The organism is Prosthecobacter fusiformis (assembly GCF_004364345.1).
GTDB classification, from domain to species: Bacteria; Verrucomicrobiota; Verrucomicrobiia; order Verrucomicrobiales; family Verrucomicrobiaceae; genus Prosthecobacter; species Prosthecobacter fusiformis.
Window position 1 is genome coordinate 306,397 of record NZ_SOCA01000002.1, and the last position, 57,671, is coordinate 364,067.

General features: G+C 55.4%; 29 protein-coding genes, 1 tRNA gene and 1 pseudogene (2 of these 31 only partly in view). 23 read left to right on the plus strand and 8 right to left on the minus strand.

Annotated features, from left to right (window positions below; all coding sequences use genetic code 11):
- The 3 genes from EI77_RS07235 to EI77_RS07245 form a co-directional block, all read left to right on the plus strand.
- A protein-coding gene (locus EI77_RS07235) for an SdrD B-like domain-containing protein (protein WP_208300297.1) crosses the window boundary here: on the plus strand, window positions 1-22,227 show its 3' portion. Its footprint begins 1,209 nt before the window's first position; 22,227 of the gene's 23,436 nt are visible here — the last part of the coding sequence; the start codon falls outside the window, past its left edge; its stop codon occupies window positions 22,225-22,227.
- A 77-nt stretch (window positions 22,228-22,304) separates the two neighbouring features.
- Window positions 22,305-23,072, plus strand: a complete 768-nt coding sequence (locus EI77_RS07240) for a hypothetical protein (protein ID WP_133794164.1) — start codon at window positions 22,305-22,307, stop codon at window positions 23,070-23,072.
- A 207-nt stretch (window positions 23,073-23,279) separates the two neighbouring features.
- Complete coding sequence (locus EI77_RS07245; protein WP_243838714.1) at window positions 23,280-23,678, plus strand: cytochrome C; 399 nt, start codon at window positions 23,280-23,282, stop codon at window positions 23,676-23,678.
- 4 nt (window positions 23,679-23,682) lie between these two features.
- Here EI77_RS07245 and EI77_RS07250 read toward each other — a convergent pair whose 3' ends face one another.
- The 4 genes from EI77_RS07250 to plsX form a co-directional block, all read right to left on the minus strand.
- Window positions 23,683-25,155 carry an NAD(P)H-hydrate dehydratase gene (locus tag EI77_RS07250; RefSeq protein WP_133794168.1) on the minus strand — a complete coding sequence of 491 codons (1,473 nt, stop codon included), beginning with the start codon at window positions 25,153-25,155 and terminating at the stop codon, window positions 23,683-23,685.
- 11 nt (window positions 25,156-25,166) lie between these two features.
- The gene (locus EI77_RS07255; RefSeq protein WP_133794170.1) at window positions 25,167-25,781 is read right to left on the minus strand and encodes an N-acetylmuramoyl-L-alanine amidase family protein; all 615 of its coding nucleotides are present in this window, start codon (window positions 25,779-25,781) and stop codon (window positions 25,167-25,169) included.
- 219 nt (window positions 25,782-26,000) lie between these two features.
- Window positions 26,001-27,017 (minus strand): beta-ketoacyl-ACP synthase III, encoded by a 1,017-nt coding sequence (locus tag EI77_RS07260; RefSeq protein WP_133794172.1) that lies wholly within the window; start codon window positions 27,015-27,017, stop codon window positions 26,001-26,003.
- Window positions 27,004-28,026, minus strand: a complete 1,023-nt coding sequence (gene plsX / locus EI77_RS07265; protein ID WP_133794174.1) for a phosphate acyltransferase PlsX — start codon at window positions 28,024-28,026, stop codon at window positions 27,004-27,006. The genes EI77_RS07260 and plsX overlap by 14 nt, the downstream gene beginning before the upstream one ends.
- Window positions 28,027-28,215: 189 nt before the next feature.
- Between plsX and EI77_RS07270 the strand changes: the two genes are divergently transcribed.
- The 5 genes from EI77_RS07270 to EI77_RS07290 all read left to right on the plus strand — a co-directional run bounded on the left by EI77_RS07270 (window position 28,216) and on the right by EI77_RS07290 (window position 32,151).
- Window positions 28,216-29,346, plus strand: coding sequence for an MlaE family ABC transporter permease (locus EI77_RS07270; RefSeq protein ID WP_133794176.1), 1,131 nt, complete (start codon window positions 28,216-28,218; stop codon window positions 29,344-29,346).
- 3 nt (window positions 29,347-29,349) lie between these two features.
- Window positions 29,350-30,135, plus strand: a complete 786-nt coding sequence (locus EI77_RS07275) for an ABC transporter ATP-binding protein (RefSeq protein WP_133794178.1) — start codon at window positions 29,350-29,352, stop codon at window positions 30,133-30,135.
- 12 nt (window positions 30,136-30,147) lie between these two features.
- Window positions 30,148-31,158, plus strand: a complete 1,011-nt coding sequence (locus EI77_RS07280) for an MlaD family protein (protein WP_133794180.1) — start codon at window positions 30,148-30,150, stop codon at window positions 31,156-31,158.
- Window positions 31,155-31,736, plus strand: coding sequence for a PqiC family protein (locus EI77_RS07285; RefSeq protein ID WP_133794183.1), 582 nt, complete (start codon window positions 31,155-31,157; stop codon window positions 31,734-31,736). Before EI77_RS07280 ends, EI77_RS07285 begins: the two co-directional genes overlap by 4 nt.
- A 73-nt stretch (window positions 31,737-31,809) precedes the next feature.
- Window positions 31,810-32,151: a zinc ribbon domain-containing protein YjdM gene (locus EI77_RS07290; protein WP_133794185.1), complete on the plus strand. Its 342-nt coding sequence runs from the start codon at window positions 31,810-31,812 to the stop codon at window positions 32,149-32,151.
- An 8-nt stretch (window positions 32,152-32,159) separates the two neighbouring features.
- Here EI77_RS07290 and EI77_RS07295 read toward each other — a convergent pair whose 3' ends face one another.
- Window positions 32,160-33,071: a peptidylprolyl isomerase gene (locus EI77_RS07295; protein WP_133794187.1), complete on the minus strand. Its 912-nt coding sequence runs from the start codon at window positions 33,069-33,071 to the stop codon at window positions 32,160-32,162.
- Window positions 33,068-34,195 (minus strand): aminopeptidase, encoded by a 1,128-nt coding sequence (locus tag EI77_RS07300; RefSeq protein ID WP_166647098.1) that lies wholly within the window; start codon window positions 34,193-34,195, stop codon window positions 33,068-33,070. Before EI77_RS07300 ends, EI77_RS07295 begins: the two co-directional genes overlap by 4 nt.
- Window positions 34,196-34,223: 28 nt before the next feature.
- Here EI77_RS07300 and uxaC point away from each other — a divergent pair, with 28 nt between their 5' ends.
- The 12 genes from uxaC (at window position 34,224) to EI77_RS07360 (ending at window position 53,504) form a co-directional block, all read left to right on the plus strand.
- The gene (gene uxaC / locus EI77_RS07305; protein WP_133794191.1) at window positions 34,224-35,636 is read left to right on the plus strand and encodes a glucuronate isomerase; all 1,413 of its coding nucleotides are present in this window, start codon (window positions 34,224-34,226) and stop codon (window positions 35,634-35,636) included.
- Between the two features lie 174 nt (window positions 35,637-35,810).
- Window positions 35,811-36,350, plus strand: a complete 540-nt coding sequence (locus tag EI77_RS07310) for an RNA polymerase sigma factor (protein ID WP_166647099.1) — start codon at window positions 35,811-35,813, stop codon at window positions 36,348-36,350.
- Window positions 36,351-36,387: 37 nt separating this feature from the next.
- A complete protein-coding gene (locus tag EI77_RS07315; protein WP_133794195.1) occupies window positions 36,388-38,709 on the plus strand; it encodes a vWA domain-containing protein in 2,322 nt (773 codons plus the stop codon).
- 128 nt (window positions 38,710-38,837) lie between these two features.
- Window positions 38,838-38,914 (plus strand) — tRNA-Arg (locus tag EI77_RS07320).
- A 190-nt stretch (window positions 38,915-39,104) separates the two neighbouring features.
- Window positions 39,105-41,069, plus strand: a complete 1,965-nt coding sequence (locus EI77_RS07325; RefSeq protein WP_133794197.1) for an alpha-1,4-glucan--maltose-1-phosphate maltosyltransferase — start codon at window positions 39,105-39,107, stop codon at window positions 41,067-41,069.
- A 142-nt stretch (window positions 41,070-41,211) separates the two neighbouring features.
- Window positions 41,212-42,975, plus strand: a complete 1,764-nt coding sequence (locus EI77_RS07330; protein ID WP_133794199.1) for a response regulator — start codon at window positions 41,212-41,214, stop codon at window positions 42,973-42,975.
- A 511-nt stretch (window positions 42,976-43,486) separates the two neighbouring features.
- A complete protein-coding gene (locus EI77_RS07335) occupies window positions 43,487-45,304 on the plus strand; it encodes a sensor histidine kinase (RefSeq protein ID WP_166647100.1) in 1,818 nt (605 codons plus the stop codon).
- Entirely contained in the window at window positions 45,301-45,744 is a 444-nt protein-coding gene (locus EI77_RS07340) for a response regulator (RefSeq protein ID WP_133794210.1), read from the plus strand. The genes EI77_RS07335 and EI77_RS07340 overlap by 4 nt, the downstream gene beginning before the upstream one ends.
- Entirely contained in the window at window positions 45,741-46,787 is a 1,047-nt protein-coding gene (locus tag EI77_RS07345) for a GAF domain-containing protein (RefSeq protein ID WP_133794212.1), read from the plus strand. Before EI77_RS07340 ends, EI77_RS07345 begins: the two co-directional genes overlap by 4 nt.
- Before the next feature lie 2 nt (window positions 46,788-46,789).
- Window positions 46,790-50,338, plus strand: coding sequence for a PAS domain S-box protein (locus EI77_RS07350; protein WP_133794214.1), 3,549 nt, complete (start codon window positions 46,790-46,792; stop codon window positions 50,336-50,338).
- A gap of 91 nt (window positions 50,339-50,429) precedes the next feature.
- Entirely contained in the window at window positions 50,430-51,809 is a 1,380-nt protein-coding gene (gene mpl, locus EI77_RS07355) for a UDP-N-acetylmuramate:L-alanyl-gamma-D-glutamyl-meso-diaminopimelate ligase (protein WP_133794216.1), read from the plus strand.
- Window positions 51,810-52,016: 207 nt separating this feature from the next.
- Window positions 52,017-53,504: a glycoside hydrolase family protein gene (locus tag EI77_RS07360; RefSeq protein ID WP_133794218.1), complete on the plus strand. Its 1,488-nt coding sequence runs from the start codon at window positions 52,017-52,019 to the stop codon at window positions 53,502-53,504.
- An 8-nt stretch (window positions 53,505-53,512) separates the two neighbouring features.
- Here EI77_RS07360 and EI77_RS07365 read toward each other — a convergent pair whose 3' ends face one another.
- Window positions 53,513-54,970, minus strand: coding sequence for an enolase-like domain-containing protein (locus EI77_RS07365; protein ID WP_133794220.1), 1,458 nt, complete (start codon window positions 54,968-54,970; stop codon window positions 53,513-53,515).
- Between the two features lie 128 nt (window positions 54,971-55,098).
- Here EI77_RS07365 and EI77_RS07370 point away from each other — a divergent pair, with 128 nt between their 5' ends.
- From EI77_RS07370 to EI77_RS24075, 3 genes and pseudogenes are all read left to right on the plus strand, one after another.
- Entirely contained in the window at window positions 55,099-55,785 is a 687-nt protein-coding gene (locus EI77_RS07370) for an SGNH/GDSL hydrolase family protein (protein ID WP_133794222.1), read from the plus strand.
- Between the two features lie 75 nt (window positions 55,786-55,860).
- On the plus strand, window positions 55,861-56,379 hold the full coding sequence (locus EI77_RS07375; protein ID WP_133794224.1) for a YkgJ family cysteine cluster protein: 519 nt from the start codon (window positions 55,861-55,863) through the stop codon (window positions 56,377-56,379).
- Window positions 56,380-56,439: 60 nt separating this feature from the next.
- Window positions 56,440-56,661, plus strand: a pseudogene (locus EI77_RS24075) (VF530 family protein); the annotation flags it as partial.
- A gap of 169 nt (window positions 56,662-56,830) precedes the next feature.
- On the opposite strand, the gene folD reads toward EI77_RS24075, so the two are convergent.
- Window positions 56,831-57,671: the 3' portion of a bifunctional methylenetetrahydrofolate dehydrogenase/methenyltetrahydrofolate cyclohydrolase FolD gene (gene folD, locus EI77_RS07385; RefSeq protein ID WP_133794226.1), read on the minus strand. Its footprint extends 35 nt past the window's final position; 841 of the gene's 876 nt are visible here — the last part of the coding sequence; the start codon falls outside the window, past its right edge; its stop codon occupies window positions 56,831-56,833.

Consider the following 57,671-nt stretch of genomic DNA (forward strand, 5'->3'; position numbering starts at 1 on the left):
CTAACGTACAGTGACGTCGGCGTGGGCTTCGCCAATGACGCCATCCGTTTATACGGTCAGTTCCGTTCCCCTGACCGCGATGGCAATAGCTATACGATCTCCGACAACGGTCTTGTGGTGTATGAAACGCCGGACAATACGGTGCAGAGCAAGGCGATCACCAATGTCGCAACGGTGAACTATACCTTTGAAGGTGTGCCATCCAGCACCCCAGTCTCATCGTCCAACACGGTGCGTGAAGGTCGCCCGCGTCCATCGGTGGTGAAAACAGTGAGCAATGTGGTGCCGCAGCCAACCGATATCCTGACTTATACGATCACGATCAACAACACTGCCGCAGCAACGGAAGTTCTGACGAATCCCGAGATTATTGATCTGCTGCCCGCGACCGTGACCCTGGATCCGGGATCCATTACCCTGGCAAGCGCCCCGAGTGGATTTACAATGTCTCCGCCAACCATCACACCGGATTTCCTGCCCGACCAGACGCTGGTCAGGTTGAATTTCTCGGGTTCTATTCCTGTGGGAGAATCAGCCGTTGTGACTTTGCAGGCCCAAGTGCAGCCGGGGGTAGCCTCTGGTACGGTGGGGACTAATCTGGCGGTGATGTCTGACTTTGCCAACGGCCCCATGCATCCGGATGATGCGACGCCGATTGCGGATACACTGGATCTGGATCAGGATGGCGATGTCACCGAGACCTTTGTCAGCGGGAGTGCAACCTATACGGTGTTTGAGCTTGCCGGACTTGATTCTGAAAAGATGGTTCTGGGTTATCTGGACACGGTGTATTCAAAGTTCCCGATCCGTGGCAAGACTCTGCCGCTGGGAACGGTGGACTACCGCCATCAGCTTTTCAATCCGGGGAACCAACCGGTGCATGAACTGGTGGTCTATGATATTCTGCCACACATCGGGGATACGGGAGTATTGACGATTGATGAGGGCCGGAGTTCGCAATTCACGATGAATCTGGATGATGCGCTTCCGACCACGGCCACGGTGCGTCGCTGGGATACGGGAACACAGACGTATTCGGATGAAATCGTTAACATCTCGATCACCTACAGCAATTCCACCAATCCGGAACGTCCCGAGCTCTTTCCTGAAATCTCCACAGGGCCTGCTCCTGTGGGCAGTGAGCCACCTAACTGGATGGTGGCCGGTGCAGGGATGGACTGGAGCCTGGTGCGCACCATCCGGTATGACTTTGGTGCACTTGTGCTGAACCCTCTGGACCGGTTGGAATTTCACACTCCAGCGCGTGCTGGCGCAGATGCGGATCCAGGGGAGGTATCCTGGAACAGTTTTGCCTATGCGGCAAAGAACGCCAATGATGACAATGTGATTTCTCCCTCCGAGCCGATTAAAGCCGGGGTGGAGATCCGGGCCTCAAGTCTGGGCAATTATGTGTGGGTGGATAGTACGTTAGGCAGTCCCGCGACAACAGGGAACGGCCTGCAAGATGGGGTTGAGAATCCTTTGCCCGGATCCACGGTGGAGCTTTTCAAGAATGATGGAGTGACGCCGGTGACGGATGCGTATGGTAACGTGGTGGCAGCACAAATCACGGCGGCTGAGGGGCGCTATGAATTCACCGGATTGATGCCGAGTGATTTGAGCAATACGCTCCCTGGCGGAGAGGTCGTCACAGGAACCGATTATGTGGTGCGGGTAACACCGCCCTCCAATTACATTCCTACAGGAGTGAATGGTGGAGATCCTGATAACAACATCGCCAATGATAATAATGGGGTGATTGATGGAGTCGGTCCTGCTTCAAAGAGTGCAGCCATCACGCTGACTCTGGACGCTGAGCCGACAAGTGACAGCCAGACATCCGGCATTGATGCGGATGGCAATATGACCAACGACTTTGGTTTTGTGCCCATCCCTGGGCAGGTGGCATCACTTGGAAACTATATCTGGTTAGACCGGAACGGAAACGGCACTCAGGATGCAGGTGAGCCTGCGGTATCCGGGGCTGTGGTGCGGCTACGATATGCAGATGGCTCTCCTGCCCGCGATTCACACTTAAATCTTGTGGCGGCGGTGACGACGGGCGGGACCGGCATCTATACTTTCCAGGATCTCCTGCCGGGGGATTATTATGTGGAAGTGACAGCTCCAACGGGGCACTTCATCACTCCCGTCAATGGTGGTGATCCTGACACGAACGCCAGTGATACGGACAACAATGGCAGTTTGGTGAGCGGTGTCATCCGCAGTGCGACGGTGACACTTGCCTCCGGTGACAATGACATGACGGTGGACTTTGGTCTCATCCGTCCTGTTTCTGTGGGGAACTATATCTGGATCGACAAACGTGACGGAACGGGCACCCCGAACGGAATTCAGAACGTCGGAGAGAACGGCCTGCCAGGAGCTGTGGTGCGGCTATATATGGCTGACGGTACCACGCGTGCGAATAACATCAGCGGCACGCAGGTGGCGGACATCACGACGCCAAACACGGGCAAGTATGAATTCACGAACCTGCCGCCAGGGGAGTATGTGATCGGAGTCACACCTCCATCTTATTACATTTTGACAACACCGACGGGCAACGATCCGGATGATGACGTCACAGGTGACAGCAATGGTTATTACGAGACACCAGGCGTGGTGAAAACACTGCCTTTCACTTTAAACACTGCTCTTGAGCCGACCGGGGATAACCAGACGCCTGGAGCAGGTGCTGGCACTGACAGCGATGGCAACATGACCGTGGACATCGGCTTTGTGCCGAACCTGCCTGATCTCGTTTCTGTGGGGAATTTGGTCTGGTTTGATGAGGACAAAGATGGCCAGCAAGACGGAGGCGAGCCGGGGATCAGCGGCGCGACGCTGACTCTTTACAATGATGCAGGCACCACGCGCTCACTGGATGCCTATCGTGATACGGTGGCGATCCAGACGACTGGAGGCAGCGGCCAGTATGAATTCATCAACCTGCTGCCAAGGGATTACAACATCAGTGTCAGCGTCGCATCCGGGCAGGGATACATCACTGCTACCGGAGGCCTGGATCCTGATGCGGATGCGAGCAACACGGACAGCAACGGCACTGTGGTGCGCAGCCATACGACGACCAGCCCTCGGTTTACTCTGGCACCTAATACGGAGCCAACTGCCGATGGCGGAGGCACGCCTGACGGCCTCAATGCGGATGATGATAATGGCAACCTGACGGTGGACTTTGGTTTCATCAAACCCATCGCCGTCGGCAATGTGATCTTCCATGACTTGGACAATGATGGCGGGTATGATGTCGGGGAAGGGGTGAACGGCGTGACTGTTCAGCTCTTCACACAGGGTGACGATCCTTTGACGGCCACGGCTGTGGCCACCACTACGACTGTGATGGACGGGACTTATCTGTTCAGCAATCTGTCTCCAGGAACCTACTTTGTGTTTCTTCCTCCGGCGAGCTTCAATCCTGCGGCTCCGCTGGATGGGTTGGTGTCTATTGGTGGAACACCGGGTTATCTTCGTGATGATGACAATGGCGATGACGGTCTCGACAGTGTGACCTTTGCGACGACGGGGATCCGCAGTGATCCGGTGGTGCTGGCACTGGGTGGCCAGCCGACAGATGCGGGGTATGAAGTGGGGTATCTGAACACCTCCGATGATCCTTATGATTCTGACGTGAACCTGACCATTGACTTCGGTTTCTGGAGCGAAACTGAACTGGTGGGTATTGGCAACGTTGTGTTCATCGATACCAATGGCAACGGCGTGTATAACACCGGGGAAGGCCTCAATGGGGTAACGGTGGAACTTTTTGAAAGCGGGCAGTCACTGGCCACACGCCCTATTGCCACAGCTGTGACTTCCACGGTGAGCGGAGTGACCGGGATCTATGGTTTCCCGAATTTGACTCCGGGAACATATATTGTGCGGGTCCCGGCCTCGCAGTTCGCCAGCGGCTTCCCTCTGCATCAGTATTATTCGATACCGGGCACCAACGGTGCGGGTGAAGACGATAATACGGGTGAGAAAGGCGTGGATAATACCGCTCCAGCCACCAATGGCATCCTGGCAACCGTGACTGTGAATCTGGGCACGGCCCCCGTGGATGCAGGAACAGAGATCGGCGTACTGGCTAATAGCGACAATGCTTCTGGTGACGCCAAAACGGATCTCACCGTGGACTTTGGATTCGCCCAACCCGTGAGCGTCGGAGATGCGGTCTGGATCGACAGCACTTACAATGGCATCAAGGAGGGAGGCGAGGCAGGGCTCGCCGGTGTGACGGTGACTCTTTATGATGCGACAGGCACCACACCGGTCACGACGAATCTTTTGGGCGGTGCCATCACTCCTTTCGTGACGACATCCTCCGGGCTTTATAGCTTCACCAATCTACCACAGGGCCAGTATATGGTGAGGTTTACCCCACCTGGAGGTTATGCGCCGACCCTGATCAATGCAGCGGGCAGCACCACAGCCAATGACAGCAACGGACTCAGTGCGCTGAGCAGTGTACTGGCGAGCGGTCAGTCCGACCTGACTCTGGACAGCGGCTTTGTGCAGCCCGTTTCTGTGGGTAACTTTGTCTGGCAGGACAGTGACGGTGATGGCATCCAGGATGGGGGCGAAAACGGACTCGCCGGTGCTACGGTGACTCTCTATAACGCGGCGGGTACGACACAGGTCACCACGAATATCAATGGGGCAGCCATTGCTCCTGTGGTGACCACTAGCACCGGCCTTTATACCTTTACGGACCTGCCTCCAGGTCAATATACGGTGCGCTTTAGCCCGCCAGCAGGATGGACCGCCACGGCCGTGAATGCGAGCGGAAGCACCACCGCGAATGACAGCAATGGCCTAACGGCGCAAAGCAGTGTGCTGGCGGGAGCAGGCAGTGACCAGACATTGGACAGTGGTTTTTATCAGCCAGCCTCCCTGGGTAACTTTGTCTGGAAGGACCTGGATCGTGATGGTGTCCAAGACGCAGGAGAACCCGGCATTGAGAATGTCATCGTCACTCTGTATAACAGCGGTGGGACGGCGATAGGCACGACGACGACGAATGCCGTGGGCTTCTATACATTCACAGGTCTGGCACCGGGGACATACAGTGTCGGTTTCCCGGCGACACTGACTCCGACGGGCGTTCTTTCCACGGCCAATGTCGGTTCTGATTTGACGGATACAGATGCCAATACCAGCACGGGCCGGACAGCGAATGTGACCCTGGTTTCAGGTGAAAATAACACGTCATTGGATGCAGGTTATCATTCGCCGAAAGCCAGCCTCGGGGATTTTGTCTGGAAGGATCTGAACCGCGATGGTGTGCAGCAGGTGGGAGAACCCGGCATTGAGAATGTCATCGTGACACTCTACAACAGCTCTGGCACGGCCATTGGAACAACGACGACCAATGCGGTGGGCTTCTACAACTTCTGGGATCTGGATCCGGGTTCCTATTCTGTGGGAGTGCCGACGACGCTGCCGGATGGGTTGCTTCTAGGAGCGGCTGACCAGATCGGCACGGATGCAACGGACAGTGATGGCAACGTTTCTACAGGACGCAGTCCGTTGGTGACTTTGACGGCTGGGGAGAATAACACGACGATTGACTTTGGGTTCATCAGCAACAAAGCCAGCCTGGGTGATTTTGTCTGGCTGGATCTAGACAGTGATGGTGTGCAGGATGCGAATGAGCCAGGAATCGAAGGCGTGATTGTCACACTCTATGACAGTGGCGGCACAGCAGTCGGCACGACGACAACCAATGGTGTGGGCTGGTATCAGTTCACTGATCTGACCGCAGGGACTTACGGAGTCGGTTTCCCGACCACTCTTCCTGACGGCCAGGTGCTGACAACGGCCCTGCAAGGAACGACAAGCACCGACAGCAATGCCAACACAGGCACGGGCCGCACCGCCAATGTGACTCTGGCGGCTGGTGAGCATAACCCAACACTGGATGCGGGCTATCGCTCCACCAAGGCCAGCCTGGGTGATTTTGTGTGGAAGGATCTCGATCGTAATGGTCGCCAGGATGCTGGTGAGCCTGGCATTGAAGGGGTGACGGTGACTCTATATAACAGCACTGGAATCGCCATCGGCAGCACGACCACCAATGGTCTGGGTTTCTACAGCTTTACGGAACTGGCTCCCGGTACGTATGGCGTTGGCTTCCCTGGAGTGATTGCTCAGGGCCTGGTGCTAACCACAGCTAACAGTGCGGCGGACGGTGTGGACAGCGATGCGGATACGACTACGGGCCTAACCGTAACGACGACGCTTGCTGAAGGTGAAAATGATGTGACTTGGGATGCTGGTTACGTTTCACCTCTGGCCAGCCTGGGTGACTTTGTCTGGAACGACCTGGATGCAGATGGTGTGCAGGATGCAGGTGAGCCGGGCATCGCTGGAGTGACGGTGACTTTGCTCAATAGCACAGGCACTGCCATTGGCACGACGACCACGAATGGTGTGGGCTACTATAACTTCACGGACTTGCAGCCAGGAACGTATGCGGTGCAGTTCCCGTCCACATTGGGGACATCCGCCACACTGACGCAGACAGGGCAGGGGGCTCAGGCCACGGGCAGCGATGCGGATACAAGCACTGGCATCACGGCGAATGTGACGCTGACAGCGGGGCAAAACTATCCTGATCTGGATGCTGGGTATGTGACACCATTGCTCGCTTCTTTGGGCAACTATGTCTGGCAGGATCTGAATCGCGATGGCATCCAGGATGCCGGTGAGCCAGGCATCCAAGGAGTGATCGTGACCTTGCTTGACAATGGTGGTTCGGCGATTGGGACGACCACGACCGATGCCACCGGTTTCTACACCTTTACTGATTTGCAGCCTGGCACCTATGCCGTGCAATTTCCGACCACGACTGGTGCAGACTCTGTGCTTGGTGCCGCGAACCAAGGCGGTGATGACACATTGGACAGCGACGCCAATGCTACCACGGGCATCACTCCAAACGTCACGCTGGCTGCTGGTGAAAGCGATATCACCCTGGATGCAGGTTATAGCTCGGGACTCGCTTCCCTGGGTAATTACGTCTGGCTAGATTTGGATCAGGATGGTGCGCAAGAGGCAGGCGAACCGGGCATCGCGGGAATCGTCGTCACCTTGTATGACAGCGCAGGCGAGGCGATCGGCAGCACAGCTACGGATGCGACGGGGTACTATGCATTCACCGGTCTGCAACCAGGCACCTATAGCATTGGATTCCCTCTGAATGCAGGGGCTGGCCTGCTGCTGACCACAGCTAACAATGCTGCAGACGGCATTGATAGTGATGCCACTGCGAGCACGGGACGGACGATTGCGACGACGCTTGTTGCAGGTGAAAATGACAGCACCTGGGATGCGGGGTATATCGATTCCAGAGCCAGCCTGGGCGACTTCGTTTGGCAGGATCTGGATCGCGATGGCGTCCAGGATGCAGGTGAGCCGGGCATCGCGGGTGTGACAGTCACGCTGCTTGATGAAAATGATGTGGTGATCGGTACGACCATCACAGACGGCACCGGTTTCTATGAATTCTTGAATCTCGCTCCTGGAGATTATCGGGTGCAATTCCCGGCGAACCTCAATGGGGGTAATCTGGTGCTCACGGGCCTGGATCAAGGTGGCACGGATGGCACTGACAGCGATGCGGATGTAGCCACAGGGCTCACGGTGGTGGTGACTCTGGCAGCCGGTGAGTCTAACCCGTCTATCGATGCAGGATATACATCGCCGCTGGCCTCTCTGGGTAATTTTGTCTGGCTGGATCTCGACCGTGATGGTGTGCAGGATGTGGGTGAACCCGGCATCGAAAATGTCATGGTCACTCTTTATGACGATGGTGGCACGGCCGTGGGAACGACCCCAACCAATGCGGTGGGTTATTATGTCTTCACTGGACTGCAACCTGGAGACTATTCGGTCGGATTCCCGACGACACTGAATCCTGGACTGCTGATCACCCAGGCAGGTATCGGCACGGAAGCCCAAGATAATGATGCCAATGTCAGCACTGGACGCACCGCCAGCGTGACGCTGACTGCGGGGCAGAACTATGTGGATCTGGATGCAGGCTACTACAGCCCGAAAGCGGCTTTGGGCAATTTCGTGTGGCATGATCTGGATCGCGATGGTGTGCAGGATGCCGGGGAGCCAGGGATCGAAAATGTCATTGTCACGCTTTACAATAACAGTGGTGTGGCCATCGGCACGACGACCACGAATGCGATTGGTTTCTACAGCTTCTGGGATCTGGATCCAGGGACCTACAGTGTGGGTGTACCTGCGACACTGACGGATAGCAAAATTCTCGGGGCGGCGGATCAAGGCGGCGTGGATGCTACGGACAGTGATGGCAATACCAGCACTGGCAGAAGCCCCGCAGTGACCCTTGCTGCTGGAGATAACAATGTGACCATCGACTTTGGCTTTATCTCGACCAAGGCTTCGCTGGGGAATTTTGTCTGGATGGATCTGAACCGCAATTTCCAGCAGGATGCGGGTGAACCCGGCATCGAAGGGGTGATCGTTCAGCTTTATAATAGCACGGGTACACTCGTTGGAACGACGACAACGAATGGTGTGGGGTACTACCATTTCGGTGAGCTTGAAGCAGGAACTTACAGCGTTGGGTTCCCAACTGAACTGCCTAACGAAGCCGTGCTGACTGCCTCACTGCAAGGGGCAACAGGCACCGATAGTAATCCGATCACTTCGACCGGACGCACTGGCACGGTGATCCTGACCGGTGGTGAATACAACGGCACCATTGATGCAGGATATGTTTCGCCGCTGGCCTCCCTGGGTGACTATGTGTGGAAGGATCTGGACCGTGACGGTTTCCAAGATGCGGGTGAACCGGGGATCGAAGGAGTCAGCGTCAATCTTTACAATAACCTCAATGTGCTCGTGGGCACGACGACGACGGACAGCGTGGGTTATTATCACTTTGGTGATTTGCAGCCTGGAACCTACAACATCGGGTTCCCTGTTTCCTTGGGTAATGATTATGTGCTGACGCTTGCGGACAATGCGGCAGACATCGCAGACAGTGACGCCAATACCACGACCGGACGTACGCCGACGATTGTCCTGACCTCCGGACAAAACTATCCTGACTTCGATGCGGGCTATGTTTCACCGCTGGCTTCGCTGGGTGATTATGTCTGGCTGGATCTGGATAAGGATGGAGTGCAGGATGCGGGTGAACCCGGCATCCAGGGAGTGCCTGTGACCTTGCTGGACAGCAGCGGCACGGCGATCGGCAGCACGACGACGAATGCGGTCGGATACTATGTTTTCACGGAGCTACAGCCGGGCACCTATGCGGTGCAGTTCCCTGGCAGCGTGGGAGATCTTGTGCTGACAACCACTGACCAGGGCGGCAATGATGCGGCTGACAGTGATGCAGACAGCACGACTGGAATCACGGCCAATGTGACGCTGGCTGCGGCCGCTAACAATGCGACGCTGGATGCTGGTTATACCTCTCCTCTGGCCTCATTGGGCAACTTTGTCTGGAGCGATACGAATCGTGATGGTGTGCAGGATCCTGGCGAACCGGGCATCCAGGGAGTCACTGTGTACTTGCTGGATGGTGCCGGTACGGTGATCGGCAGCACGCAGACGGATGCCACGGGTTATTATGTCTTTACAGAGCTGCAACCCGGTGATTATGCCGTGCAGTTCCCCTCTAGTCTGGATGAGGGAGATCTCGTGCTCAGCACGGTGGATGCTGGTGGAGATGATGCTCTGGACAGCGATGCGGATACGATCACCGGCCAGACCGTCGTGGTGACACTGGCGGCTGGGGTAAATGATTCCAGCCTGGATGCCGGCTATGTTTCACCCTTGGCTTCCCTGGGAAATTTTGTCTGGAGTGACGCGGACCGTGATGGTGTGCAGGATGCTGGTGAAGCGGGTCTTCAGGGCGTGACCGTGACGCTGATTGACAGCTTTGGCAATACCGTCGGCACGACCACGACGGATGCTTTGGGTGCTTATCAGTTTACCGGTTTGCAGCCGGGGACCTATGCCGTGCAGTTCCCGCTGACGGTGGGCAGTCTTGTGCTTTCACCTGTGGATGCAGGCGGCAATGATGTGACAGATAGCGATGCCGATGCTGGGACGGGCCGCACTGTGGATGTGACCTTGGTTGCTGCTGAAAATAATCTCACTCTCGATGCTGGTTACTACTCTCCGTTTGCCTCTTTGGGTGACTTTGTCTGGCTGGATCTCAATCGCAACGGTCAGCAGGATGGCGGTGAACCTGGGGTCCAGGGAGTGATGGTCACGCTGTATGATGACAGTGATACAGCGGTGGGAAGCACGACGACGGATGCATTAGGCGTCTATCGTTTTACGGATCTTCAACCTGGCGATTATAGCCTGGGTTTCCCAATCAGCCATGGCTCCGATCTGCTCACAACGGCAGATGCCGGTGCGGACGTGACGGACAGTGATGCCAATGCTGGAACGGGCAGGACGATTGAAACGACCCTGGTGGCAGGTGAAAATGATGTGTCCTGGGATGCCGGGTATTATTCACCACTGGCCAGCCTGGGTAACTTTGTGTGGGAGGACGTGAACAAGAACTGGCAGCAGGACATCAATGAACCTGGCATCGCCGGAGTAACGGTGACTTTGCTGGATAACGGTGGTGCAGCCATCGGCACGACGACCACGGATGCGACCGGATTTTATAACTTCAGCGGTCTGCAGCCGGGTGTTTATTCCCTGGTTTTCCCAGTGTCGTTAAACAACGATTCTTATGTGCTCGCCGAGGCGAACAGCGGTGCGGACATCAGTGACAGTGATGCCAATACGGGCACAGGGCAGACGACGTCCATCACCCTGGTGGCCGGTCAGAATGATCCGTCTTGGGATGCTGGGTATATCTCACCGAAAGCCAGCATGGGTGATTATGTCTGGATGGATCTGAACCGTAATTTCCAGCAGGATGCAAATGAGCCAGGCATCGAAGGTGTGACAGTGGTGCTGTATGACAATGCAGGCACCGCAATCGGCACCACGACAACGAATGGTGTTGGTTATTACCACTTCGGCCTGCTTGATCCAGGCGTTTACAGTGTTGGCTTCCCGACGACTCTGGGGGATGACAGTGTGCTGACCGCTTCGCTGCAAGGTGCCACGAATACGGACAGTGATCCAGTGACCTCGACAGGCCGCACTGCCGCAGTGACTTTGACTGCTGGAGAGCATAACCCGGACATTGATGCGGGGTATTCATCTCCTTACGCGAGCATCGGAGATTTTGTGTGGTCGGATCTGAACCGCGATGGTGAACAGGATGCAGGCGAACCGGGCATTGAGGGCGTGACGGTTAACCTTTACAACAACCTGGGTGTACTCGTGGGCACGACCACGACAAACAGCTTGGGCTTCTACCACTTCACCGAATTGCAGCCTGGCACTTACAGCATCGGTTTCCCAACCGGCCTGGGCAATGGGCACGTGCTCACCACAGCGGATGCAGTGGTGGATACGGCAGACAGTGATGCGGATGCTGGCACAGGACGCACTGCGACTGTGGTTCTAACGGATGGTCAAAACTATGCGGACTTTGATGCCGGGTATGTTTCACCGCTCGCTTCATTGGGTGATTATGTCTGGCTGGATTTGGACAAGGATGGCGTGCAGGAATCTGGCGAGCCAGGCATCCAGGGAGTGCCTGTCCTGCTCCTGAATAGCAGCGGAGTCGCTATTGGTAGCACGACGACGGATGCGGTGGGCTACTATGTCTTCACGGAGCTTCAGCCTGGGACTTACGGAGTGCGCTTCCCAGCCTCGCTGGAATTAGGCGACCTTGTTTTGACCTCCGCAAATCTGGGCGGTGATGATACGACTGACAGCGATGCCAATACCACGACGGGTCAAACGGCCAATGTCACACTCGTCGCCGCGACTCATGATGGAACAGTGGATGCAGGATATGTGTCGCCGCTGGCCACGTTGGGCAACTTTGTGTGGAACGATGCCGACCGGGATGGTGTGCAGGATGCGGGTGAGCCAGGCATTCAAGGAGTGACGGTGACACTGCTGGATAGCGTGGGCACTGCCATCGGCAGCACGCTGACGGATGCAACAGGGTTCTATTTGTTTACCGACCTTCAGCCTGGGGATTATGCGGTGCAGTTCCCTGTCAGCTTGAATGGTGGCGACCTGGTGCTGAGCAGTGCGGATGAAGGTGGCGATGATGCCGCTGACAGTGATGCAGACACTGCTACGGGCAGAACCGCCAATGTGACTCTTTCGGCTGCGGAGACTCTTTTAACGGTGGATGCGGGCTACCTGTCACCCCTGGCGTCGCTCGGCAATTTCGTCTGGTTTGATGCCGACCGTAATGGTCAGCAGGATGGCGGCGAGCCTGGTATTCAGGGCGTGACTGTCACGCTTTATGATGACAACGGAGATGCTGTGGGGACGACGACCACGGATGCCATTGGCTTCTATACCTTTACTGATCTTCAGCCAGGAGATTACAGCGTCGGCTTCCCGCTGACCGTTGGCAGCGATGTGCTGACAACTGCGGATGTGGGTTCTGATGCCAGCGACAGTGATGCCAGTGTCACGACTGGACGGACAATCGCGGTGACCCTTGTTGCCGGCCAAAATGATCTCACCTGGGATGCAGGTTATTACTCGCTGCTTGCCACGTTGGGGAATTTTGTCTGGAACGACCGGGATGAAGATGGTGTGCAGGATGCCGGAGAACCCGGCCTGGAAGGTGTCACCGTGACCTTGCTGGATGACAGTGGCGCAGCCGTTGGCAGCACGACGACTAATGCTACAGGTTACTATCTTTTCACCAGCTTGCAGCCTGGAGATTATGCCGTGCAGTTCCCCGTGAATGTGGGAAATCTGGTGCTTTCACCTTTGGATCAAGGTGGCAATGATGCGGCTGACAGCGATGCGGACACAACCACGGGCCGGACCCTGAATGTGGCGCTTGCCGCAGGTGACAATAACATGACTCTCGACGCAGGGTTCTACAATCCGCTGGCTTCTTTGGGTGACTATGTCTGGATGGATCTCAACCGTAACGGCCAGCAGGATGGCGGTGAGCCGGGCATTGCTGGCGTCACCGTGACACTGCTGAACAGTGCAGGCACAGCCATCGGTACGCAGGTGACGGATGGAGTGGGTTATTACCTCTTTGAAGATTTGCAGCCTGGCACCTATGCCGTGCAATTCCCGGCCACGCTGGCAGATGGCAGTGTGGTGACGAGTGCCAACCAAGGTGCAGATGCGACGGACAGTGATGCGAACATCAATACAGGCCTCACGGATAATGTGACCCTGAGTGTGAGCGAGCATAACCCGACCGTGGATGCGGGTTATGTTTCACCGTTTATCAGCATCGGGGACTTTGTCTGGAAGGATCTGAATCGCAATGGTCAGCAGGATGGGGGAGAACCCGGTATCGAGAATGTCATTGTGACGCTTTATGACAGCGGTGGTGTGGCGATCGGCACGACCACGACCAATGGCATCGGTTTCTACAGTTTCATTAACTTGCAGCCAGGCACTTATAGCATCGGCTTCCCGCTGACTGTCGGCAGCAATGTGCTGACGACTCAGAATCAAGGCAGTGACTTTTCCGACAGTGATGCCAGCACGACCACCGGCCGCACGCAGGTGATCACACTGGCTCAAGGCGAAAATGGTCCCGACTGGGATGCGGGCTACACCTCACCCCTGGCGAGCCTGGGTAACTTCGTGTGGGAAGATATAAACAAAGATGGCCAGCAGCAGCCATCTGAACCTGGCATTGCCAGTGTCACCGTGACTTTGCTGGATGGCAGCGGTACGCCGATCGGCACCACCATCACCGACGGCACGGGTTTCTATAGCTTCAGCGATCTACAGCCGGGCACGTATGGGGTGCAGTTCCCTGTTTCACTCAACAATGGTGGTTATACCCTGACCACAGCGACCTCTGGAGCCACGGCCACGGACAGCAATGCGAATGCCACGACCGGCATTACTGCCAACGTGGTTCTTGTCGCCGGTCAAAACAATCCGACGATTGATGCCGGTTATATTTCTCCGCTCGGCTCCATCGGAAATTTTGTCTGGATGGATCTGGACCGTGATGGTGAACAGGATGCAGGTGAACCAGGAATCGCCGGTGCGACAGTGTATTTGCTCAACAGCAGCAATGTCAGGATCGGCACGGCTGTGACTGACGGGACAGGCTACTACCGCTTTAGCGGGCTTACCCCAGGTGACTACCGGGTGGAATTCCCGCTGGGCGTCTCTGGTGGAGCGATGCTGGGCACTCCAGATCTGGCCGCAGGTGACGATGAACTGGACAGCGATGCCAATACGGGAAGTGGGCGGACTCCAGTGATCACACTCAGCGATGGCGAGCACGATTCGAGCTGGGACGCAGGTTATTATACACCACTGGCCGCTCTTGGAAACCGCGTGTGGTTGGATCTCAATCGTGACGGTATCCAGGATGGCAATGAGCCTGGCATCGCTGGCATTCCGGTGACTCTCTTTGACAGCACAGGCACCGCGGTCGGCACGGATGTGACCGATGGTGAAGGATACTATTGGTTCATGGATTTGATGGCAGGGACTTACAGTGTGGGCTTCCCGCAGGTCATTCATGGCAGCTATTCGCTGACTGCTGAAGGCCTGGGCACGGAGTCCACGGACAGCGATGCGGATACGCTGACAGGCCGCAGTGCCGATGTCACATTGGCAGGTAGCGAGGTGAACGAAGACCTTGATGCCGGTTATTATTCGCCTTTGGCATCGCTGGGGGATTTTGTCTGGTTAGACCTCAATCGCGATGGCAGCCAGCAGTCTGGGGAACCGGGTATCGCGAATGTCACTGTCACCCTTTATGATAGCAACGGGATTGCCGTGGGAACGGATGTCACGAACGGGGAAGGTTATTATGCCTTCCTTGATCTCCAGCCTGGAGATTACAGTGTGGGCTTCCCTACCGGTATCCAACCTGGTTATGTGTTAACAGGCACGGACCTCGGTGGTGACGATGCCTTGGACAGCGATGCCGATAGCAGCACTGGTCGCACGGTTGTAACGACGCTTGTGGCGGGTGAAAATGATCCTTCATGGGACGCCGGATATACTTCTCCTCATGCCAGCCTGGGCAATTTTGTATGGCATGACCTGAACCGTGATGGCATCCAGCAGCCTGGCGAACCGGGCATCGTGGGAGTGGTGGTCACTCTCTATAATGCTCAAGGCACGGCCGTGGGGACTGATAGCACGGATGGAACGGGTTATTACTCCTTCCATGATCTCCTGCCTGGTGAATACTACATTGGTGTGGCCACCAGCTTGAATGATGGCCTCACGCTCAGCCCAGCCAATGCGGGCTCGGATGATACTCTGGATAGCGATGTCTCACAGACGACGGGCCGCTCCGCTTTGACACAACTGGTGGCGGGTGAAAATGATCCGACATGGGATGCCGGTTACTACACACCTTTTGCGAGCCTCGGTGACCGAGTCTGGCGTGACCTGGACCGCGACGGCATCCAGGATGTGAATGAACCTGGCATCAGTGGTGTGCGGGTGACGCTGTATAACAGCACTGGCACGGCCATCGGCACCGACATCACGGACGGGCTGGGTTACTATGCCTTCGTGGATCTGCAACCTGGGACTTACAGCCTCGGATTCCCGGTTGAACTCATTGATGGTGCGCTCATCACCCAACTGGATTTGGGTGGCAATGACAGCCTGGACAGCGATGTGGATGCTTCTACAGGCCGCACCGTGACCACCACGTTGGTGGCGGGTGAAAACGACATGACTTGGGATGCGGGTTACATCAATCCTCCTGTCAGCGTGGGCGACTTTGTCTGGCTGGATCAGGATCATGATGGACTCCAAGATCTGGGTGAACCAGGCATCGCTCTGGCACGAGTGGAACTGTTCTTTGCGAACATGACACCTGCTCGCGATTACGAAGGCAACTTGGTGCCTTACCAGACGACTGGTAGCGATGGAGCTTACCTATTTGGCAATCTGGCACCGGGGGATTACATCATCCGCGTTACCCCTCCAGCAGGTTTGGAACCGACCATTGGCGGTGTTGATCCTGACAATGATAACAACAAAGACAGCAATGGCGTGGAGATGCTGGGCGAAGATTATGTGCAGAGCTTGTCCGTCACATTGTTGAATAATAGCGAGCCTGTGACCGATGGTGACGTGGATACAAACACGAACCTCAGCGTGGACTTTGGCTTCTATTATCCGAAGTATGATCTGGCCCTGCGCAAGACCCTGGCTGCGGGTCAGGCCAATCCGGTGCGCACTGGCAGCAAGGTGACATTCTCGATTGAAGTGTTCAATCAAGGGGATATCGCCGTAAACAACATCACCCTCGTGGATTATACCCCGACGGGTCTGGTTCTGGACGCTGCCCTTTCGCCAAACTGGGTGGCCCAGTCGAACGGCACGGCCACGGGACTCATTATTCATCCTGTGCAGCCTGGCCAGTCCCACATGGTCAGCATCACTTACACCGTCGCGCTTTCTGCGGAAGGCCAGACCCTGCATAACTTCGCAGAAATCACGGGCACTAAAGATCCGGATGGTGCCGACATCGCAGATGTGGACAGCACTGCGGACAGCCTCCCTGGCAATGATGGCCTGGTGGATGATGACGAACTGTATAACAACAATGGTGACGAAGACGACCACGACCAGGCAGATATCGTCATCCTGCCTCCAGGTGTCTGGGATCTTGCCCTGCGCAAATCGCTGGCTGTGAATCAGGCCCAGTCTGTGAATCCGGGGGATAACGTCAGCTTCAATATTGAAGTCTTCAACCAGGGCACCGAGCCTGCCTATAGCGTGCGTGTGGTGGATTATATCCCATCGGACATGACGCTGAATGACCTGCGTTGGACCGCTGGTACCGGTAACACGGCGACCACACTGCTGAATCAGCCGTTGCAGCCAGGAACCAGTGTCATCCTGCCGATCATCCTGCGCGTGAACGCCAACGTGGTCGGTCCGCTGGACATGACCAACCATGCAGAAATCCAATCCTATGTGGATGTGAATGGCGGCAACCGTGCGGATGCTGACAGCACGCCTGACAACTCTCCTAGCAACGATGGTCCGTCTGTTGATGATGCCATCAACAACGAAAACAGTGATCAGGATGACCACGATGGTGCGGTCTTCCACGTCAATGCACCTGCCATCTTTGACCTCGCTCTTCGCAAGAAGTTGGCTGAGGGACAAAGCAGCAGCGTGGCCCGCAATGGACTGGTGACTTTTGAATTCGAGGTCTTCAACCAAGGCACCGTCACAGCTCAAAATGTGGTCATCACAGACTATCTGCCTTCGAGCCTCACACTGGAAGATGAAGAGTGGTTCAGCACCTTGCCTGGGCAGGTGGCCACCACCATCTATGGCCCGATCTCCGCAGGTCAGTCGGTGCGCATCACGCTCACGGCACGTCTCAGTGCCACTGCGACAGCCAATGCGACCATCACCAACCGCGCGGAAATCAGTGCCGCTTACAACACCAGCGCGCAGGCGGTGACGGATCACGATTCCGTGATGGATAACAATCCAAACAATGATGGCGTGCCCACAAATGACGCCATCAACAATGAAAATGGCGACCAGGATGATGCGGACTTCGCCACCTTCACTGTGCAGCCTCCAGGCATCTTTGACTTGGCTTTGCGCAAAACGCTGGCGCTTGGCCAAAGCACCACGGTCAATGCCGGCGACTTCGTGAACTACACCCTCGAAGTCTTTAACCAAGGCTCAGTCAGTGCCAAGTCCATTCAAGTCACCGACTATCTGCCTTCGGGCATGACCCTGGCGGATGCGAACTGGACTGACAATGGCAACGGCACCGCGACTGGCAGCTTTGGAAGCCTCTTTACACTGGCTCCTGGGGCAAGCGTCCAGTTGCCCATCCGCCTGAAGGTAGGTAACAACACGGCTGCTGGTGAGCTGCGCAACGTGGCGGAGATCAGCTCAGCCCGTGACGTGGATGGAAACATCGCCACTGATACGGACAGTGTGGCGGACACCAATGCGACTAATGACGGATTGATGACCGACAACGAGATCAACAACGCCTTCTTTGATGAGGACGACAGTGACTTTGCTCTCGTCAGTGTCAATGCCGCAGGCCGTGCCGATCTGGCTCTGCGCAAGAGCCTGAAACCTGGGCAAGTGAGCGGTGTGCGCCCTGGAGACAAAGTGAGTTATCGACTCGAAGTCTTCAATCAGGGTGTCCTTCCGGCATCCCAGATCAAATTGGTGGATTACCTCCCGGAAGGTCTGGTCTTTGAACAGGCGGACAATGCCTTCTGGACACTGGAGCAGCCTGAGCTTGCTTCCATCACCCTCGCCGGTCCGCTTGCCGCTGGTGCCAGTGCAGTAACTGATATTACTCTGACAGTGACGGATGATGCTGAACCGAACACCACGCTCATCAATGATGCTGAGATCGCATCCTTTGAAGCAGCGGGGCCAAACGGTGTCATCATCACCACCGATGCAGACAGCACGCCGGATGATATTCTGGGGAATGATGGAGTGGTCACCAACGATGCCATCAACAACGAATCCTTTGACCAGGATGATTCCGATAGTGAGCCAGTGAATGTTTTGGAGCCTGAGAAAGTGGATCTCTCGCTGCGCAAATCCTTGAGTGCTGGGCAGAATTCGACCCCGGCACCTGGCCAGAAGGTGAGCTACGATATCGAGGTCACGAATGACAGCGGCCAGTCTGTGACGGAGATCCAGGTCAATGACTATGTCCCGACAGGTCTGTCCCTGGCTCCAGAATGCGTTGCTGATTGGACAGACGAAGGCAACGGCACCCTCAGCCACACCCTGGCGGGTCCGCTGGCTGCGGGTGAGACACAGGTGATCAAAGTCAGCTTCATCGTCGGTGATAATGTGATCCCTGGCACCACCATTAACAATTGTGCGGAGATCGCTGCGGCCTTGGATGAGCGTGGTCTGCCTGCGACGGACGCTGACAGTGTGTTTAATAACAGCACTGGCGACAGCGGCTGCTGCGGCGCGGTGGAACCCGATGAAGATGACAGTGATTGCGTGGCGATCACCGTCGGCCAGCCAGACCGTTTTGACCTGGCCTTGCAGAAGCGCTTGGCTCCTAGCCAGACCGGCAGCATCCGTCCTGGTGACCTGGTGACCTTCTCCATCGAGGTCTTTAACCAGGGGACCATCCCGGCGACGCAAATCGGCCTTGTGGACATCCTGCCCACTGGCTTCAGCCTCGTGGATTCCTCCTGGGCTTCCATCCCTCCAGGCATGGCCCTGCGCACCATTGCCGGACCGCTTCTTCCTGGAACCAGCAGCATCGTGAACATCACGGTCCGTGCGGGCAGCAGCACCGGTGAATTGCAAAATTACGCGGAGATTTTCTCCGCCCGTAATGGCATCACCAATGTGGCGGTCAACCCACAAACGGGAGATGCCGATGGCGCTTACGATGCTCTCAGCAGCAATGCGGGCACCATCGTGGACGATGAACTTAATGGTGCCCTGGGCGACCACGACAGCTCCGACATCCAGGTGATCAACGTGCTCTCCGGGCCGACGCTTGGCGACCGTGTGTGGGAAGACCGCAATCATAACGGGCTGCAAGATCCGAATGAACTCGGCATCGGCGGCGTGACCGTTTACCTGCTCAATGGTTCGGGAACTCCTATGGGCATCAGCACTGTGACCGACGGCAGTGGATTCTATACATTCACAGGACTCGCTCCAGGGGATTACTTTGTGCAGTTTGATCTGCCTGATGGTTTCGCATTCACCAAGCAGGACCAGGGCGGTAATGACAATGTGGACAGCGATGCAGATCCGCTCACGGGCCGGACCGCAAGGACCACAATTGATGATGTGGAAACCGACGGTTCATGGGACGCAGGACTCTATCGCCCTGCCACGCTGGGTGGTACGGTCTGGAATGACAGTAACGACAATGGTCTCCAGGATTCCGGTGAAACGGGTATCGAAGGTATCACCGTCACGCTGACATTGCTCAATGGCTCCGTGGTCGGCACGACAGTGACTGATGAGGAGGGCCGCTACGAGTTTACTGATCTAGGCTCAGCTTTGTATCGTGTGCGGATCAATACACCGCCTGCTGCTGCGCCTGTCTCTTCATCCAATACAGACTTGGCTGATAACGGCCAGCATGGTGATGACAATGGCAACCAGAATGGGGCCGGTGCGGCTACGCGCAGTCCTCTCATCACACTGAGCTATGGTGAAAGCGATACGAGCATTGGCTTCGGCTTTGTTGCCACGGTCGGAGTCGGGAACCTGGTCTTTGCGGATAGCAACTGCAATGGCCTCGCCGAGCCAGGTGAAGGCGTCAGCGGTGTGACTTTGAATCTCTACAACCAGGGTGATACCCCAGGTGCCAGTATTCCTGTCGCGACCACGGTCAGCACTTCCGGTGGCAATTACCTGTTCAGCAATCAGCGTCCGGGCACCTACTTTGTCCACATTCCTGCCAGCCAATTTGCCAATGGCGCAGCTCTGGCAGGTCGTTTCTCCATCCCAGGCGCAGGCACAGACAATGGCGTGGATGACCTGGATGATGAAAATGGCATTGATTCCAGCAACCCTGGAGTCACTGGCATCAGTTCCAGTGTCTTCACCCTCGCTGCTGGCACTGAGCCACATGATTCGACGGGAGAAAATGGAACGCGCGCAGACCAGGACAATGCTGCCGATACCAATACGGATCTCACGATTGACTTCGGCTTTGCCAGCGGGCCACCGCCTGACTTTGCCTCCTGGCAGTCCGTGCATCCTCTCGGCGGCCAGAATGGTGCCGGTCAGAATGCCGATGGAGACACTTATGGCAACCTGCTGGAATACGCTCTGAATCTAGCGGCAGACAGCGGTCTGCAGGAGTCACCGCTTACGGTTTATCTGAATCCTGAGACCGACCATGTGGAGGCCTATTATGTCCGCCGCAAAGGTGGTGGCCAGACGGATGTCACCTATGCACTCGAGGTCCTTCCAGAGCTGAGCCAGTCCCCTGGCGGCTGGGTGCTTTCGACGATGACTCCTGTGATCACCCCGGTGGGTAATTGCATGGAAAAGGTGTTATTCACCAGTGTGGAGACAGATCCGACCTTCTTTGGTGCAGATCATGGTTTCCTGAGGCTGAAGGTCACCCGCCAAGGAGTTTCCAACACGACGGAGACCTTCGGCTGGACCCGCCGCGAGTTCCCTGTGCAGTGTGAAACCTTCACCATGCCTCATCTGAAGCCGGAGCTCTTCAGCGGTGTGATTGCAAGTGTGCAGGGGAATGTCATCACTGTGGCGACTACGACGGGCGCAGTCAGCCTGAACTCAGTGCTCAGTGCTACGCATCCTGCCTTCCTTGAAATCACCGAGGGGGACAATGAAGGGCACCGCTATGAGGTGGATGAGAGCGCCAGCAACGCTGCTTCAGTGGTGGTGGAAATTAATCCGGCGCGGAATACCCAGGCTACACTTCCCGCGAGCCTGGTGGGAGACCGCATCGTCCTGCGCACTCATTGGACCCTGAATGATCTGTTCCCGAAAAACTACTTCGTCTCAGGTTCCAATTCTGAGCAGGGTGACCGGCTGATGTTCTATAACCCAGTCGCTAATTCTTATGACATCATCTACCTCACGGTGGTCTCCGGCCAGTTGCGCTGGGTATTGGAAGGCGACGCCACGCAGGCCGATGCCAGCACCCGCATCCTGGGACCTGGTGAGGCCGGGGCGTTTTATGTTCATCCGCGTAACAATTCACTCGTGATGAGCTTTGTTGGCATCGTGCGCTCCAACGACTTTGCCGTCGTCTTAAACGTGGGCAATAACTACCTGGGTGGTGGCTGGCCGATCGATCAAAGTCCGAACGAGCGCGTGATGACGGTGGCCAATGGATTCACTGGCGCACGCACCAGTTCGGCTTCGGACCGGTTCCTCATTTGGAAAGGCGATACAGGCATCCACACCGAAGGGTACGATACGGGTGCACCACCTCACCCGGTGGAAGGGTATAACACGCACTTCCTTTACAACTTCAACGGTGTCCAACAATGGATCACCGATGGCAATGCCACCTTTGCCAATGAAAATGACCTCAAACTATTCAAATCCACGCGTGGAGTCATCTTCAATAGCCGGGTTGGCAAGAAACCGTTCGTGATGCAAATGCCATGGACTCCCTAAAAGGGGGTTTTTATGGATTCAAAATTATTAAACGCATCTTGAATATAACTTTCCTTGTTTTATAATTACCATATCTGATGAAATTTACCGTCATGAGGCCCCTTCATTTTATATTCATTCTGAGCGCCATCGTGGGAGCTTTCCTCATGAGCGCCACGAGTGCTCAGGCCGTCACCATCAACTGGGGCACCTACATCAGCCCTACTAGCTACCTGTTCGATTCGACCGGTGCTGAGCTGACGGATGATTATTACTTCGAACTTGGGACCTTTGGTTCCTCTTTCGTTCCCACTGAGGCGAATATGAGTGAATGGGCATCCAATTGGAAAGTTTTTGACCGTGCCGCAGCCCCGGGAACAGAAGGATGGAATTCCTCAGCGGGCATTGTCGCCCATAGTGCCACACTGGAGACGGACTTTACGACCAGCAATACCAACCTCTCACAGGCCAATACGTTTGCGACGGGAGAGCAGGCCTATATCTGGATTTATAAAGGTGTTTCTGGAGATTCTTCACCCGGCCCAGTCTTGGAATCGGGTTTTGAGTGGGCTCTCGTTACCAATGACTCTTCGGATGGAGATCCTGGGGACGATTGGCTCATGCCCGTGCCTTCCGGGCACGTCGCCACTTCCCTGGATTGGCGTATTGAGGATGCCACATCTACCCCATTTGGCGGGCTGAATGATGATTCCGGACCGGGGGAGACCAGTGGCGACCCATCAACCTCATACATTTTGCAGACCCATACCAGTGTAGCCGCAGTCCCAGAACCTGGTTCTGCGTTCTTTATTGGCTTGGCGGGATTCACATTGCTCGTCCGGCACCGCAGGTTTCGGCGTGTGTAATACCGCTTTCAAAGGCTAAGAGGGTGAGATTCGGGCATTGCATTCGTGACAGTTCAGCCTATTCGGTCTGCTGAATTTCGATACCCTTACACCATGCCTATTTACGAGTTTTATTGTCCTGAAAATAACACGGTTTATCAGTTTTTGGCGAGGTCTCTAGCTTATGGGGATAAGCTACCTAAATGCCCTGACAATCCGGCTTTTCAGATGCAAAAGCAGATCTCGCGATTTGCGATCATCGGTAAAGCCAAAGAGGAAACTCCCGATGACCCATTCGCTGGGCTGGATGATTCAAAAATGGAGGCACTCATGGCCGACATGGAAAGAGATATGGGAGGAATGGATGACGATAACCCGGATCCGCGTCAGTTGGGACGGTTCATGCGCAAAATGACGGAAGTCATGGGGGATAAAGCACCCGCTGAATTGCGTGAGATGGTGAAGCGACTGGAAGCAGGCGAAGATCCTGAAAAGCTGGAATCTGAATTCGGTGGGCTTGAGGGGGAGGATGGAGACATCTTTTCGCAGATGAAAAAGATCATTCACACAAATCGTGCCCCCGTTCGCAATCCGAACCTTTATGAGATGAGCGAGTGGGTATCTTGATTGGCTAAAGTTCCGCCCAGGCTTTTCCAAGCTGTGCGATGACATCGCTGGGCAGAGTGCTTTCGGCTGACTGAGACAGTGCGTGTAACTCTGCGGCCCGGCCGCAGAGCCATGCGGCCATACCTGCGGTGTGATGAGGAGATATACCTTGGCCGATGAGTGCGGATGAAACGCCTGTCAGTACATCTCCCATGCCGCCCGCGGCCATGCCTGGGTGACCGGTGGTATTGATGAGCGTATCCAGTCCGTGAGTGGAGATGACGGTGCGCGCGCCCTTGAGCAGCAGGGTATGGCCAGGGTGGTTTTGAGCCCAGGTTTCTGCTTGATCACATCTGCATAGGAGGCTGCCCTCTGGCATCAGACGGGCCATTTCACCCGGGTGCGGAGTAAGCAGGCGAGGGGAGGTCGAGCGGTTCAATAAGCTAGGATGCCGAGACAAAGCGGTGAGGGCATCCGCGTCCACGACGGCAGGAAGAGCGGCTTTTTCGATCACCTCCAGGTATTCGTCTTCGTGGTCAAAACCTAGTCCAGGACCGATGCCCAGGGCATCCATCCGCATTTCCAGCACTTCCCGGTAGTCCTTGACCGCTTTCACCATGACTTCCGCCGGGACTCGGCGGGCCAGGATGTCATAGGCATCCTCTTTCACAAACAACGTCACCAAACCTGCCCCGGCGCGCAATGCCCCCCGACAGGCCAACTCAGCCGCGCCGAAGTATCCACGAGAGCCTGCCAGGATGCCAACACGCCCGGCCTGTCCTTTGTGGAAATCAAATCGGCGCCGCGGCAGGCAGGTGCGCAGAAACTCCGGTGTCAGTACGACTGAGCGGTCATCCGTCTCCTGCCCAAAGGCTGCCAATTGAGGTAAGGGTACAACGGCCAGTCTGCCCACATGATTGATGGCCAGATCCGCCACCAATCCTTGTTTGGCGATGGCCACTGTGGCCGTGATATCTGCGATGACGCAGTCTTTTTCAGGCACACCTGCATCCGCATCCAGACCCGAGGGGATGTCCATGGCCACGGTCACGGCCCGGTGGCTGATGCGCAGGGCATTCATTTCTGAAGCCAGTGCCTGGATGTGTGGTCGCAGAGGGCCGTGGGCACCGATGCCCAATAGACCGTCTAAGAGAACGAGCGGGGCCTTTGGAATTTCCGTCGGCGGTGTATCCCGGCGCTCGACTCCTTTGAGTGCGCGCCAGTGCTTGGCGGGGAGGGGTTTGAGCTTGGCGACATCGCCACTGAAGCGTGTATAGATCTCCCAACCGTCCTTTTGTAACTCACGTGCCGCCACCAGGGCATCCCCCGCATTGTTACCACTGCCCAGATAGAGGCCCAAAGTTCCGGGCTGGGGGAAAAACTGCCGAATGAGCTGGGCGATGCCCGTTCCGGCAGAAAGCATCAGGTCCGCCGGGCTGATGCCACTGGCGAAGGCACGCTCTTCCATCTCCTGCATCTGGCGGCATGTCACCAGCATGGTCGTGGGAACTACTTGGCGCGTTTATAGGCCACGATGCCCTGGGCGATGCCTTCGGCGATGCGTGCACGGAATTCACCGGTCAGCATGCGGGCACGCTCCGTGGGATTGCTGACAAAACCGCATTCCACCAGCACGGCGGGATTGCGCTCGGTTTTACGGATGACATGGAAACTGGCATTCTTTACACCGCGGTTGGTCATTTTGGTGCGCTGGACGAGGTAAGCCTGAATGTAAGCGGCCAGGGTATAGCCTTTGGTGAAATGGTAAAAGGTTTCCACACCGCTGCCGCTGCCTCCACGACTGTAGTTGTAATGCACGCTGACGAAGATGGCATTGCCGTAGCGGTTACCTGCGGCGGAACGGTCTTGAAGAGGAATGAAAACATCCCGTCCGCGGGTCATGATGACTTTGAGGCCTTCCTTCTTTAGCAACTGCTCCACCCGGCGTGCGGTATCCAGTGCCAGATGTTTTTCATAAACATAACCAATGGATGCACCCCGGTCATGGTCGCCATGGCCCGCGTCCAGAATGACGGTATCAAAGGCCTGGGCCATTGAACCTAAACATAGGCTGGCGAAGATGGCGAGCCAGAGGACCTGAGACCGGAGGGAAGTAACGTTCATGCGGAAATGCGGGGGGAACAGGAAACCAGATCTAAAGGAGCTGGCGGATAATAGAAAGGAAGTTGGCAACCGTCTTTCAAGGATTCCAGTAAGCCTGTTTCAGGAGGGCGGGTCAAGCAGTTTGGCTCATTGAGCATCAGGCAAGTTCCGTGCCACGGAACTTGTTTCACGCACTTAAAGGAACAACTTTGATCCAGAAATGGATTCTTACCGAACAACTCACCATTTCACCACGGAGCTGGCCCAGGTAAAGCCACCGCCAAAAGCGACGAGAAGCACGATGTCTCCCCGTTTGATCTTTCCCTGACGGTGGGCCTCATCCAGCGCTACCGGGATGGTCGCGGCACTGGTATTGCCGTATTGGTCCAGATTGATGAAGGTTTTTTCAGGCGGCACTCCCAGGCGGTCTGCGATGGCGGTGATGATGCGGGCATTGGCCTGGTGCGGGATGACCATGGCGATGTCTGCCTTGGTTAAGCCAGCCATCTCCAGGGCCTGCTCACTGGCCTGGCACATACGGGTGACCGCGTGCTTGAAAGTTTCCCGCCCTTCCATGTGAATCGTATTTGGACGGCTGAGGACGTTCTCCGGAGTGATGGGGCAGGCGCTAGCACCGCCGGGGACTTTAAGGAGATCCGTCAAGTTGCCATCACTGCCCATAACGGTGGATAGGACGCGCCCAGGAGCGTCTGAGCCTTCTTCAGCACGGCGGATGACGACAGCACCGGCACCATCGCCAAAGAGCACGCAGGTATTGCGGTCCTGCCAGTTGATGAGGCTGCTTAGTTTTTCTGCGCCAATGACCAGAGCTGTCGTGCGGTTGCCCGTATTGATGAAGTGACGTGCGACCTGGAGGGCATACAGGAAGCCGGAGCAGGCTGCGCTGATGTCAAAGCACACCGCATTGCTGGCACCAATCTTTTTCTGCACGAAGCAGGCCGTGGAGGGGAAAAACATGTCCGGTGTGACCGTGGCTACGACGATGAGGTTGATCTCCTCCGGCGTGACACCTGCGGCAGCCATGGCCCGACGTGCTGCCTCACTGGCCAGATCGCTCGTGGCCTGATCGTCTGCGGCGATGCGGCGTGCCTTGATGCCTGTGCGGCTGGTGATCCACTCATCCGAAGTGTCCACGAACTTGGACAGGTCTTCATTGGTCAGGATTTTTTCCGGCATGTAACTGCCGGTTCCGATGATGCTGGAGGTGCAAAAGGGCTGCTTACTAGGCGTGGGCATGGATGAGAAGATGTTTGGAAATGGCGGCCTCAATATGAGGATTCACCTGGTGAGAAATGGTGTCGCAGGCCATGCGAATGGCGTTTTTCATGGCATAGGCGCTGGCTCCGCCATGGGCGATGATGGTGATGCCATTGAGGCCTAAAAGCGGCATGCCACCGGATTCATCGGCGCTGGTTTTTTTATGAATGCGCTTGAAGGCAGGTTTGGCCAGGAGACCACCGATTTTGGTTCGGGGGGAGCTCATGATTTCAGTTTTAATCATGCCAAACAAGGCATGGGCCAGCGCTTCTGAGGTCTTTAGGATGATGTTTCCTGTGTAACCATCGCAGACCACCACATCCGGCGGCGTTTCCCAGAGGTCATGTCCCTCGACATTGCCGATGAAATTGATGCCAGGAGTGGTGCGCAGGAGCTTGCTGGTTTCTTTGCACAGAGCGTTGCCTTTTTCCTCCTCTGTCCCATTGGACATGAGGCCGACACGGGGATTTTCACGGCCCATGACGTGGCGGGCATAGGCACTGCCCATGAGGGCATTCTGGACGAGATGTTCCGGCAGGCTGTCCGGATTGGCACCTGCATCAATGAGCAGCCAAGTCGTCGTCATGGACGGCATGACGGAGGCGATTGCCGGGCGCTCAATGTGGGGAAGGGTACGCAGCTTGATAAGGCTGGCGGTGACGGCGGCTCCGGTGTGACCAGCGCTGACAACCGCATCTGCAACCTTGTCTTTCACCAGGTCCACGGCACGGGAAATAGAACTGTCCTTTTTTTTGCGAACCGCGTCGAGACCGCTGTCACTCATGTCCACGACCTGGCTGGCAGGTACGATTTCCAGTTTCGGACCCGTCGGGATGCCTTGGGTCTGCATTTCCCGCTCAATGAGTTCGGGCACACCCACAAGATAGATCTTCTCGATCTGTGGCAAGGTTTCCAGGGCCAGCTTCACGCCGCCCATGGGATTCTGTGGGGCGTGATCGCCACCCATGACATCCAACGCGATTTTCATGCCTCAGGAGCTAGTGTGTTCAAAATGATAAACAGGAGTGTAAAGCGTGGCCCTGGCGATTTGCAAATGCGTATTCAGTCCAAGGAAAGGGTTCGTTCGACAAAAGGCACTGTCACGGGCGGCTTCTTGGCGAAGTTGCCCTAAACGCTTGGTTGTTTCTTCCAGGAGTCTGGCTGATATTCAGCCTCTGTGAGTTCCCGCACTGATGAATCTTCCCCACCCCTCGCCTCCTGGGCCAAGGGGGGGAAGGGCGCGGTCCTGACTCTTTCTGGAGACTGGAGCCGGGACGGCCCTGAAACCAAGGTAGAAGGGGATGTCCCGTCTGATTGGCCGGAACGTTACGAGACTAAGAATTTAGGGAATTTTGATTCCACCCTGCCCGCGTTTTTGCTAGCCACTTTGCGATCCTTTGAGGCAAAAGAAGATGTGCAGCCGGATCTGGCCGGATTGCCAGATAACCTTCGTGGACTGATGGAACTGGCCCTGGCAGTGCCGGAAAGAAGCGAAGCCAAAAGCCAGCAAAGCAACACTTCTGATTTAAAGGAACTGGGCAAGATCACCCTCAGCATCTGGGAGGGGCTGAATAAGATGTCTGCCTTCGTGGGGGAATCCATGCTATCTTTAGGCCGATACTTCACTGGCAAAGCGCGTTTTCGCCGCAGTGATTTCTGGATGATCGTGCAGCAATGCGGCATTGAGGCTTTGCCGATTGTTTCCCTCATCAGTTTCCTCATCGGCCTGATCCTCGCCTTTGTGGGAAATGTGCAGTTGACCAACTTTGGTGCCAACATCTTCGTGGCTGATCTGGTCGGGATTGCGATGGTGCGTGAAATGGGGGTGGTGATGACAGGTATCATCATGAGTGGCCGCACGGGGGCCGCCTTTGCCGCTCACCTCGGCAGCATGAAAGCCAATGAGGAGATCGATGCTCTGCGTACCTTCGGTCTGAACGCCTTTGATTTCCTGGTCCTGCCACGTCTGCTAGCGCTCATGATCATGCTGCCCGTGCTGACGGTCTATGCGAACATCATCGGCATTCTGGGCGGTATGCTGGTGGGTGTCGCTGTGGGTATCCCGCCGGTGCTTTACTGGACACAGACCGTTGGGGCGATCACTCTGACGACGGCCTTTCTAGGGGTTTTCAAAAGCTTCTTTTTTGCGGCTGCGATTGCTATCAGCGGCTGCATGCAGGGAATGGAAGCTGGCAATTCCTCCGCTGCGGTCGGGCAGGCGACGACGCGTGCCGTGGTGATTTCCATCACCGCCATTATTATGATGGACTCCGCCTTTGCGGCTATTTTTACGCTGCTGGATATCTGACGTATGAGCGCCGCTTTACCAGAACCCAAAGCCAAGATCTCCATTCGGGATCTGACCATGGCCTATGGCTCATTCGTGGTGATGAAGGATCTGAATTTTGACATCAATGACCGTGATATTTTTGTCATCATGGGCGGCAGCGGTTGTGGGAAGAGTACACTTTTACGCCACCTCATCGGCCTGCGGGAGCCTGCCAAAGGGGAGGTTTTTTACGACGGGAAAAACTTCACCACGGCAGAGCCGGAAGAGAGGGAAAAGTTTATCCGCCGCTTTGGGGTGATGTATCAGTCCGGTGCCCTCTGGTCCTCCCTGACTTTGGCGGAAAACATCGCGTTGCCGCTGGAAGAATTCACCACCATGCAGCCCAAAGCTGTGCGCGAATTAGTCTCCTATAAGCTAGCCCTGGTGGGCCTGTCCGGTTACGAAGACTATTATCCCAGCCAGGTCAGCGGCGGCATGAACAAACGCGCAGGCATCGCCCGTGCGATGGCTCTGGACCCTGACATCCTATTTTTGGATGAACCTGGTGCCGGTCTGGATCCACTGAGTTCGCGTCGGCTAGATGATCTGATCTTGCGGCTGCGTGACAGCCTGGGTTCCACCGTTGTAATTGTTACCCACGAACTGGCCAGCATCTTTGCCATCGCCAACAACTGTGTCTTCCTGGATACTGCCACACGTACCCAGGGGGCAGTGGGCAATCCGTCGGAACTCAAGGATCATTCTGAAAACCCCAGTGTCCGTCTGTTTTTAAATCGTGGGGCAGAGCCTGCTGACCCGTCATCTTAACGTTATTTTTTCATGAGCCAGAAAGCCAATCCCACCCTCATCGGGGCCTTTACCCTCATTGGCCTCATCCTCGTTGGTGCTGCCGTCGTGCTCTTCGGGGCGGGTAAATACTTTGAGCGCTCGCACCGCATCCTGCTGCATTTTGATAAAAGCGCCATCGGCCTCATGGTCGGTTCTGATGTGCGCTTCGGCGGCGTGCGCATCGGCAGCGTGTATTCGATTAACGTCTTGGTGGATACTGAGAAGAACCGTAAGATCATCCCAGTGGTGGTTGAACTGGCCGAGAAGAATCTTCAGGCCATCGGCTCCACTTCCGGTGTCAGCATTGATTTTTCAAGCCGTGAAGGTGTGCAGCGTGCCGTGGATCGTGGTCTCCGGGCGGGAATGAAGCAGCAGAGCTTGCTCACGGGACTTCTGTACATTGAATTCGACATCACGCCGGATTTGCCGGGTTTTGTTTATAAGGGGCCGACTGTGGGCGACTATCCCACGGTTCCCACCACTGCGACTGAGATTGATGAGCTGATTGCGGGTGTGGCCGATGGTTTGAAAAAGATCAATGCTCTGGATCTAGATGGCATTGTCAAAGAACTGAAGGACGTGCTTAGCGGTGCGCGGAAGCAGGTGGAGGATTTGAATACCAAGGGCATCAGCGAAAACATCATCGCCATCACCACGGATATCCAGGCCATCACGGGTGATGAAAAGCTGACCAGTGCCATCAAAAACCTGGATGACTCACTGGCGCAGTTCAAGAGCCTGGCCACGAAGGCCAATGACGGAATCGACCCTCTGATGGCAGACCTCACTAAGGCCGCCGACAAAGCCGCCGAAAGCCTAACGAGAATTGAGGAAATCGGTGGCGAAATATCCAAGGTGGCCAACCCGCGCGGACCAGTGCTGATGCGGCTTCAGGATGTGCTCATGGAAATGGAGCGTGCTTCACGGGCCATTAAAGAACTGGCCAACGATCTGAAACGCAACCCCAACGCCCTGCTCATGGGCAAGGAAACCAAGGAATGAACTCACGACTTTTTTTGCTCTTCGGCCTCACTTTCACGCTGCTGGCATGCAGCACCTTCAAACCTGTGAAGGACCCTGCTTCCAGGCACCTGCTGGACCCAGCAGTGCCCTATCGTGGAGGACAGTCGCCGCAGCCCTCGCTCGCTATTGCCCGGCCTTCATTGCCTGCCTATTTGGACCGTCAGCAACTTGTCACTCGTGATGGTAGTGGTGCTGTCAACGTCCTCGAAAACAATCTGTGGTCAGAACCTTTTGATTCAGGCATTGCCCGTGTGACTGCTGCCAACCTTAGCCGCTTGACCGGCTCCACCTCGATCTTGCCAGTGGGGGACTTTATCTCGATGGACTATACGGGACTGGTTGAACTGAGGGTGGCCCAGTTTGATCCGGACTCCTCAGGTAACATGGTGCTCGAATGCACCTGGAAAGTGCAGCCCGTCAAAGGTGGGGATACAAACTTCAAGAGCTTCCGCACGGAGGTGCCTGTGACCCTCACGGTACCTGCGATGTCTGGTCGCATCACGGCAATGAATGAGGCTCTCGCCCGATTGGCCAGGGATATCGCACGCAGCCTGTAAAAGAACCGCGTGTAACACCCTTTTGGGCAAGTCAGTCCTTGTAATCTCGTCCAGCATCTCTCTCCTGAAGGTCATGAGCAAAGCTGCCTGCCCGATGTGTGAGATGGATGAGATTTTAGACCACGAGGACCGTTATGAATGTGCCACCTGCGGTCATGAATGGCCGCATGATTCTGAGGTGGATGCTCCTGATGCGGAACGCGTGGTAAAAGACGCTTATGGCAACGTCTTGGCCGATGGTGACATCGTGGCCATGATCAAGGATCTCAAGCTGGGAGGCACGTCACAGGTTCTTAAAGTCGGAACGAAGTCGAAACCGATCCGCCTCGTGGACGGGGATCATGAAATCTCCTGTAAAATGGACGGTCTGGCCATTGCGCTGAAAGCCTGCTTCGTGAAAAAAGTAGTCGCTTAGGCCTGCCATTATGGCTGCGTGGCCTGCTGCAGTTTCTGGCGTAGCCGCTCCAAAGCGGCCTGTCGTTTTTGCTGGACGAGTGATGCCATCAGTTCAGTCCGCACTTCCTCTAGCCGGGGCAGTCGTTCCGACCGTTTGTCCAGCAGCCGGATCAGATGCCAACCGAGTGGTGTGGCGATGGGGCCGCTGGTTTCACCCACATTTAAACGTTGCACGGCGGTCATGAATTCCGTCGGCATACGACGTTGGTTGATCCATCCCAATCTGCCTCCTTGATATTTTGAGCGGGCATCTTCCGAGTGAGCGAGCGTCAGTCGCTCCCATGTTTCTCCTGCTAACAATCTTTGCTGAATGACCCGCATTTCCTGGCTGCGGTCTTTTTTGTTGGCACCATGGCGCGACAAGAAAAGGTGTGCCGTGAGGTAGGCTGGAGGGATCTTGAGAAACGGGCGTTGCTGTTCAAAAGCGGCTTTCAATTCTGCTTCACTCACTTGGATTTCATCTGCGATTGAGGTCTCAATCCAGGCGTGGTCCAGAAGGGCTTCGTGGACGGAGGATTCCATCTCGCCATCGGTGATGCCTTGTCCCAAAAGCCTTTGTTCTCGCTCTCCATCCTTTTCCCACTGCCGCCGCCAGCTATGCATTTCAGAAGCGAGGTCATTGCTAACATCAGGATGGAAATCCAGATCCAGAAGCCGATACCTGCGCAGGGAGTCTTTGATCTTCAGTTCCTTTTCGGCCCGCAATTGAGCGTCTGTTTCTGTCCCGTTGCGGAAAATCAGTCCGGCAGATACCTCCTGCACTTCAGTGGTTGAAAAGGCAGGGACCGAGCCGATAAGGCGTTGTCGCAATTCTTTCCGCCAATGATAACCTCCGGCGATCAAGAGCATGAGCAGCACTGGCAGCAGCCAGGATTTCATGGGGCAGGGAAGTTTTGTTTCATGGCTTCCCTTCGCTCTCTCGGTGTCATGTTCTTCATGGACTCCATGCGTTTCAGAAAGAGCTCCAGATCGCCATGGCAGTCCTTCAGCAGGGTTTCAAAAGCGGGCACTAAATCGTGATAAGTGGCCAGGGTGTTCAGCCGGGCATTGTTAACGGGTTTTTCGAACCAGCGGTCCAGTTTAAGGGAGCCGCCGTAGCGCTTGTTCAGTTCATGAAGGCGACCTTTCAAGCGACCAATGATCACCTGTTTTTCTTGGCGCATGGCGGCTTCGTCAAAATCAGTGCGAGCATAAAGCTGCTCCAACTCATCGCGAGTTTTCAAAGCTTCATGGACGAATTCAGTTTCCAAGATCACTTCCTTTTCATACTGCTCCAGATCATCCCCGCGCTTGCGGGCCCTCAGCCATCGGCGCGCACCCTCCCGGCCTACCACGGTGGCCAGTGCTTCATTAAAATCCGTGTCACCGGAAAGATAAATGCGCTGATGCGTCAGCTCGTGGAATATCAGCTCCGCCAGCCCTGGGTCTGCGCGGCCAAGAAAGGTATTGAGCAAGGGGTCTTTCAGGTATCCGAGCGTGGAGTAGGCGGAGACGCCGCCGAGATAAACATCCAGGCCCTCGGCTCTCAGCTTTTCCGCCGCCTTTTCGGCAGCAGCTTCTTTGAAAAACCCTCGGTATTTGAGATTGCCCACGAGCGGATACCACCATCGTTTTGCATCGGTGCTAAATTCAGGGGCCGCATAGATGACCCAGACCACGTAACGCCGTCCCAGGTTGGCATAGCGGTCATACTGTCCTTCAGCAGGCAGCCCCAGTTCACTTTCGGCATAGGCCAAAAGATCTCGAACCGTCAGCAGTTTCTGCCGTAAAATAGGGGCCGTTGACGGCTCCGCGAGGATTTGGGAGACGGGACGTGCCTTTTTAGAAATCTCTCTCTGTCCTTGGAGCGCCTGGCTATAAAAGCCAACGGTGGAGCAAGAGGTGAGGGTGAGGCCCACAATCAGGCTAAACAGCCTGCTCCACGTTTCTAAATTGTTGCCTTTGTGCCTCATCAGTTCAACGATGGAGTGAAATTCCCAGTCCACCAAGCTGGAACTTTTCAAAACCACCCACATCCACTGACCTCCGTCCATGTCCTTTATCCACGATGATTTCCTGCTGTCCACGAAGACTGCGCGCCGCCTTTACCACACCTTTGCCAAAGGCGAGCCTATCCTGGATTATCATAATCATCTGCCTCCTCAAGACATTGCTGAAGACCGGCAGTTCAAGAATATCCACGAAATCTGGCTGGCGGGTGATCATTACAAATGGCGCGCCATGCGCTGCAACGGCATCCCTGAGGAACTGATCACCGGCGATGCCAGCCCACGTGACAAATTTCTGGCCTGGGCGAAAACCGTGCCTCATACGCTTCGGAACCCTCTGTATCATTGGACCCACATTGAGCTGAAGCGCTACTTTGGCATTGATGATCTTCTCAATGAAAAGACGGCTCCTGCCATCTGGGAGCAGACGGAGGCCGCCCTTGCTAAGCCTGAAATGAGCGCCCGTGGCATCCTGCGCACGCAGAATGTCCGCGCTCTTTGCACCACGGATGACCCGACGGATGACCTTTCCGCGCACAAGAAATGTGCAGCGGATGGTTTTGAGATCGGTGTTTATCCCACCTTCCGCCCGGATAAGGCGCTGGGCTTGCAGCAGCCGGACGCCTGGAACGACTGGTGTGACAAGCTGGCTGAAGTCACCAATATCGAAATCAGCAGCTTCGGTGCTCTTCTCGAAGCCTTGGAAAAGCGGCATGACTACTTCCACAGCGTCGGCTGCCGCCTCAGTGACCATGGTTTGAACCGCTGCTACGCCAACTTTGCCACGGAGGCCTCCGCTGCCCGTGTCTTTGACCGCTACCGCAGCCACCGCACCAAGCGCCTTTATCCTGAAGACCAGGAGCTCCTGGCCACTCACATCATGATGCATGTCGGCCGTCTCAATGCCAAACGCAAATGGACCATGCAGCTCCACCTCGGCCCTGTGCGGAATAACAACTCCCGCCTGGCTAAAAAAGTGGGTGCGGACGTCGGCTGCGACAGCATCGGTGATTATCCACAGGCCGAGGGTCTGAGCCGTTTCCTGGACGCGCTGGACAGCGAAAATGCTCTGCCAAAAACGGTGCTCTACAACGTCAATCCTGCGGATAACTATGTCTTCGGAACCATGGCTGGAAACTTCGCCGATGGCACCACACCGGGTAAGGTACAGTTCGGCTCCGGTTGGTGGTTTGTGGACCAGAAGGAAGGCATGGAATGGCAGATCAATGCGCTGAGCAATCTGGGCCTGCTAAGCCGCTTCATCGGCATGCTCACGGACAGCCGCAGCTTCATGTCCTTCCCGCGTCACGAATACTTCCGCCGGACGCTCTGCAACCTGCTGGGCAATGACATTGAGGGGGGCCTCATTCCAGACGATGATGAACTGACGGGCTCCATGCTCAAGAACATCTGCTACTCCAATGCCAAGGCCTACCTGGGGCTGGCAGTGAGCTGATCGGGTTTTCCTGAAAAAGGCTGTCTTGAAGGACTCCGGTGCATGCGCCGGAGTCCTTTTTGCTTATAAGCAGAGGGGGGCGATCCTCCTGTGACACGATCCGAAGTGGAAAAAGATTTTTTCTTTCCCCAAGAAATCACGGCGACCTCCGTGATGCCTGCCGAACACCATCCCATGAACGACACCCACCGCCTGTTTTTGGATACGTTGACGCGCTATGAGCGGCCGCTTCTCCGTTACGCTCATAGTTATACCAACGATGCCGAGGAGGCCCGTGATGTGGTCCAGGATGTGTTTGTCAAACTGAGCCAGAACCTGGCCACGCTGGATGCGGAGCGCCTGGCGCCCTGGTTGTTCACCGTCTGCAAAAACCGGGCTCTGGACCATCAAAGAAAACATCAGCGCATCACCGTTATGGACATGCAAACCTTGGACCTCGAAGTCTCCGAAACACCCCAGCCTGGGGATGAAATGCAAACACGGGAGACCGCCGCCGCCCTGCGGGGGCTCATCGACGAATTGCCCCTCCGACAGCGGGAGGCGATCCGTCTCAAGTTCATCGCTGGGCTCGACTATAAACAGATCAGCGACGCCATGCAGACTAGCATCGGCAATGTCGGCTACCTCATTCACCACGGTGTGCAGGCCCTGCGCCTGAAATGGCAAGAAATGGAGGGAGACATCCCGGCGAAACCTAAAACCGCCATCGCCTAACAAAAAACATTTCTTAAAAAATTAAAGATCCACTTTTATGAAACCGGAACAACTGACCGCCTGGGCGCTGAATGAACTCAGCCACGAAGAAAAGGCCCAGATCGAATCACTGCTCAAGGAAGATAACGACGTGCAAGCTCAGGCTGCGCAGACGAAGACCTTCTGTGATTTTCTCAGCACTGAACTGGGTGATGACTCATTGGAGTTCACCCCCGAACAACGCGAGCGCCTATGGAGCGCCGATGAGCCATCGGCAGTCAACGCTTCAAAACCCTCCGCCTCCGCTCCAGCCAAACAGACCTCTTTCTGGAGACGCCACGCTTTGGTCAACCTCGCCGCAGCCGCTGCTGTGGTCGTCGGGACTACGGTGCTCCTGCGCCGGGAAACCGAAGAGACCGTCCAGCGGGAAAACATTTTATTAACAGGGAAACTCACGGAGTCCAAAAAACAGCCTTCGAAAGACCAGGACGGAAGTCTTCTTTCCAGAGCCGCACCCGTGCCCCCAGCGGAACCAGTCGCCAGCTTGCCCACCCCCAGTGTGCAGAAGCCCGATGAACGCAGGGATGTTGGTCATGTGTCGCCTGGAGCATACGCGAATGCGGATGTGATCGCTGAAGCTCCAATGGACCGTGAACGCGCAGAATCTCCCGCACGGCAACAAGCCAAAGAGGTTCCTGTTCAGACCCCGGCCCCCGCTAAACCAGCGGCTCCACGCGGCAATATTACTGCTGTGGGGCGATTGACCCTCGACACCTCCAATGGTTATACGGGGAACACCACAATGACTGCGGAGGCAGCGGCAACGACCTACAGTGGTGCTATCGTAGGCATGAAAGGTCCATCTGTTTCCCTTCCCGAGCCTGGGGTTGTAGGTGATAGCTTTGACTATTATGAGGTGCCACCGCACAGCAATGAGTCATACACTCAGATCGTCGAAAACGCGCTCAAAGACGTCATGCGCGAGCCGCTTTCCACCTTCTCGATTGATGTGGATACGGCCTCCTATGCGAATGTGCGCCGTTTCCTCAATCAGAACACAGCGCCGCCCCGCGATGCCGTGCGGATCGAGGAACTGATCAACTATTTCCCGACTACCGAAGAGGGCCCAGCACCGGGTGCTAAGGAGCCTTTCGCCGTGGAGGTGGAGATGGCCGCCTGCCCTTGGCAGCCGCAGCATCGACTGGCCCGCATCGCCATCAAAGGCAGGCAGATCAGCCAGGACCGGCAGTCCAGCAATCTTGTCTTCCTGGTGGATGTCTCCGGTTCCATGGGAGATCCTAACAAGCTGCCTTTGGTAAAGCAGAGCCTGCGCATGCTGACTGAGCAGTTAGGTGAAAACGACCGTGTCTCCATGGTGACTTATGCTGGCGGAACTCAGGTGGTATTGAGCCCCACCAGTGGCCAAAACAAGGCAGAGATCATGGCCGCTATCGACCGCCTCCAATCTGGTGGCGGCACGCACGGCAGCGCAGGCATCCGCCTGGCCTATGAGCAGGCTGTGGCTGGTTTTATCAAAGGCGGGGTCAATCGTGTCATCCTCTGCTCCGATGGCGACTTCAATGTCGGCATCAGCAGCCCGGAGGAGCTGGAAACCTACATCACGGAGAAAGCCCGCAGCGGTGTCTTCCTCAGCCTGCTCGGCTACGGCACTGGCAATTTGAAGGACCGCACCATGGAAACCCTGGCCGACAAGGGCAACGGTAACTACGCCTACATCGACAGCCTTAGCGAGGCGCGCAAAGTGCTCGTGGAGCAGATGAACGGCACCCTTGTCACCATCGCCAAGGATGTGAAAATCCAAGTAGAGTTTAATCCCGCCGTCATCCGCAGCTATCGCCTCATTGGATATGAGAATCGTTTGTTAGCCAAAGAGGATTTCAATGATGATACCAAGGATGCTGGTGAAATTGGTGCCGGGCATAGCGTCACTGCGCTGTATGAACTGGTGCCTGCCAACCTGCCTCCCGGAGCGGATCCCCGACCGATGGTGGACGATCTCAAATATCAGCAGCCAGCCGCAGCCCCCGCTGCTCCGTCAGCGGTCATTGCCGATACTGCGGAGTCTGGGGAAGCTTTGACGGTGAAACTTCGCTACAAGGCTCCGGAAGGAAGCGTCAGCAGCCTGATCGAAGTCCCTTTGCGCGATGATAAGCGCGGGCTGGAGACAGCCAGCGATGAGTTCAAATTCACCACCGCCGTCGCTGGCTTCGGTATGCTCCTGCGCCAGTCCAGTTACAGCGGCCAGCTTACTTGGGAGCAGGTGCGCCAGCTTGCCTTGGAAGGGAAGGGGACAGATGCGTTTGGCTATCGTGGGGAATTCCTTCAGCTCATTGAAAAGGCACGAGGCGTCAGCCGCTAAGCATTGTCCCAGGCTGATCCGATGACTTCGTGAGTTTTTTTGATTTTTTTATGCGCACTGTTTGACAAACCCGAAGCTTCATCTAATCTCCCCATCCGCAGCCAACACTGCGGGGCTCACAAGCCAAAGCACCCCTAGCTCAACGGATTAGAGCATCTGACTACGGATCAGAAGGTTAGTGGTTCGAATCCACTGGGGTGCACCAAAGTTTACAAACTGAGGTGCACCTTTCATTTCAATCAATCCGATTGAGCTTCCTCTTTGCAGCGATGTTTATTTGAATCGCTGTCACCCGACTCACAAGTTTTGAGCAAGCGGGTATTCCACGGAACTTCCTGATCCGTCTCCAGCACCCGTTTGCATCTCCGGGCTTCCTTGTCATGTTCGGTCGCATCATGCCTGCTTCTGCTGCCCACGCCCCCACTGTTGTTATTGAGAATTTTTATCCCTGCATCGAAGGCGGGCGTCATCCCATCAAGCGGGTGGTCGGCGAGCCGCTGGATCTGTGGTGTGATATTTTTATGGATGGGCATGTGGTGATGTCCGCCGTGGTGAAGTGGCGTGCGGCCGGATCACGGCGCTGGTTTGAAAGCCCCATGCATCCGGTGGAAAATGATCGCTGGCAGGGCCGGTGCAGTTTTGATTCCATGGGCCGCTGGGAGTATGCTGTGGAAGCCTGGGCGGATACATTCCGTGGATGGAAGAAGACCTTCGCCATCCGTGTGCAGGCCGGAGATCCCGATGTGCCGGTGGAGGCCCTCGAAGGTGCCCGGTTGCTGAAGGATGGTGCCCAGCGGGCACGGGCAGCTGGAGCTGCTGCAGTTGCTGCGCAATTGGAGGACGTGGCGGAGTTACTGGCCCAATTGCCACCTCAGGAAGTGATGGACGTTCTGCTTTCTGACGATCTGCAATCGCTGATGGACAAATATTCTGACCGCAGTCTTTCCACCACCTCCAGTCCTCTGAAGGTCATTGTGGAGCGGGAGCGGGCGAGGTTCTCCGCATGGTATGAGTTTTTCCCCCGCAGCGCCGAAGGGCGACTGGACAAGCACAGCACGTTTCGTGATTGCCTGCCGCGTCTGGATGATGCGCAGGCCATGGGTTTTGATACGATTTATTTCCCGCCCATCCATCCCATTGGGATGACTGCCAGGAAGGGCAAAAATAACACACTGATTGCCTACGCGGATGATGTCGGCAGCCCGTGGGCCATTGGTGGGGAGGCGGGTGGGCATCGCGATGTGGAGCCCAAGCTGGGAACGGTGGAAGATTTCGTCTGGCTGGTCGGTGAAGCGAACCGCCGAGGGCTGGAAATCGCCCTGGATTTTGCCATCAACTGCTCCCCTGATCACCCTTATGTGAAGGACCATCCAGATTGGTTCTACCAGCGTCCCGATGGCAGCATCCGCTATGCGGAGAATCCGCCGAAGAAGTATCAGGACATCTATCCCATTAACTTCCACTGCGATGATTGGAAAAACCTATGGCGTGAGCTGATCGATGTGGTGCTTTTTTGGGTGGACAAGGGCGTGAAAACCTTCCGTGTGGACAATCCCCATACAAAGCCGGTTTCCTTTTGGGAGGAGCTGATCAGCACCGTGCATCGCAAGCACCCGGATGTGATCTTTTTGGCAGAGGCTTTCACCAAGCCCAAGATGATGCAAGCACTTGGCAAGGTCGGTTTCACCCAAAGCTATACTTACTTCACCTGGCGTGAGGATAAAGCTGGGCTGACTGAATACGCCAGTGAACTGATGCAGGGAGAGATGCGCTGGTATTACCGGGGTAACTTTTGGCCGAATACACCGGACATCCACCCCTACTATCTCCAGAATGCCCCTGCCAGCATGTTCCGCCTACGGGCTGCCCTGGCGGCGACGCTTTCCAGCACCTGGGGGATGTATGCGGGGTATGAACTTTGTGAAAACAAACCGCTGCCAGGGAAGGAAGAATATCTGGACTCAGAGAAATTTCAGCTCAGCCAGCGTGATTACAATGAGCCGGGCAATATCAAAGGTTTCATTGCACGATTAAATTCCATCCGTCGTGACAATCCGGCCATGCATCTCTACGACAATCTGGCTTTCCATGGTGCTGATCATGATCAGATGATGTGCTATAGTAAATGCACGCCTGATTTCAGTAACCGCATTCTTTGCATTGTCAGTCTCAATGGATATGACCCTGTTGCAGGCATGGTGCATCTCAATCTTGGGGCTTTGGGATTGGGCTATGACCAATCGTACCGCGTTCGTGATCTGATGCACGGAAATGTGTATGAATGGTGGGGTGCGTCCAATTATGTGTCTTTGAATCCGCATGGAACCAGCCTGCACATTTTTCAGGTCGAGCCTGCTTAAGGTGGTTATAAGAGGAATGCTTATTGTGCGTCATCTTGAGGTAACTCTGTGTGTCAGTTTAAGTATCATGCAGACTGCACAAATGAAGACATAACTATTTCAATTATTGTAATTATGAAAAATCTATTTGTGGGAAGGGTGAATGAAATTATCCTTGACCATGCAATTAACTCAGCCAACAGCCAAAACGGCATCGAAATACCAGGTGCTCATCGCATCTGCGTCTGAGGACACCTTACGGTTGCTGGAGCCGTTGCAGCACATTCCATATCCAGATGGTCAGGCGGACAGTGGCGGTCTATTCCGTCCTAAACAGCGCATGTTGTTCCATCCCCTGGATTATAACCTGGTGGATATGGTCATGCGCAGTCGTGAACTGGAGTGGCCCTTTGCGCTAGTGATCGTGGATGTGCAGCCGGGTGCAGAAACCAAGGCTGAACAGATACTCAACGCTCTTTATTACGCGGAGCCTGCACTGGGAATCATCGTGCTCTTGTCGGACGGAGCTACGTTGTCACAGGCAATGCTGGATCTGATCACCCACAGTGCGCGCCTGACCTTTGTTGAAATGCCAGGGTCGATAGCTCAAATCTATCAGCCTTTGAAAATGATGCTCTCCATGTGGGAGATTCGCCAGCGCCTGGCGGATGCAGAGGCGGCTCAGCAACGATCTGAGGAATCCGCGATGATCGGACGTGGTGGACCTCCGTCAGCCGCTGAAGGCACTGCACCTGCCATGCATTTGGAAGTCGTGGGTAGTCTTGCCGCTGGCATTTCTCATGAATTTAACAATGTGCTGACGGTTATTCAAAGCCAGATGGACATGGCTATCCAACAGGCTGGTAGCCTGCCTGGAGTGGTCCAACTGCTGAACCAGGTGATGGAGACAGCACGCAGCGCTTCCACACTGTCCCGCAAACTGGTCTCTTTTACTCCGGATGAAGAGAGCACCCCGGAGGCAGTGAACCTGGCGCTGGCATTGGATGAGGAAGTGATGCTTTTGAGCAAGACGCTGGGCGACCATATTCGGGTGGAAGTCGCTCATGGCCCCCAGATGCCTGCGGTGTGGGCAGATCCTTCTATCATCAGTCAAGTGATCATCAATGTGGCCCTGCATGCACGCAATGCCATGACCGAAGGCGGCACATTGCAGATCTCCACGGCCAGGATCCAGCACGAGACCGGTGGCAAGTATGCGCGCCTGTTCCCTGAGGCTGCCCATGGCGAATATGTGATGCTGACGATGGAAGATCCGAATCCATCAGACAATTCCACCAGCGGAGATCCCGGGCGTGTTGTTGTAGCTCTCCCATCCTCCGTCCAACGCGCTGCAGATGACCGCCTGCTCTGGATCCAGCGCACTATACAGTCCGCAGGTGGTGCCTTCAATGTAACCCTCCTACCCGGTATGATCCGCACTTATCAAATACTCTTCCCCCTGGCTAAAGATCAGGAAGTTCCAGCACCGGAAGCCGAAGCTTCCAGAGCCCTGGCTCTGGCTGGCGATATGGAAGCCGCAAATCCTGCGACAGTTCTTGTCGTAGATGATGATGACACCATATGCATGATCATGAGTCAGGTGCTGGCCACTAAAAAGCACCGCGTCTTAACAGCCAAAAGTGCTGACGAGGCCTGGCAGCAGTGGTGTCAGCACCGCAGCACGATCAAACTGCTCATCACCGACATCAATATGCCAGGGGGGGCGAATGGGGTGACCCTCGGCCATGCGATCCAGGAACAGGATGGTTCCGTGCCCGTCATTTACACCAGCGGCCATCGCGCCGTGCATCAGTTTGCCGAACTCGAAATCGGAAATAATTATCTGCCGAAGCCCTTTGGGATGAATGATCTCCTGGCTGTGGCCAACCGCGCTCTCCTGGCGCACGGCCATCATGGATTGAGTTGATCAGACACGCGGGAAGCAATTGTCCTGCTTTATATTATAGCCTGACCATGCCTTTTTGGGCGGGTCAGGCTTTTTGATGATGATACCTTACTGATGGCCTGATCCTGAAGGGGTGTCTAAGACAGTGACATCAGTTTGGCCAGGCTCAGATGAGATTTGCAGGAGAGGTCAGCACACTCTGGGTCGTTCTTTTTGCAATGTATGCGCAGGATTGTGCTGGTCACAGACGTTTAACCAAGAGTATTTTCTGGTTAAATGAAGTTAATCAGTAAAAATCTGAAAATACGCCGTTCTATTTATTGTTGAGTGCAATTTTTGATCTAAATTTAATGATTATGTAATCCTGGTTCGTTTTGCTATGGCTAGGCCAAAATCTTGCTCACTTCGCCAAATTTCCCCATTCATCACCCCCTCCATTAGTGGGGTGGCGATAACGGCAGGGGTATTGGTGCTTATAGGGTGGGCATTGGATGTTGATAAACTGAAGCGGGTCATCCCGGGATTGGTTTCCATGAATCCGGTCACCGCACTGCTCTTTATCCTGGCGGGAACGGGGCTATGGCTAAAAAGTGGCGGACGAACATCTGAAGCCAAGCTTTTGGCTGGAGGTGTGCTGGCCGTCGGGCTGGTCCGGCTTGTGGGCTATGTGATGGACATTGATGTAGGGATAGATCAATGGCTTTTCCCGACAAAACTTGAAAATGACCAGCCATCGTTTCCCAATCGGATGTCGCCCAATGCAGCTTTAAACTTCGTGTTGTTCGGGTGCGGGCTGTTGCTGATGGACGGGACATCGGCCGTGCGGAGAAGGACTGCGGAGTTCTTTGCGCTGCTTGTGGGTTTTATCTCACTGCTGGCATTGCTGGGGTATGCGTATCAGGTCAATTGGCTTTATGGAGTGACGTACTTCATTCCCATGGCGCTGCATACGGCAGCTCTTTTTCATCTGATCGCTTTCGGGATGCTCTGCCTTTGTCCGAGCGAGGGAAAGATTGCGTTTATTCTGGGTGACAGTCCTGGTGGGGCCTTAGTGAGGCATCTTTTCCCGGTCGTGGTGCCTGGGCTGGTCCTTTTGGGCTGGTTGCGGCTGGAGGGGGAGCGGAACGGCTATTTTGCGGCGGATATGGGCACCACTTTATATACAATCGTGGCCCTTTGTATGGTGAGTGCGCTTATCTGGTGGAGCGCCCTTTCACTGCATCGTACAGATAAAGCTCGCCAACATGTGGAGGCGGAATTGAAGCGGTTTTTCACCCTGTCACTGGATGCGCTCTGCATCATCGGGCGGGATGGATATTTTAAGCGGGTGAACCCTGTCTTCATGCAGGCGCTGGGCTACACTGAGGATGAAATTTTAACACGTCCGGTGATGGATTTCATTCATCCCGATGACCGGGAAAAAACGGAGCACGAGCTGGCCAGGGTCGCCGCAGGAGTGTCTGTGGAGCATTTTGAAAACCGCTATCGCTGCAAGGATGGCACCTGGAGATGGCTTTGGTGGAAAGGGCAGTTTTTGGAGACTGAGAAACTGATCTATGGGACTGGCCGCGATGTGACTGAGTTGAAAAAAACCCAGGAGGAAATCCGGGAGCTCAATTCGACATTGCAGGAGCGTGCTACTCAATTGGATGCCTCGAATCAGGAGCTGGAAGCCTTCAGCTATTCGGTCTCCCATGATTTACGCGCACCGCTCCGAGGGATATCAGGCTTTACACAAGCACTGGAGGAACATGCAGGGAAGTCTTTGGATGAAACTGGACGAAGCTATTTGGCGAGGGTCCGTCGTGCGGCAGAAAGGATGGGTTTTTTGATTGATGATCTGCTTAAGCTTTCACGCCTGACGCGTGCGGAGATGAAGTTAGAAACCGTGGATCTGAGTCCCATGGCCGAGTCCATTTTGACTCAACTCAGCCAGAACGAGCCTCAAAGGCAGGTGCAGTGGAAGGTCACGCCAGGAATTCTGGTGAATGCCGATGCTGCACTGATGCGTGTCTTGCTGGAAAATCTGCTGGAGAATGCCTGGAAATTCACTTCCAAAAATCCGGCTGCGTTGATTGAGGTAGGAATTCTGGAAACCGACGGGAGTGCTATGGGCGGCTACGTGCGTGACAATGGCGTGGGATTTGACATGCGTTATGCCTCCAAGCTGTTTGGCGCGTTTCAAAGGTTGCACTCAATGATTGAATTTCCAGGGACCGGGATAGGGCTGGCGACAGTGCAGCGGGTGGTCCGCCGCCATGGCGGGCGTGTCTGGGCAGATGCCGAACTAAATGTAGGTTCGACATTTTATTTCGAGGTTGGTAATGATAAATCTAAGACTCCTGTATGAATTCCAAGGTCATTTTATTGGTGGAAGACAATCCCGACGATGAGGAACTGACCCTCATGGCGCTGAAGAAGAACAACATTCTGAACGAAGTTGTTGTGGCTCGGGACGGAGTCGAAGCTTTGGAGTTTTTGTTCGGGGAAGGGCCGGAGTCCTTTGTCCAGAGACGTGTCATGCCGACCATTATTCTGCTGGATCTCAAGCTGCCAAAGGTGGATGGCCTGGAAGTCTTAAAACGCATCCGTGGTGATGCGCGCACGTGCATGCTGCCGGTGGTGATTCTGACTTCCTCCCGTGAGGAGAGCGATCTCCTGGAAAGTTATTCGTTAGGCTGCAACAGCTACGTCAGAAAGCCGGTGGATTTCGCCCAATTTGTGGAAGCTACCCGGCAACTGGGACTCTACTGGCTCTTGCTCAATGAAGGACCTCCTTTGAAGTCATGAAACCGCTGCGCCTTCTGCTTGTAGAAGATTCCGATGATGATGCGCTGCTGATCCTGCAGTGGCTGCACCGTCACGGATTCGCATGTGAGACGAAGCAGGTGATGTCGGCGGCTGATCTGAAAGCTGCTTTAGGGGAGGATCGGTGGGACATTATTTTATGCGATTATGTCATGCCTGGTTTTGATGGGCTGGCTGCGCTGCAAATTGTCAAAGATCATGGGGCGGATATTCCTGTGATCATCGTCTCTGGTACCGTGGGTGAGGATGTTGCAGTGGCTTCGCTAAAACATGGTGCTCAGGATTACATTCTGAAGCAAAATCTCACCCGTCTGGGGCCGGCTGTAGAGAGCGAGCTGGGGTCGGCTTCTGAGCGCAGGTATACCCGTTTGCTGGAATCTGTGGCCAGCAGCCATTCTGAAGTGCTGGAGATGATTTTGAACGGCTCCGCCCTGAAACCTATCTTGGACTACATCGTCTCTCGGGTCGAAGAACTGAGCCAGAACGGTGCTTTGTGCTCCATCCTCCTAACGAATGATTCGGGTACCTTTTTGATGCCGGGCTCATCCCCCAGCATGCCGGAGGCTTATAACAAAGTGATTACGCCGTTAAAGATCGGCGCTGAAATTGGCACTTGTGGGCGTGCTGCGGCGCTGAAAGAGACCGTCATTACGGAGGATATCACGGTGCACCCGAACTGGGGCAGTGTGAAAGAGATCGTTCAGGAGTGTGGACTGAAGTCTTGCTGGTCGGTGCCCGTGTTCTCATCGGGAAGAGAGGTGGTGGGCACCATGGCCATCTATTACCGCAATCCGCGAGTGCCTACGGCGGAAGAATTACGCTGGGTGGAGTCAGCGGCCCGGCTCGTGGGGGTGGCTATCGAGCGTGGTCGCTCTGAAGTGCAAATACGTGAACAGCTCGACGAGTTGTTGCGCTGGCAAAATGCCATGCTAAACCGTGAAGACCGCGTGCAGCAATTAAAAGGCGAGGTAAATGAATTGCTCCTACGCCTGGGGGAAACTATCCGTTACCCCAGTCAGGCCTGATCATGAAAGCACCGATTCCCGAAGACGAAGAAGAAAGACTCGCCGTTCTGCGTGAGTACGAAATTCTGGATACGATGGAGGAGGCAGCCTTCAATGAGCTCACTGAACTGGCTGCTCATATCTGCCGGACCCCAATGGCGGCCATTTCCCTGATTGATAGGGATCGTCAGTGGTTCAAGGCTCAAATTGGAATGGATGAGAAGGAGACACCCAGGGATCTGGCGTTTTGTGCGCATGCGATCATGACCAAGGACCGGGTCATGATTGTCAATGACGCGAGCCAGGATGAGCGTTTTGTCGATCATCCGATGGTGAGCGGTGACCCAAGTATCCGCTTTTATGCGGGAGCACCGTTGTTAGCCCGCGGAAATCAGCCCCTGGGAACCTTATGTGTGATTGGCCGTGAGCCTCAGGAACTGACTTTAAGCCAGACTGCGGCATTAAACGCACTGAGCAGGAATGTGGTGGCCCAGATGGAATTGCGAATTCATTCGCAGAGATTGCGACAGGAAGTGACAGAAAAAGGTCGCATCGCGGAGCAACTGCAGGAGCAGAATGAGCAGCTCATCCGCAGTGAAAAAGAGACCGGCCGCCTGCTGGAACTGGCTGAAAAATCACGCAATGCACTGCTGAGTGTTTTGGAGGATGAGCAACGACTGGCTCGTGAATTGCGCCGCTGGGCAGATGCATTTGAAAACTGCGCTCAGGGTATTTTGATCTGCACTCCTGCTAATGAGAGTATTTTTGCCTGCAACAGCGCCCTTGCCAGTCTGCATGGACAGCCTGCGGATGAAATCGCAGGTCTGACATTGCTATCATTGTTTGCTCCAGGTAATCAATTAAAGGTGCAACAATTCATCCATGAAGCGGATGAAAGTGGGCAGGTGCGCTTCGAACTGCCAATGTTGCGCGCCAATGGATCAAGTTATGATGCTCAGGTGGACTTGGTCAGCGTGCGTGATGCAGAGGGGGAGCCTCTCTACTGGGTGGTGACGATTCAGGATATCTCGGCGCGGAAAACGGCAGACCTCTTACTGGCGCGGACGAACAGGGCATTAAAACTGATGTCCGCATGCAATGAGTCGCTGGTGCATGCCACTGATGAGCAGCATTTATTGGCGGAGGTGTGCAGGCTGGCGGTGGATATTGGTGGATACCGTCTGGCCTGGGTAGGCTATGCACTGCATGATGAGGCGCATTCCATCCGGCCGATGGCCAATGCCGGACATGAAGCAGGGTATTTGAGTGAAATCAGCCTAAGCTGGTCAGAGTTTGCCGCGACGGGGAGAGGCCCGGCTGCCAGGAGCATTCGCAGCGGCCAGATGGTGATCTGCCAAGACATTGAAGCTGAATCCGAAGGCTTTTTTTGGAAGGAGGCGGCGCTGTCCCGAGGATACCGCAGCATCATTTGCCTCCCCCTGCGGGATGAGAACCGCACTTTTGGACTGCTGGCACTGTATGCCTCCGAGGTTCAGGAAGTCGGGCAAGATGAGATCAAGCTGCTCCAGGAAATGGCGGAGGATCTGGCCTTTGGTATCCGCCATTTGCGCAGCCGTCAGGAGCGTCAGCGCATGCAGGATGTGGTGCTGAAGGTTTCCCAGGCTGTATCCGCCGGGCATGGGGAGGATTTTTTCCAGTCTCTCACACGTAACATGGTGGAGGCGTTGGATGCGGATGGTGGGGTCATTGGCCGCCTGGACCCAGAGAAGCGCCAGAGCATTGAAACACGGGCTCTGTTTTTGCATGGCCAGTTTCAGGAAAATATAAGCTACATTTTGCCTGGCACCCCGTGTGAGGGGGTGAGCCTGGGCTATACGAGCATTTTTGAAAGCAGCGTCCAGAGTCAGTTTCCTGAAGACTTGTGGCTGAAGGGCCACGGCATTGAGGCTTATGCGGGGATACCTTTGCTGGATACTCAGATGAGGGTGAACGGGATCATGGCAGTCTTTTACCGGAAACCGCTGGAGCAGGTATCCCTGGTTCATTCGACCTTAAAAATCTTTGCTGCGCGTGTGGCGGATGAACTGGAACGTCAGGAGGCCGATGAGCGCATCCGTGAGCAGGCCTCCCTTTTGGACAAAGCGCAGGATGCCATTTTGGTGAGAGATCTGAACCATCGCGTCACTTACTGGAATAAAAGCGCCGAAGCCCTTTATGGCTGGTCTGCCGAAGAGGTGCTGGGCAAACCGGTGACCGACGTTTTTTACCAGGAAACGATGGCTTTTAATGCCGCTATTCAGCAGTTGTTTGAAGAGGGGGAATGGGTCGGAGAATTGGACCAGTTTTCCAAAGACGGCACGCCACTGACCATTGAGTGCCGGTGGACGATGGTGAATGATTCTGCGGGTAAGCCGAAATCGGTCCTTTGCATCAATACCGACATCACGGAGAAGAAAAAGCTGGAGCAGCAGTTTCTAAGAGCCCAGCGGATGGAAAGCATCGGAACTCTGGCGGGAGGCATTGCTCATGACTTGAACAATGTCCTGGCGCCTATCATGATGGCCATTGACTTGCTCAAGATGACGGTCACTTCCCAATCGGGACAAGACATCCTTTCCACGATTTCACAAAGTGCCCAACGTGGTGCTGATATGGTGAATCAGGTGCTTTCGTTTGCCCGTGGAATGGAGGGAAGACGCATGGAAGTCTATGCACATGCGCTCATCCGCGACATCGAAAAAATTGCGAGGGATACTTTCCCCAAAAACATTCAGATCTTCACCCAATATGAGGATGGGCTATGGCCTGTCGTCGGTGATCCCACACAGTTGCATCAGGTATTGCTGAATCTTTGCGTGAATGCGCGGGATGCGATGCCGGATGGCGGTTCCATCGTGGTGAGTGCGAGCAATGAAAGGCTGGATGAAAGCTATGCTGCCATGCATTTGGAAGCTCAGCCCGGACCTTATCTGAAGATTCAGGTGAAGGATACGGGGACGGGTATTCCACAGGCAATCATTGAGCAGATTTTTGATCCGTTTTTTACCACCAAGGAATTGGGGAAAGGGACTGGCCTGGGGCTTTCTACATCACTGGCGATTGTGAAAAGTCACGGAGGTTTTATCCAGGTGGAAAGCGAAGGCGGCAGGGGCAGCCAGTTCAGGCTTTACCTGCCAGCTTTCGAGACGAGTGGCACGGTGGCTGAAGAATCACGAATCGAAGAAATGCCACGTGGCCGGGGCGAAACGGTACTGGTGGTGGATGATGAGAAAACGATCCGCGAGATCACTCAGCAGACACTGGAGGCCTTTGGATACAAGGCACTGCTGGCCGCTGACGGGGCGGAGGCGGTGACTCTCTATGCCCAGCATCGGGCATCCGTGTCCATCGTGCTGACGGATATGATGATGCCTGTGATGGACGGACCTGCGACGATCAAAGTGCTGCGGAACATCAATCCATCTCTGAAAATCATCGCTGCCAGCGGTATTTCCACCAATGAGGCGGTGACCAAGGCTGCCGGGCAGGGAGTCAAACATTTCGTTTCCAAGCCTTACACAGCAGAATCGCTGCTGCGAGTATTGAGGGAGTGCCTGGACGGGGAGGGGTAAGGTTAGGAAATCTCCCAGGAATCTTCTTGCCCGCCACCGGTCTTGCCCTACTTGAGGAGGCATCCGCTCCTGGACGGGGGCGGCCTTCGACATGTCCTCCTCCAAGCATCTTCATTTTATTGGCATCTGCGGCACGGCCATGGGCTCCACCGCAGCGGCTCTCCGCGCTCTCGGCTACACCATCTCAGGTTCGGATGAGAAAGTTTATCCTCCCATGTCAGACGTTCTGCGGGACGCCGGGATCACCCTGACGGAGGGTTACCGGGCTGAAAATCTGCCTGCGACCGCCAACCTGTATGTGGTTGGCAATGCCATTTCACGTGGTAACGAAGAACTGGAAACGCTGTTGGAGCGCAAGCTGCCTTATGTTTCCATGGCGGAGCTTCTCAAAACAGAAGTCATTCAGGGGAAGCGCAGTTTCGTCGTCAGCGGCACCCATGGTAAAACGACCACGAGCACCATGCTGGCCTGGATCTTTGAACACGCCGGGAAGAATCCGGGATTCATGATCGGCGGTGTGCCGGAGAATTTTGTCAGCGGCGCACGCTTCAATCACAGCGACCTCTTTGTTATCGAGGGGGACGAATACGACACGGCTTACTTCGATAAGCGTTCCAAATTCCTGCATTACCTGCCGGAATGTGCCATCGTGAATAACATTGAGTTTGATCACGCGGACATCTTCTCCGACCTCGCTGCCATCCTGCTGACCTTTCAGCGCCTGCTGAACAGCGTGCCGCGTAACGGGCTGGTGCTCCTGAATGGTGATGACAAGAATTGCCTGTCGCTGAAAAGCTACTCCCCCGTGAAGACGGTCGGGCTTGGCCAGGAATGCAGCGAGCGTATTCACATCACGGAGGCCAGTCCAGAAGGCACGGCTTTTGAGATCAATGGCGTGCCATTCAGCGTGCCCATGATCGGCGAATTTAACGTGCGCAATGCGGCGATGTGCATCTGCGCCGCGCGTCATGCGGGTCTAACCGATGATGAAATCCGCGCAGGGCTGGAGAGCTTCAAAGGCATCCGTCGTCGCCAGCAGGTACGTGGTGTCGCCGGTGGAGTGACCGTGATGGATGACTTTGGGCATCATCCAACGGCTCTCCGTGAGACGTTGCGGGGGCTGCGGCAGAAGTATCCCGGCCAGCGCCTTTGGGCCGTGTTTGAACCACGCTCGAACACCAGCCGACGCAATCTTTTGCAGAACGAACTGATTGAAGCTTTGAAGGAAGCTGACGGATCTGTCATCGCAGCGGTGGCCAATCCGGAAAAGGTGGCTGAGGCAGAGAGACTGGATACGGCGAAGGTGGCGCAAAGCGTCAGTCAGGCTGGTAAAGCCTGTTTTTTTGAGCCGAATACCGATGCCATTGTGGCCCGCTTGAAGGCAGAAACCAAGCCCGGGGATGTGATCGTGATCTTCAGCAATGGAGGCTTCGACGGTATTCACGGCAAGCTGCTGACCGCGCTGGCTTAGGTCCCGGCAAAGTGTGACGGTGACAGGTCGAAATAGATGGGGGCGTTTCGGCGTTACCCATTCCCTGTCATGCTTCATCGCCGTCAATTTATCAAATCCACTGCTGCTGCTATGTTGGCGGCACCTTTGGCCCGAGCTCAGTCAGCTCGGACCAAGGCTCCGTTTCGGGTCATTTACAGCAATGACACGACGAATATATCGAGCTGCGTGAGCCCATTTCACAAAGCTCGGGAGCCGTTTCGTGCGACGATGCTGGAGGCCACGGTGGATGAGGTGGCAGGACTGGTGGATGCACATTTTTTACAGCCCGGATTGGGCATGGTGCCCATGTGGCCCAGCAAAGTGATGCCGCTGGAGCCTCATTATGCGTGGATCAAAGAACGCTATGGCGTAGGGCCGGATTCATTTGGCAACTTTGTCATGAGAGGCGGGGATGTGGTGCAGGTCTTTGTGGACCGCTGCCACAAGACCAACCAAGCGGCCTTTGTGTCCTTCCGCCTCAACGATGCGCATCACAAGGAATTCACCCATCCTAAGCCAGGTGACAAACCTGGAAGCAGCATGGGCATGAGCGTGACCCGGCATTATGTGGATCATCCTGAATACCTCTTCAAACCTGATTCCAAACGCGGCATGGACTTGGTTCAAAACTGGATCCATGAAGATGTGCGTGCGCAGAAGCTGGCCCTGATCACCGAACTCTGTGAGAACTACGATCTGGATGGTCTGGAGCTGGATTACATGCGCATTTACAGTTTCTTTGATGCGGAAAAGACGTCGTTGGAGCAGCGGCAGGCCATCATGACTGGGTTTGTAAAACAGGTGAGGCAGGCCCTGGACCGCACGGAGCGTAACGGTAAACGTCGCTGGCTTTGCGTACGTGTTCCTTGTCTAGTGAAGGGGCTGGATGCCCTGGGACTGGACCTGCCTGCCATGGTGGGAAGCGGTGTGGATATGGTGAACATTTCAGCCAGCTACTTCACCACTCAGCAGATGGATTTGGCCGAGATCCGTGCGCGGGTGCCAGAGACTGCCGCCCTGTATGTGGAGATGTGTCATTCCATCGCCAACGGTAGCAAACTGGTGCCTGGCTACGACACCTTTACCTTTCGCCGGGCCACTCAAGAGCAGTATGAGACCACGGCGCATCTGGCCTATGCTCGGGGTGCCGATGGAGTGAGCCTGTTTAACTTTGCCTACTATCGTGAACACGGGGGCCCTGGGCGCGGGCCTTTCGCAGAGCCTCCCTTTGCAGCCATCAAGCAATTGGATGAGCCTGCCAAACTGGCAGTGAAAGCGCAGCACTGGTTTTTAGCGACGGGTTGGAACAATCCCTATGTGCGGCCCCCCATTCTGCCTCGCAGTCTGAAAGAGAAAGCGCGGACCCAGTTTGAGCTGGACATGGCTCCGCCTGCGGATGGCTGGAAAGGGCAGGGAAGGTTACGTCTTCAAGCGGATGCCACGTTGGCGGGACGAACCATCGCGGCACGATGCAATGGGACAGATCTACAGCCTTCCAACGATGTGGAGGAGCTATTTGAAAATCCTTATCCTTCTCTGTTAGGCAAGCCGGAAACGATGCGTGCCTGGGCAGTGCCTGCATCGGTTTTGCGTGACGGTAAAAATGTTTTCGAGTTTATGCATCAAGGCGGCAAGCCGGTAACGCTGGAATATATGGATGTAAGAATGGGTTGAGAGAGCTGTTATAATTGAGCCATACCTCCCTCCTTGATCCATGTATTGAGTGGGAGCAGGGCGTCTGTGTTTAGATCAATGCCACAACCGAAAGGCGCGGCATTGACGCTGCCCAGATTCAGCCGTCCTTTTTGGATATCCAGGGTCGGGAATCCGGCTGAATGCTGACGGTAAAGATCGGGATGGCATTTTAAGGCATCGTTTTGAACCGCCTCTGAGTGCATGGACAGGCCGCGGAAGTAATGATGGCCATTGCGTTCCACATGCGTCACTCCGAGAGCTGCCATCATCGCCAGGTCCTGAAGCAGGGCCATGGGACCGACATTGGCCAGATCCTCTCCACTGAGGATGAGCGGACGTTTTGTTTGACCTGCCCGCGTTTTTAAAAGAGCAGCATTGGCCAGACCTTTGATGATGCCTTTGCAGTTCTTGTGACTGGTGCCGCTGTAGCCCAGTGCCAGACCACGGGGCAAGTCCGACAACGCACTGTCAGATTCATCGATGATCACACCCGGGCCATCATGCCACTCCGCAAGGGAAACGGCGACGTCATCTTTCAGCGCATGGTTGCGGTGCAACGGCTGCTCAATGAGGAGGAGGTTCTGGAAAAGTGGGCTGAGGGTGGCATCGGCGCGGAGTGCTTCATAGAACTCACGAAAGGCGGCTAGATTCTCGAACTGCTCATTTCCATCCAGGGTGATGTGGAAATGGGAACCGCATTCTTCGGTCAGAATGGCGGTGATTTCACGCAAGCGTGGGAGGTCAGTTTCAGATTGACCGCAGACTTTGATTTTAAAATAGGACAGCCCATAGGCGCGGATGGATTCATCCAGCGCGTGGGGCAGGCCGTCGTGAAGCTGTTCATCGGCAGGGATGTCTTTTGAACGCAGTGGATCGCCCAGGCCGACCGTATGGCGAATGGCGATGCTGGAAAGTGGCTGCGGGGAGAGGACATCTTGAACGTGGATGCCCCGAAGCTCGTCATGAATGTCCCCCAGCTGAATGGCGAGACTCTCGGAGCCTAACAAACGATGAAGAGGAGTGGAGGAGGCTTTGCACAACCCATCTAGCACAGCGCGCTCCATGAGGCTGACGCCCAGATTGGCAAGCAGGGAAGGTATCTGTTTGACGGCGGCCCAGCGTGCCTGTTCCTGATAAAGCTCCTGCCACCAGGGGAAATAGCGGATCGGGGCCGCCGAGGCTAGGCGCGCGAGCCGGGAGGCATTCTGGATGACGGCCAGCATTTCGGCCAGATCCAGCTCGAAACTGGTGGCGGGGTCTTTGGTAAACCATTTGGGCGGCAGACCTTCGCTAGCCATACCACTGACCGGTTTCCCATCCACGCTGAGGATGGCAGTGACGAACAGATGTGGAAGGGCGCTCATGCTCGCGATGCCATACTTAAACGGAAACCGTGTGCGCATGGGCAGCACATGAAAGCGGACGTCTTGAATCTGAAATTGCATAGCTTCCAATCAATGCAGGCCGGTCGAAGTTGCATGCCTTTTCGGATGCGATGGCAGGATATGCCATGTTGGGCAGTCACGGATTATCCTTGTCAGTTTTCAGCAGATTGGCTCAAATTGGATCAACCATGAAACTCCGCCTGCTGCTTTCACTTGTCGCCCTTTCTCTGCTGACTCCATGCCTGGCCCAGGAGCCGAAAGCAGAGGCCAAGAAACGCGTCCCGAATCCGTCTGTGGTTCCTGTGGAGGATGTGGCAGGGCTGCCGCGTGTGCTCCTCATCGGTGATTCCATTTCCATGGGATACACGCTGCCCGTGCGCAAACTGCTGGAAGGCGTGGCCAATGTGCACCGTATCCCACAGAATGGCGGGCCGACCAAAAACGGCATCGCCAACATCGAAAAATGGCTGGGCAAGGGCAAATGGGATGTGATTCATTTCAACTGGGGTATCCACGATCTCAAAGTCATGCCGGATGGTAAACGCCAAGTGGAGCCAGCCGATTATGAAGCCAATCTGCGCACACTGGTGGCCCGCATGAAACAGACAGGTGCCAAGCTCATCTGGGCGACGATTACGCCCATTCCTGAAGGTCCGCTGAATCCACCGCGTGAGTTTGGTGAGGTGTCGGTTTACAACGGTATTGCTGAAAAAGTGATGAAGGAAAACGGTGTGACCATCAATGATCTGAATGCGTGGATCTCACCAAAACTGGCTGAGATGCAGAAACCGAAGGATGTCCATTATCATGACAGCGGCTCCGATTACCTGGCCGAAAAAGTGGCGCAGGAGATCAAAGCGGCTTTGGGCAAGTGATCCAATCCTGAGGAGGACCGGGGCGGCTATGCCTTCACTTGCATTGGCGTTGCCCGGCCTTCATGCTGGGAGTTCATGTCTGAGCCTGAATTCACTGCTGCCGCATCCCGTCTTTGCACGGCCTGCGGCATGTGCTGCAACGGTGTTCTGTTTCACATTGTGAGATTGCAGCCGTCAGATTCGGTGAAGGGATTGGAGGCACTGGGCATGAAGCTGAACCGGAAAAAACGGGAGCCTTATTTTAATCAGCCCTGCCGTTTTCTCCAGGATTGCTGCTGCACAATTTATGAGGCGCGACCGCTCCGATGCCGCATGTTTGAATGCCGGCAAATCAAGGGATTGGCCAATGGCGAGATCTCGGAGACCGAGGCTGCGGCGAAAATCACCGAGGTTCGGCGACAGGTAGCACTGATTGAGAGCCTGCTCATGGAGCAAGGAAATGCGGAAAAGCAGAGGCCCCTGATGGAGCGCTGCACACAGGTTTTGCAAGAGAAGGGGAAAGAGGCACCCGCAGCACTTCTGGAGGCTCTAAGGGCCCTTCATGAATTGTTGAATGATTCTTTTAGACTGGAACCGGTGGAACTGGGGGTCTGAAAGGCAGGCCGGATCGCTCAAGCTACTGGACAGACGCGCCAAATGATCCACCTGTCTGGGATGCACGCAGCAGGCCCCAAAAATCCGCTTCACGGAATCACTCTCGAAAAGATGGTGACCGATCTCCAGGCTCATTACGGATGGGATATGCTCGGCCGAATGATCAAGGTGAACTGCTTTAACTGGCAGCCCAGCATCAAATCCAGTTTGGTCTTTCTGCGCAAGACACCGTGGGCACGGCAGAAGGTGGAAGAGTTGTATGTGGATTCACTGCCTGATCTTAAGGCCGTGGCCGAAGGGCGCATGGCCCCCATGAATGACGAGGCGGAGAAGACACCTGAAGATTTCTCCGAAGAGCCGTTGCCATCCCCGAATGATGAGATGGACAAAGCTCCCGAGGCAACGCCTCAGGAACCTTGAGCCAATCATAACGGGCGGGCCTGCCTCGGTATTATCCGATCTGTTTGCAGGCCTTGATAGTATTGGCGATCAGCATGGCAATGGTCATCGGGCCGACGCCGCCAGGAACCGGTGTAATGGCCTTGCATAGCGGTGCCACTTCATCAAAGGCGACATCGCCGACCAGTTTGTAGCCTTTCGGTGTATCTGGGGCCTCGACACGGTTAATGCCGACATCAATGACAACGGCACCTTCACGGACGTGCTCGGCCTTGAGAAATTCGGGCCGGCCAATGGCGGCAATGATGATGTCAGCCTGTTTCGTGATGGATGCTAGGTCGCGTGTGCGGGAGTGGGCCACGGTGACGGTGGCGTCTCCGCCAGGGCCTTTGGCCATGAGCAGGAGAGCCATCGGCTTGCCCACGATCATGCTGCGACCGAGGACGACGACGTTTGCACCTTTGGTTTCGATGCCGGCATCCATGAGCAGCCGCTGGCAGCCCAGAGGGGTGCAGGGAACAAATCCGCTGGAGTCTTCCAAGGCCAGCTTGGCGACGTTCATGGGGTGAAAGCCGTCCACATCTTTGGCTGGGTCAATGGCCCGGACGATGGCAGCTTCGTCAATATGAGTGGGCGGTGGACTTTGGACCAGGATGCCGTGAATGGCGGGATCGTTGTTCAGCGTCTGGACGTGGGCCAGTAGCTCTTCCTGGGTGGTGCTGGCGGGCAGTTCCAGCTTGATCGAGTGGAGACCCAGGTCACGGCATTTTTTATCCTTGGATCGTACATAAGCGCGGGAGGCCGGGTCCTCACCCACCAGGACCACGGCCAGCCCAGGCTTCTTCCCGGCGGCTGCGAGTTCCGCGATATCACGGCGGCATTCTTCGAGGACT

Coding starts and splice junctions, on each gene's coding strand:
- EI77_RS07335 (WP_166647100.1), top strand. CDS start 43,487: ATGAATCCGGTCACCGCACTGCTCTTTATCCTGGCGGGAACGGGGCTA.
- EI77_RS07255 (WP_133794170.1), bottom strand. CDS start 25,781: ATGAACGTTACTTCCCTCCGGTCTCAGGTCCTCTGGCTCGCCATCTTC.
- EI77_RS07310 (WP_166647099.1), top strand. CDS start 35,811: ATGAACGACACCCACCGCCTGTTTTTGGATACGTTGACGCGCTATGAG.
- EI77_RS07350 (WP_133794214.1), top strand. CDS start 46,790: ATGAAAGCACCGATTCCCGAAGACGAAGAAGAAAGACTCGCCGTTCTG.
- EI77_RS07325 (WP_133794197.1), top strand. CDS start 39,105: ATGCCTGCTTCTGCTGCCCACGCCCCCACTGTTGTTATTGAGAATTTT.
- EI77_RS07290 (WP_133794185.1), top strand. CDS start 31,810: ATGAGCAAAGCTGCCTGCCCGATGTGTGAGATGGATGAGATTTTAGAC.
- EI77_RS07375 (WP_133794224.1), top strand. CDS start 55,861: ATGTCTGAGCCTGAATTCACTGCTGCCGCATCCCGTCTTTGCACGGCC.
- EI77_RS07275 (WP_133794178.1), top strand. CDS start 29,350: ATGAGCGCCGCTTTACCAGAACCCAAAGCCAAGATCTCCATTCGGGAT.
- EI77_RS07285 (WP_133794183.1), top strand. CDS start 31,155: ATGAACTCACGACTTTTTTTGCTCTTCGGCCTCACTTTCACGCTGCTG.
- EI77_RS07340 (WP_133794210.1), top strand. CDS start 45,301: ATGAATTCCAAGGTCATTTTATTGGTGGAAGACAATCCCGACGATGAG.
- EI77_RS07245 (WP_243838714.1), top strand. CDS start 23,280: ATGCAAAAGCAGATCTCGCGATTTGCGATCATCGGTAAAGCCAAAGAG.
- EI77_RS07295 (WP_133794187.1), bottom strand. CDS start 33,071: ATGAAATCCTGGCTGCTGCCAGTGCTGCTCATGCTCTTGATCGCCGGA.
- uxaC (WP_133794191.1), top strand. CDS start 34,224: ATGTCCTTTATCCACGATGATTTCCTGCTGTCCACGAAGACTGCGCGC.
- EI77_RS07345 (WP_133794212.1), top strand. CDS start 45,741: ATGAAACCGCTGCGCCTTCTGCTTGTAGAAGATTCCGATGATGATGCG.
- EI77_RS07240 (WP_133794164.1), top strand. CDS start 22,305: ATGAAATTTACCGTCATGAGGCCCCTTCATTTTATATTCATTCTGAGC.
- plsX (WP_133794174.1), bottom strand. CDS start 28,026: ATGAAAATCGCGTTGGATGTCATGGGTGGCGATCACGCCCCACAGAAT.
- EI77_RS07250 (WP_133794168.1), bottom strand. CDS start 25,155: ATGCTGGTGACATGCCGCCAGATGCAGGAGATGGAAGAGCGTGCCTTC.
- EI77_RS07365 (WP_133794220.1), bottom strand. CDS start 54,970: ATGCAATTTCAGATTCAAGACGTCCGCTTTCATGTGCTGCCCATGCGC.
- EI77_RS07330 (WP_133794199.1), top strand. CDS start 41,212: ATGAAATTATCCTTGACCATGCAATTAACTCAGCCAACAGCCAAAACG.
- mpl (WP_133794216.1), top strand. CDS start 50,430: ATGTCCTCCTCCAAGCATCTTCATTTTATTGGCATCTGCGGCACGGCC.
- EI77_RS07370 (WP_133794222.1), top strand. CDS start 55,099: ATGAAACTCCGCCTGCTGCTTTCACTTGTCGCCCTTTCTCTGCTGACT.
- EI77_RS07280 (WP_133794180.1), top strand. CDS start 30,148: ATGAGCCAGAAAGCCAATCCCACCCTCATCGGGGCCTTTACCCTCATT.
- EI77_RS07260 (WP_133794172.1), bottom strand. CDS start 27,017: ATGCCCACGCCTAGTAAGCAGCCCTTTTGCACCTCCAGCATCATCGGA.
- EI77_RS07315 (WP_133794195.1), top strand. CDS start 36,388: ATGAAACCGGAACAACTGACCGCCTGGGCGCTGAATGAACTCAGCCAC.